The 57,396-nt window shown below is 68.8% G+C and carries 51 protein-coding genes (1 of these 51 only partly in view); 22 read left to right on the top strand and 29 right to left on the bottom strand.

Annotated features, from left to right (window positions below; translation table 11 throughout):
• The 3 genes from ACZ6SF_RS12850 to ACZ6SF_RS12840 form a co-directional block, all read right to left on the bottom strand.
• Positions 1-7,019: part of a non-ribosomal peptide synthase/polyketide synthase coding region (locus ACZ6SF_RS12850; protein ID WP_466062215.1), annotated on the bottom strand (this coding region is incomplete at its 3' end). 21,882 nt of the annotated region lie to the left of the window's left edge; the window shows 7,019 of its 28,901 annotated nt.
• Positions 7,020-7,378: 359 nt separating this feature from the next.
• Complete coding sequence (cobM, locus tag ACZ6SF_RS12845; RefSeq protein WP_466062214.1) at positions 7,379-8,137, bottom strand: precorrin-4 C(11)-methyltransferase; 759 nt, start codon at positions 8,135-8,137, stop codon at positions 7,379-7,381.
• Between the two features lie 69 nt (positions 8,138-8,206).
• The gene (locus ACZ6SF_RS12840; protein WP_466062213.1) at positions 8,207-8,632 is read right to left on the bottom strand and encodes a PPOX class F420-dependent oxidoreductase; all 426 of its coding nucleotides are present in this window, start codon (positions 8,630-8,632) and stop codon (positions 8,207-8,209) included.
• 168 nt (positions 8,633-8,800) lie between these two features.
• On the opposite strand from ACZ6SF_RS12840, the gene ACZ6SF_RS12835 reads away from it, so the two are divergent.
• Complete coding sequence (locus tag ACZ6SF_RS12835; RefSeq protein WP_466062212.1) at positions 8,801-10,117, top strand: MFS transporter; 1,317 nt, start codon at positions 8,801-8,803, stop codon at positions 10,115-10,117.
• Between the two features lie 207 nt (positions 10,118-10,324).
• Here the strand turns inward: ACZ6SF_RS12835 and ACZ6SF_RS12830 are convergent, their stop codons facing one another.
• Positions 10,325-11,860, bottom strand: coding sequence for an FAD-dependent monooxygenase (locus ACZ6SF_RS12830; RefSeq protein WP_466062211.1), 1,536 nt, complete (start codon positions 11,858-11,860; stop codon positions 10,325-10,327).
• Positions 11,861-12,221: 361 nt separating this feature from the next.
• On the opposite strand from ACZ6SF_RS12830, the gene ACZ6SF_RS12825 reads away from it, so the two are divergent.
• Positions 12,222-12,818, top strand: a complete 597-nt coding sequence (locus tag ACZ6SF_RS12825; protein ID WP_466062210.1) for a TetR/AcrR family transcriptional regulator — start codon at positions 12,222-12,224, stop codon at positions 12,816-12,818.
• Here ACZ6SF_RS12825 and ACZ6SF_RS12820 read toward each other — a convergent pair.
• Together ACZ6SF_RS12820 and ACZ6SF_RS12815 are read right to left on the bottom strand one after the other, a co-directional pair.
• Positions 12,815-13,861, bottom strand: a complete 1,047-nt coding sequence (locus ACZ6SF_RS12820) for a threonine aldolase family protein (RefSeq protein ID WP_466062209.1) — start codon at positions 13,859-13,861, stop codon at positions 12,815-12,817. The genes ACZ6SF_RS12825 and ACZ6SF_RS12820 overlap by 4 nt on opposite strands.
• Before the next feature lie 49 nt (positions 13,862-13,910).
• Positions 13,911-15,023, bottom strand: coding sequence for a serine hydrolase domain-containing protein (locus ACZ6SF_RS12815; protein ID WP_466062208.1), 1,113 nt, complete (start codon positions 15,021-15,023; stop codon positions 13,911-13,913).
• Between the two features lie 313 nt (positions 15,024-15,336).
• On the opposite strand from ACZ6SF_RS12815, the gene ACZ6SF_RS12810 reads away from it, so the two are divergent.
• Complete coding sequence (locus ACZ6SF_RS12810; protein WP_466062207.1) at positions 15,337-16,713, top strand: MFS transporter; 1,377 nt, start codon at positions 15,337-15,339, stop codon at positions 16,711-16,713.
• Between the two features lie 64 nt (positions 16,714-16,777).
• On the opposite strand, the gene ACZ6SF_RS12805 is transcribed toward ACZ6SF_RS12810, so the two are convergent.
• Together ACZ6SF_RS12805 and ACZ6SF_RS12800 are read right to left on the bottom strand one after the other, a co-directional pair.
• Positions 16,778-17,788 (bottom strand): Rpn family recombination-promoting nuclease/putative transposase, encoded by a 1,011-nt coding sequence (locus tag ACZ6SF_RS12805; protein WP_466062206.1) that lies wholly within the window; start codon positions 17,786-17,788, stop codon positions 16,778-16,780.
• Between the two features lie 60 nt (positions 17,789-17,848).
• Positions 17,849-18,454 carry an SACE_7040 family transcriptional regulator gene (locus ACZ6SF_RS12800; RefSeq protein ID WP_466062205.1) on the bottom strand — a complete coding sequence of 202 codons (606 nt, stop codon included), beginning with the start codon at positions 18,452-18,454 and terminating at the stop codon, positions 17,849-17,851.
• 92 nt (positions 18,455-18,546) lie between these two features.
• Here ACZ6SF_RS12800 and ACZ6SF_RS12795 point away from each other — a divergent pair, with 92 nt between their 5' ends.
• The 6 genes from ACZ6SF_RS12795 to ACZ6SF_RS12770 all read left to right on the top strand — a co-directional run bounded on the left by ACZ6SF_RS12795 (position 18,547) and on the right by ACZ6SF_RS12770 (position 27,040).
• Positions 18,547-20,166, top strand: a complete 1,620-nt coding sequence (locus tag ACZ6SF_RS12795) for a carboxyl transferase domain-containing protein (RefSeq protein ID WP_466062204.1) — start codon at positions 18,547-18,549, stop codon at positions 20,164-20,166.
• Between the two features lie 5 nt (positions 20,167-20,171).
• Positions 20,172-22,244: an acetyl/propionyl/methylcrotonyl-CoA carboxylase subunit alpha gene (locus ACZ6SF_RS12790; protein ID WP_466062203.1), complete on the top strand. Its 2,073-nt coding sequence runs from the start codon at positions 20,172-20,174 to the stop codon at positions 22,242-22,244.
• Positions 22,245-22,282: 38 nt separating this feature from the next.
• A complete protein-coding gene (locus ACZ6SF_RS12785) occupies positions 22,283-23,443 on the top strand; it encodes an acyl-CoA dehydrogenase family protein (protein WP_466062202.1) in 1,161 nt (386 codons plus the stop codon).
• Positions 23,444-23,487: 44 nt separating this feature from the next.
• Positions 23,488-23,970 (top strand): MaoC family dehydratase, encoded by a 483-nt coding sequence (locus ACZ6SF_RS12780; RefSeq protein WP_466062277.1) that lies wholly within the window; start codon positions 23,488-23,490, stop codon positions 23,968-23,970.
• Between the two features lie 27 nt (positions 23,971-23,997).
• Positions 23,998-24,825 carry an HpcH/HpaI aldolase/citrate lyase family protein gene (locus ACZ6SF_RS12775; protein ID WP_466062201.1) on the top strand — a complete coding sequence of 276 codons (828 nt, stop codon included), beginning with the start codon at positions 23,998-24,000 and terminating at the stop codon, positions 24,823-24,825.
• 271 nt (positions 24,826-25,096) lie between these two features.
• The gene (locus ACZ6SF_RS12770) at positions 25,097-27,040 is read left to right on the top strand and encodes an acetoacetate--CoA ligase (protein WP_466062200.1); all 1,944 of its coding nucleotides are present in this window, start codon (positions 25,097-25,099) and stop codon (positions 27,038-27,040) included.
• Between the two features lie 29 nt (positions 27,041-27,069).
• Here ACZ6SF_RS12770 and ACZ6SF_RS12765 read toward each other — a convergent pair whose 3' ends face one another.
• The 4 genes from ACZ6SF_RS12765 to ACZ6SF_RS12750 all read right to left on the bottom strand — a co-directional run bounded on the left by ACZ6SF_RS12765 (position 27,070) and on the right by ACZ6SF_RS12750 (position 29,632).
• The gene (locus ACZ6SF_RS12765; RefSeq protein WP_450000448.1) at positions 27,070-27,222 is read right to left on the bottom strand and encodes a hypothetical protein; all 153 of its coding nucleotides are present in this window, start codon (positions 27,220-27,222) and stop codon (positions 27,070-27,072) included.
• Positions 27,223-27,629: 407 nt separating this feature from the next.
• A complete protein-coding gene (locus ACZ6SF_RS12760) occupies positions 27,630-28,088 on the bottom strand; it encodes a hypothetical protein (RefSeq protein WP_466062199.1) in 459 nt (152 codons plus the stop codon).
• 487 nt (positions 28,089-28,575) lie between these two features.
• Positions 28,576-29,067 (bottom strand): phosphotransferase-like protein, encoded by a 492-nt coding sequence (locus ACZ6SF_RS12755; RefSeq protein ID WP_466062198.1) that lies wholly within the window; start codon positions 29,065-29,067, stop codon positions 28,576-28,578.
• Between the two features lie 142 nt (positions 29,068-29,209).
• The gene (locus tag ACZ6SF_RS12750) at positions 29,210-29,632 is read right to left on the bottom strand and encodes a MerR family transcriptional regulator (protein ID WP_466062197.1); all 423 of its coding nucleotides are present in this window, start codon (positions 29,630-29,632) and stop codon (positions 29,210-29,212) included.
• 54 nt (positions 29,633-29,686) lie between these two features.
• On the opposite strand from ACZ6SF_RS12750, the gene ACZ6SF_RS12745 reads away from it, so the two are divergent.
• Both ACZ6SF_RS12745 and ACZ6SF_RS12740 read left to right on the top strand, forming a co-directional pair.
• Positions 29,687-30,658 carry an SDR family NAD(P)-dependent oxidoreductase gene (locus ACZ6SF_RS12745; RefSeq protein WP_466062196.1) on the top strand — a complete coding sequence of 324 codons (972 nt, stop codon included), beginning with the start codon at positions 29,687-29,689 and terminating at the stop codon, positions 30,656-30,658.
• A gap of 203 nt (positions 30,659-30,861) precedes the next feature.
• Positions 30,862-31,200, top strand: coding sequence for a hypothetical protein (locus tag ACZ6SF_RS12740; RefSeq protein WP_466062194.1), 339 nt, complete (start codon positions 30,862-30,864; stop codon positions 31,198-31,200).
• Between the two features lie 56 nt (positions 31,201-31,256).
• Here ACZ6SF_RS12740 and ACZ6SF_RS12735 read toward each other — a convergent pair whose 3' ends face one another.
• Together ACZ6SF_RS12735 and ACZ6SF_RS12730 are read right to left on the bottom strand one after the other, a co-directional pair.
• On the bottom strand, positions 31,257-31,592 hold the full coding sequence (locus ACZ6SF_RS12735; protein ID WP_466062193.1) for a transcriptional regulator: 336 nt from the start codon (positions 31,590-31,592) through the stop codon (positions 31,257-31,259).
• Entirely contained in the window at positions 31,589-32,314 is a 726-nt protein-coding gene (locus tag ACZ6SF_RS12730) for a hypothetical protein (protein WP_466062192.1), read from the bottom strand. The genes ACZ6SF_RS12735 and ACZ6SF_RS12730 overlap by 4 nt, the downstream gene beginning before the upstream one ends.
• A gap of 174 nt (positions 32,315-32,488) precedes the next feature.
• Between ACZ6SF_RS12730 and ACZ6SF_RS12725 the strand changes: the two genes are divergently transcribed.
• Entirely contained in the window at positions 32,489-33,673 is a 1,185-nt protein-coding gene (locus tag ACZ6SF_RS12725; protein WP_466062191.1) for an alpha/beta hydrolase family protein, read from the top strand.
• Here ACZ6SF_RS12725 and ACZ6SF_RS12720 read toward each other — a convergent pair.
• A complete protein-coding gene (locus tag ACZ6SF_RS12720) occupies positions 33,654-34,604 on the bottom strand; it encodes an esterase/lipase family protein (protein WP_466062190.1) in 951 nt (316 codons plus the stop codon). The genes ACZ6SF_RS12725 and ACZ6SF_RS12720 overlap by 20 nt on opposite strands.
• A 225-nt stretch (positions 34,605-34,829) precedes the next feature.
• On the opposite strand from ACZ6SF_RS12720, the gene ACZ6SF_RS12715 reads away from it, so the two are divergent.
• The 3 genes from ACZ6SF_RS12715 (at position 34,830) to ACZ6SF_RS12705 (ending at position 37,643) form a co-directional block, all read left to right on the top strand.
• Complete coding sequence (locus ACZ6SF_RS12715) at positions 34,830-35,870, top strand: NAD(P)-dependent alcohol dehydrogenase (protein ID WP_466062189.1); 1,041 nt, start codon at positions 34,830-34,832, stop codon at positions 35,868-35,870.
• A gap of 146 nt (positions 35,871-36,016) precedes the next feature.
• The gene (locus tag ACZ6SF_RS12710) at positions 36,017-36,814 is read left to right on the top strand and encodes a mycofactocin-coupled SDR family oxidoreductase (RefSeq protein ID WP_466062188.1); all 798 of its coding nucleotides are present in this window, start codon (positions 36,017-36,019) and stop codon (positions 36,812-36,814) included.
• A 1-nt stretch (position 36,815) separates the two neighbouring features.
• A complete protein-coding gene (locus ACZ6SF_RS12705; RefSeq protein ID WP_466062187.1) occupies positions 36,816-37,643 on the top strand; it encodes a mycofactocin-coupled SDR family oxidoreductase in 828 nt (275 codons plus the stop codon).
• Between the two features lie 70 nt (positions 37,644-37,713).
• Here the strand turns inward: ACZ6SF_RS12705 and ACZ6SF_RS12700 are convergent, their stop codons facing one another.
• Complete coding sequence (locus ACZ6SF_RS12700; protein WP_466062186.1) at positions 37,714-39,171, bottom strand: DHA2 family efflux MFS transporter permease subunit; 1,458 nt, start codon at positions 39,169-39,171, stop codon at positions 37,714-37,716.
• Between the two features lie 73 nt (positions 39,172-39,244).
• A complete protein-coding gene (locus ACZ6SF_RS12695; RefSeq protein ID WP_466062185.1) occupies positions 39,245-40,243 on the bottom strand; it encodes a GlxA family transcriptional regulator in 999 nt (332 codons plus the stop codon).
• A 74-nt stretch (positions 40,244-40,317) separates the two neighbouring features.
• Here ACZ6SF_RS12695 and ACZ6SF_RS12690 point away from each other — a divergent pair, with 74 nt between their 5' ends.
• Positions 40,318-41,157 (top strand): dienelactone hydrolase family protein, encoded by an 840-nt coding sequence (locus tag ACZ6SF_RS12690; RefSeq protein ID WP_466062184.1) that lies wholly within the window; start codon positions 40,318-40,320, stop codon positions 41,155-41,157.
• A 15-nt stretch (positions 41,158-41,172) separates the two neighbouring features.
• On the opposite strand, the gene ACZ6SF_RS12685 is transcribed toward ACZ6SF_RS12690, so the two are convergent.
• The 6 genes from ACZ6SF_RS12685 to ACZ6SF_RS12660 all read right to left on the bottom strand — a co-directional run bounded on the left by ACZ6SF_RS12685 (position 41,173) and on the right by ACZ6SF_RS12660 (position 46,871).
• Positions 41,173-41,802 (bottom strand): VOC family protein, encoded by a 630-nt coding sequence (locus ACZ6SF_RS12685; protein ID WP_466062183.1) that lies wholly within the window; start codon positions 41,800-41,802, stop codon positions 41,173-41,175.
• A gap of 135 nt (positions 41,803-41,937) precedes the next feature.
• Positions 41,938-42,801, bottom strand: coding sequence for an alpha/beta fold hydrolase (locus tag ACZ6SF_RS12680; RefSeq protein WP_466062182.1), 864 nt, complete (start codon positions 42,799-42,801; stop codon positions 41,938-41,940).
• Between the two features lie 174 nt (positions 42,802-42,975).
• Positions 42,976-43,233 carry a hypothetical protein gene (locus ACZ6SF_RS12675; protein WP_466062181.1) on the bottom strand — a complete coding sequence of 86 codons (258 nt, stop codon included), beginning with the start codon at positions 43,231-43,233 and terminating at the stop codon, positions 42,976-42,978.
• A gap of 2 nt (positions 43,234-43,235) precedes the next feature.
• On the bottom strand, positions 43,236-44,912 hold the full coding sequence (locus tag ACZ6SF_RS12670) for an FAD-dependent oxidoreductase (protein ID WP_466062180.1): 1,677 nt from the start codon (positions 44,910-44,912) through the stop codon (positions 43,236-43,238).
• A 24-nt stretch (positions 44,913-44,936) separates the two neighbouring features.
• Positions 44,937-45,308: a nuclear transport factor 2 family protein gene (locus ACZ6SF_RS12665; RefSeq protein WP_449996374.1), complete on the bottom strand. Its 372-nt coding sequence runs from the start codon at positions 45,306-45,308 to the stop codon at positions 44,937-44,939.
• Between the two features lie 27 nt (positions 45,309-45,335).
• Positions 45,336-46,871: an FAD-binding protein gene (locus ACZ6SF_RS12660; protein ID WP_466062276.1), complete on the bottom strand. Its 1,536-nt coding sequence runs from the start codon at positions 46,869-46,871 to the stop codon at positions 45,336-45,338.
• 276 nt (positions 46,872-47,147) lie between these two features.
• On the opposite strand from ACZ6SF_RS12660, the gene ACZ6SF_RS12655 reads away from it, so the two are divergent.
• On the top strand, positions 47,148-48,800 hold the full coding sequence (locus ACZ6SF_RS12655) for a flavin-containing monooxygenase (RefSeq protein ID WP_466062179.1): 1,653 nt from the start codon (positions 47,148-47,150) through the stop codon (positions 48,798-48,800).
• 148 nt (positions 48,801-48,948) lie between these two features.
• Complete coding sequence (locus ACZ6SF_RS12650; protein WP_466062275.1) at positions 48,949-49,566, top strand: PadR family transcriptional regulator; 618 nt, start codon at positions 48,949-48,951, stop codon at positions 49,564-49,566.
• Between the two features lie 4 nt (positions 49,567-49,570).
• On the opposite strand, the gene ACZ6SF_RS12645 is transcribed toward ACZ6SF_RS12650, so the two are convergent.
• From ACZ6SF_RS12645 to ACZ6SF_RS12630, 4 genes are all read right to left on the bottom strand, one after another.
• Positions 49,571-50,233, bottom strand: coding sequence for a Dabb family protein (locus tag ACZ6SF_RS12645; RefSeq protein ID WP_466062178.1), 663 nt, complete (start codon positions 50,231-50,233; stop codon positions 49,571-49,573).
• Entirely contained in the window at positions 50,226-50,573 is a 348-nt protein-coding gene (locus ACZ6SF_RS12640) for a hypothetical protein (protein ID WP_466062177.1), read from the bottom strand. The genes ACZ6SF_RS12645 and ACZ6SF_RS12640 overlap by 8 nt, the downstream gene beginning before the upstream one ends.
• Positions 50,574-50,773: 200 nt before the next feature.
• Positions 50,774-51,118: a DUF397 domain-containing protein gene (locus ACZ6SF_RS12635; protein ID WP_466062176.1), complete on the bottom strand. Its 345-nt coding sequence runs from the start codon at positions 51,116-51,118 to the stop codon at positions 50,774-50,776.
• Positions 51,119-51,181: 63 nt separating this feature from the next.
• Positions 51,182-52,042 carry a DUF5753 domain-containing protein gene (locus ACZ6SF_RS12630; protein WP_466062175.1) on the bottom strand — a complete coding sequence of 287 codons (861 nt, stop codon included), beginning with the start codon at positions 52,040-52,042 and terminating at the stop codon, positions 51,182-51,184.
• A gap of 707 nt (positions 52,043-52,749) precedes the next feature.
• On the opposite strand from ACZ6SF_RS12630, the gene ACZ6SF_RS12625 reads away from it, so the two are divergent.
• Together ACZ6SF_RS12625 and ACZ6SF_RS12620 are read left to right on the top strand one after the other, a co-directional pair.
• Positions 52,750-53,325 (top strand): hypothetical protein, encoded by a 576-nt coding sequence (locus tag ACZ6SF_RS12625; protein ID WP_466062174.1) that lies wholly within the window; start codon positions 52,750-52,752, stop codon positions 53,323-53,325.
• Positions 53,326-53,410: 85 nt separating this feature from the next.
• Positions 53,411-54,331: an NADP-dependent oxidoreductase gene (locus ACZ6SF_RS12620; RefSeq protein ID WP_466062173.1), complete on the top strand. Its 921-nt coding sequence runs from the start codon at positions 53,411-53,413 to the stop codon at positions 54,329-54,331.
• Here the strand turns inward: ACZ6SF_RS12620 and ACZ6SF_RS12615 are convergent, their stop codons facing one another.
• Together ACZ6SF_RS12615 and ACZ6SF_RS12610 are read right to left on the bottom strand one after the other, a co-directional pair.
• On the bottom strand, positions 54,332-54,586 hold the full coding sequence (locus ACZ6SF_RS12615; protein ID WP_466062172.1) for a hypothetical protein: 255 nt from the start codon (positions 54,584-54,586) through the stop codon (positions 54,332-54,334).
• 122 nt (positions 54,587-54,708) lie between these two features.
• Positions 54,709-55,740 (bottom strand): methyltransferase, encoded by a 1,032-nt coding sequence (locus ACZ6SF_RS12610; RefSeq protein ID WP_466062171.1) that lies wholly within the window; start codon positions 55,738-55,740, stop codon positions 54,709-54,711.
• Between the two features lie 356 nt (positions 55,741-56,096).
• Here ACZ6SF_RS12610 and ACZ6SF_RS12605 point away from each other — a divergent pair, with 356 nt between their 5' ends.
• Both ACZ6SF_RS12605 and ACZ6SF_RS12600 read left to right on the top strand, forming a co-directional pair.
• The gene (locus ACZ6SF_RS12605; RefSeq protein ID WP_466062170.1) at positions 56,097-57,077 is read left to right on the top strand and encodes a helix-turn-helix domain-containing protein; all 981 of its coding nucleotides are present in this window, start codon (positions 56,097-56,099) and stop codon (positions 57,075-57,077) included.
• An 84-nt stretch (positions 57,078-57,161) separates the two neighbouring features.
• A complete protein-coding gene (locus tag ACZ6SF_RS12600) occupies positions 57,162-57,341 on the top strand; it encodes a hypothetical protein (RefSeq protein ID WP_466062169.1) in 180 nt (59 codons plus the stop codon).
• Positions 57,342-57,396 lie beyond the last annotated feature (55 nt).

The following is a 57,396-nucleotide window of genomic DNA, read 5'->3' as shown; positions in this document are numbered from 1 at the left end:
TTCGGATCGTCCTCGGACCCGAGCACCTCACGCTGCCACAGCGCGTAATCGGCGTACTGCACCGGCAGTTCGGCCCAGGCGGGCTGTTCCCAGCTGGTCCGCGCGGCGTAGGCGACCATCACATCGCGGGCCAGCGGTCCCATCGACCAGCCGTCGGCCGAGATATGGTGCACCACCATGCCGAGCACGTACTCGGTATCGCTGATCTCGAACAGCCGGGCGTGCAGCGGGACCTCGGTGGTCACGTCGAAGGCCATGGTGGCCAGCTCGATCAGATGATCGAGCAGATTGTGCTCGGTGACCGGCACCGGGGTCAGGTCGGGCACGATCTGCGCGGCGTCCAGGATCACCTGCACCGGGGCGCTGCCGGTTTCCGGGAACACGGTACGCAGCGATTCGTGCCGGTCGATCACGTCGATCACCGCGACCTGCAGTGCCGCCACATCGAGTTCCCCGGACAGCCGGATCGCGACCGGGATGTTGTTGACCGCGGATTCGGTGTCGTAGCGGTTGAGGAACCACATCCGCTGCTGGGCCAGCGACAGCGGCACCTGCTCGGGACGGGTGCGCGCGACCAGCGCCTGGAACGCGCCGTCGCCGGTATGGGATTCCACCCGCCCGGCCAGCGCGGCGACCGTGGGCGCCTCGAAGAGCATCCGGACGGGCACCCGGGTGTCCAGCGCGATACCGAGCCGCGACACCACCTGGGTGGCGATCAGCGAGTTACCGCCGAGATCGAAGAAATCGTCGTCGGCGCCGACCCGGGGCAGGCCCAGGACATCACCGAAGATCTGGGCGACGATCTCCTCGATCGGCGTGGTGGGGGCACGGAATTCGCGCACCTCGAACAGCGGGGTGGGCAGCGCGGCCCGGTCCAGCTTGCCGGAGGCGTTGAGCGGGAACTCATCCAGCGTTACGACCACCGACGGCACCATGTACTCGGGCAACCGGCGGCGCAGCGCGTCCTTGAGATCCTCACCGGTGGCGCCGGAATCGGCGACCACATAGCCGGCGAGCTGATCACCGGCCACGGTGTCGATCACCAGGACGGCGGCCTGCCGGACCGCCGGGGTGTCCAGCAGCGCGGCCTCGATCTCACCGAGTTCGATGCGCTGGCCGCGGAATTTCACCTGGAAATCGGTGCGGCCGATGTATTCGAGCACTCCGGGCCCGCCGTCACCGGCGGAGGCCCAGCGCACCAGGTCGCCGGTGCGGTAGAGGCGGTCCCCGGGGGCGCCGAAGGGATCGGCGACGAAACGTTCCGCGGTGAGTTCGGCGCGGCCCTGATAGCCGCGCGCCATCTGGACGCCGCCCAGATACAGCTCACCCGCGACACCCGCCGGAACCGGCAGCAGCGCCGAATCCAGTACGTAGGCACGGGTGTTCCAGACCGGGCGGCCGATCGGCACCGAATCCGGTTCGCCGCCGGGCACCGTCCACGCGGTGGAGTTGACGGTGAACTCGGTCGGACCGTAGAGGTTGACCACCTCGGCCTGCCCGAAGCGGCGGAACTGGGTCACGGTGCCGGGCGCGAACGCCTCGCCGCCGACGAAGATCTTGCGCAGTGACGTGCATTCGGCCGCGGGAGCGGTCGCGGTGAACACCGACAGCAGCGACGGCACGAACGAGGTCATGGTGACCCGGTGCCGCCAGATGACCTCGGACTGGTACAGCGGGTCGCGATGACCGTCCGGTACGGCGACTATCACCCGGGCCCCGACGATCGGGCCCGCGTAGACCTCCCACAGCGAGGCGTCGAAGGTCACCGGGGTCTTGTGCAGCACGATGTCTTCGGCGCCGATACCGCTGTACTCGATCTTCCACGAGATCTGGTTCACCATCGCGGCATGGCTCACCGCCACACCCTTGGGGCGGCCGGTGGAACCGGAGGTGTACAGCACATAGGCGGTGTTGTCCGGGTGGACGGTTCCGCGCCGGTCGGCGACGGTGAGTTCGGTGTCCGCGTAGGACCCGAGATCGAGTTCGTCGACCAGCAGAGCGGGCCGGTCCCCCGCGACGTCGGCGTCGGCCGCGGTCGTGAGTACGACCACCGGATCGGAACTCGCCAGCACGTATTCGGTGCGTTCCACCGGATGGTCGGGGTCGATCGGCACATATCCGCCGCCCGCGGCCAGTACCGCGTAGAGCGAGACGAACATATCGAGCGAGCGGCGGATACCGACCGCCACCAGGGTCTCCGGTCCGACACCGGCCTCGGCGAGCCGGCGGGCCAGCCGGTTCACCCGGGCCGCGAATTCGCCGTAGGTCAGCTCGCCGGCCTCGCCGAACTCCCCGGCCGATTCCTCGCCCGGGTCGTAGATCAGCGCGGTCGCGTCCGGATTCCGGCGCACCTGCGCGTAGAACAGGTCCAGCACCGTGGCGGCCTCGGATACCGGATGCGCGGTGGCGTTCCAGTGGTCGAGCACCGTGGCCCGCTCACCGGCGTCCAGGATCTCGATATCGCGCAGCGGGATACCGGGGCGGCCCACGATCTCGCGCAGCACCCGCTCGTAACGCCGGTTGAAATCGACGACCGTGGCCTCGTCGAACAGATCGGTGGCGTACGACAGCGCCGCCGCGATACCGGCCGGTTCGCCCTGGGCGTCCCGCTGTTCGGTGAGGGTCCAGAGCAGATCGAATTTGGCGATCGGCACCTCGAGTTCGGCGGCGTTCACCGACAGACCCGGCAGTTCCAGCGTCCCGTAGGCCATATCCTGCATCGACAGCATGACCTGGAACAGCGGATGCCGCGCCTGGGAGCGCGCCGGGTTGAGGACCTCGACGAGCCGTTCGAACGGCACATCGGCATGCGCGAACGCCGACAGATCGGTTTCGCGGGTATCGCCGAGGAATTCGTCGAAACCGCGGGCGCCGTCGACGTCCGACCGCAGCACCAGGGTGTTGACGAACATTCCGATCAGATCGTCGAGCGCCTGCTCACCGCGGCCGGCCACCGGGGTGCCGATCGCGATATCGGAGGTGCCCGACAGCCGGGACAGCAGCACCGCCAGCGCGGCGTGCAGCACCATGAACAGCGTGGACCCGTTCTGCCGGGCCAGCGCCGAAAGCTGCGCGTGCAGTTCGGCGTCGATCGTGAACCGCTGCTGCGCGCCGCGATAGCTCTGCACCGCGGGGCGCGGCCGGTCGGCCGGGAGGTCGAGCTGATCGGGCAGGCCGACCAGGGCGTCCCGCCAGTACTCGATCTGGCGGGCGGCCATGGAGTCCGGATCGTCTTCCGAACCCAGCAGTTCCCGCTGCCAGATGCTGTAGTCCTGGTACTGCACCGGCAGCGGCGCCCAGCCGGGCGCTTCGCCCGCGGCCCGCGCCACATAGGCCGCCGCGACATCGCGGGCCAGCGGGCCGAAGGAGAAACCGTCGGCCGAGATGTGGTGCACGACGAAGGCGACCGCGTGTTCGGGCGTTCCGTTGGAGCGTCCGCCGGTCACCTCGTAGACGCGCACCCGGATCGGCAGTTCCCGGGTGACGTCGAAGCCGGTGGCCGCGAATTCACCCAGGACAGCGGCGAGTTCGGATTCGTCGATCGGCTCGACATCGATATCGAGCGCGACCTCCGCGATCGGCAGCACCGACTGGAACCCGCCGTCCCCGGATTCCGGGAACACGGTCCGCAGCGACTGCTGCCGCTCCATCACATCCATCAGCGCGGCCTGCAGCGCGGCGATATCGGCATGCCCGCGCAGCTGGATCACGAACGGCAGGTTGTAGGTGGGCGCGGCGGGATCGAACTGGTTGATGAACCACATCCGCTGCTGCGCCAGCGACAGCGGCACCCGTTCGGGCAGCCGCTGGGCCACCAGCGGCGGCCGGGCCTGCGCCGACGCACCGGATTCGCTGTGCTCCGCCCGGGACGCGAGCCCGGCCACCGTCGGGGTCTCGAACAGCGTCCGCACCCCGAGCCGGATCCCGAACGCCGCGCTGACCCGCGACACCACCTGGGTGGCGACCAGCGAGTTACCACCGAGATCGAAGAAGTTGTCGTCCACACCGACCTGGCGCTGCCCCAGCACATCGGCGAAGATCGCCGCCACGACCTGTTCGGCCTGGGTACGCGGCGCCCGGAAGGCGGCCGCGTCGGCCGCGAACACCGGTTCGGGCAGGGCTTTGCGGTCCAGTTTGCCGCTGGTGTTCAGCGGCAGCGCCGCCAGCACCATCAGCGAGGCCGGCACCATATAGGCGGGCAGTTTCTCGCCCAGGAAGCGGGTCAGCTCGGCGGGTTCGACGCCGTGTCCCGGCGCCGGCACCACATATCCGGCGAGTTGCTGGCCGGTGGCGGTATCCACCACCAGCACGACGGCCTGGCTCACCGCGGGATGCGACAGCAGATCGGTTTCGATCTCGCCGAGCTCGATACGCTGGCCGCGGAACTTCACCTGGAAGTCGGTACGGCCGATGTATTCCAGCAGCCCGTCGGCGCTCCAGCGCACCAGGTCGCCGGTGCGGTACATCCGTTCGCCCGAGACACCGGACGGGTCGGCGACGAAACGATCGGCGCTGAGATCGGGGCGCCCGACGTAGCCGCGGGCCAGTTGCCGGCCCGAGAGATACAGCTCACCCGCGGCGCCGACCGCGGCGGGCCGCAGCCGCGAGTCCAGAACCTGGACACCGACGTTCCACTCCGGGATACCGATGGGCACCGAACCCGTTTCCGAGCCGGTGGCCTCCCAGTAGGTCACCGAGACGGCGGCCTCGGTCGGGCCGTAGAGGTTGTGGATACCGGCGTCGGTGACCGCCTGCATCGCGACCACGGTCTCCGGAGGCAGCGCCTCGCCGATCACGAACACCGCGCGCAGCGACGCGCACTGTTCGGGGGTGGCGTGCCCGGCGAACACGGTGAGCATCGACGGCACGAAGTCGGTGATCGTCACTCCGTGCCGGGCGATGGTCTCGGCCACGTACACCGGATCCCGGTGACCGTCGGGGGTGGCCAGGACCAGTTCACCGCCCGACATCAGCGGCAGGAAGTAACCCCACAGCGAGACGTCGAAGGTGGTGGCGGTTTTCTGCAGGTAGACGTCGTCGGCGGTGAAACCGTATTCGTCGAGCATCCACAGCTGCTGGTTGACGATGGCGTGATGGGTGACCGCCACGCCCTTGGGCCGGCCGGTGGAGCCGGAGGTGTAGATGACATAGGCGGTGTTGTCCGGACGCAGCGGCGCGAGCCGCTCGGCATCGGTGACGGGGGTCTCGGCGAACTCTTCGAGGTCGAGGGTGTCCACCGCCAGCACCCGCACCGAATCGGGCAGGTCGAATTCGTCGGCGGTGACGGTGAGCACGCAGACCGGATCGGCGCTGTCGAGAATGTAGGCGGTGCGCTCGGCCGGGTGATCGGGATCGATCGGCACATAGGCGCCGCCCGCGCGCAGCACCGCGTGCATGGCCACGACCAGTTCCGGCGACCGGCGCATACCCAGCGCCACCAGCGATTCCGGGCCCACGCCCTCGGCGATCAGCTTGCGGGCCAGCCGGTTCACCCGGGCTCCGAACCCGGCGTAGGACAGACTCGTCCCCTCGTAGGTGAGGGCGGTTCGCTGCGGCGTCCGCTCCTGCTGGGCGTCCAGCAGGGCGGGCAGGGTGGTCACCGGGACCTCGTGCGCCCCGTCGTTCCACTCACCTGTGGTCTGCTCGAGCTCGGCGGCGGTGGTGATATCCAGCCGCCACAGCCGCTCCTCGGCCTCGGCGGCCAGGTAGCGGTCGAAGAATTCCAGGAACCGCAGATGATGCCGGCGGGCCTCGTCCTCGGAATACAGGTTCGGGTTGGTCTCGAAGTCGATATGGGACCGCGTGCCGCCGACCGACTGATAGAAGTTGACGCCCAGATCCTCGATACTGCCGGTGGACAGCACCTGGATGCTGCCGACCGTCGCACCGAGCCGGATCTCGTCCTGGAACAGCATGATGTTCACCCACGGACCGAAGAACTCCGTGGTCACCACACCCTCGCCGGCGGAATCGCGGCGGATGTCCTCGTGCCGGTAGCGCTGATGACGCAGCGCCCCCGACACCTCCAGCTGCACCTGTTTGCGCAGGTCGGCAATGGTGGTTTCGGGCCCGATGTGCAGCCGCAGCGGCACGATGTTCGACGAGACGCCACCGGAGCGGCGCATCAGCGCGGTGGTGCGCGCCGTCACCGGCAGGCTGAGGATCACATCCGAGACGTTGTTCCACTGCGCCAGATAGGCCGCGAACGCCGCCAGCAGTTCCTGCGCGGGCGAGGAGTCGTAGCGCTGGACGGCCGCGGTGAGCAGGGCGTTCTGCTCGTCACCGAGCGCGGCCTGCGAGATACCGTTGCGGGCTGCGGGCGCGGCCGAGCGGCCGGTGAGGCCGGTGCCCTCCTCCAGCCCCGCGACCCGTTCGGACCAGTACCGCTTATCCGATTCGAACCGGGTGCTGTCGCGGTAGGCGATCTCCTGGTCGTACAGGGTGCGCAGATCCGCGGCCTTGGACGGCGCCACGTCCGTCCGGAGCATGTACGCCGTGTACAGCTCGGCGATCCGGTTCATATTGTTCATCGCGCCGTAGCCGTCGAGCGCGATGTGATGGGCCCGCGAGTACCAGTACCAGTGGTCCTCGCCCAGGTGCAGGGCCGCGGAGACGACGAGGCGGGCCTCGGTCAGCTCCAGCGGGGTGCTGTATTCGGCGCGCATCCATTCCTGCGCGGCCGCCACCGGATCGGCGGCGTCGCGCAGGTCCACATAGGAGACCCGGTCGTATTCGGCGATGCCGTGATCGATGAACTGCAGTGGTTCGCCGTCGCGTTCGGTGATCCGCAGGAAGCCGGAACCGAGCTCATGGGAGGCATCCAGGCTCGCCCTGGTCAGGGTGTCGACATCCAGTTCGCCGTGCAGTTCCACGTACTGGGCGATGGTCACCGGTACCTGCGGGTCTACGTGCTGGGCGTACCAGATACCCAGCTGCGCGGGCGACAGGGGGAACAGGCTCCCGTCGGCGGCGGCAGTGCCGCGTTCCGTACCGTTCCCGCCGTTGTCCAGCCGGTCCAACCGTAACCTCGCTTCCGGAACGCGCAGGCGCGCTCCCCCGACGACACCCGGATGCGACGCGCACGCTCATACCATGGCGTCTGCGGCTCCGGGCCCAGTGCTCGTATCGATCAGGCAAAAATGTCCATCGGACTTATCCGTTTGTCGGGCCGGAGGTGTTACATCGGGTACCGGCCACACGACGCCGTGCCGCACGGGTTACCGAACTCCTGACCACCGATCCAATCTACCGTCGCCGCGCGTGCTCACCAACCGGCCTCTACCCGGGCCCGGAGGGAACGAACCGGCCCCGGCAACCCGTCCGCACACCCATACCAGAGGGCACCGACAACCACCGCGACCAGGTCCCGCGGCCCGCGCTACGAGCCCAGATGTGCTCGATCACGCGCCGGGTCGTACAGGTGCGATTGCGCACAGTCGGCGCCCGGCGCCAGCGCCCGCCCGACCACGATCACCGCGGCCTGCCGCAGCCCGGCCGATTCGACCCGCTCGGCGATATCGCACAGCGTCCCGCGCAGCACCAGCTCTTCGGGCTGGCTCGCCCGGTACACGACCGCCACCGGGCAGTCGGTTCCGTAGTGCTCCGACAGTTCGGCGGCCAGCTCCCGGGTCCGGGTGATCGCCAGATGCAGCACCAGGGTTGCCCGGGTACGGGCGAACCCGGCCAGCGCTTCGGTATCGGGCATGGCAGTGGACCGCAGCCGGGTGCGGGTGAGCACCACCGACTGCGCCACCTCCGGCACCGTGAGCTCGGCGCCCAGCGCTGCCGCCGCGGCGGCATAGGCCGGGACACCGGGGGTGACGTCCCACGGCACCCCCGCCGCGTCGAGGCGGCGGGTCTGCTCGGTGAGCGCGGAATACAGGGAGGGATCGCCCGAGCACAGTCGCGCCACGTCCCGCCCCGCCTGGTGCGCCGCCACCAGATGTTCGGTGATCCGGTCCAGGTCCAGCCGCTGGGTGTCGATCAGCTCGGTCTCCGGCGCGCAGTGCCGCAGCACCTCGGGATCCAGGTAGGTCCCCGGATACAGGCAGACCGAGCACCGGCCCAGCAGCTCCACCGCGCGCACGGTCAGCAGGTCGGCGGCGCCGGGTCCGGCCCCGATGAAGTGCACGGTCATGCCGCGAGTCTAGGCACCGGCCCGTATACCCGGCCCGGCGGTCGGCGCCGGTCCCGCGGTCTCCCCGGTTCAGCCCACGGCGTCGAAGAACGCGATCACCTTGTGCGGTTTCACCCGCACCAGCAACTCCCCGGGCACCCCGTTGCGGCGCCCGAATTCCTCCGCGCGGGCAGTACCCATATACCGCCCGCCGATCGCGGTGGCGGTGCGCAGCAGTTCGGCGGGGTCCTCGGACAGGGTGACCGTCCCCTGCACCTGCACCGCCCCGTACGGCGGCTCCTCCAGGTCGACGACCATCGCGATCCGCGGGTCCCGCTGGAGCGCCTTCCCCTTCGCGGTGTCCTTCCCGGTATTGAAAACCAGCTCGTCACCGTCGAGCAGGAACCACACCGGAGTCACCACCGGCCGCCCGTCGGCGGCCGTGAAAGCCACTTTGGCGGTGCGGGTTCCGTAGCTGAGGAAATCACGTACCGCGGGATCGGAGAGTGAGGCCATACCGCACACCCTAGGGCGGGCCCGGGGGCGTACGACGCAGTTACCCGGCGCGTCGGCCGGCGTGGGCGCGTCGTGACACCGGCGGACAACGAACGGTTGTGCACGACACCGGATCGGTTGTTTGATCCGGCCCCGCGCTGTTGCTTCGATCTCGGCGATCGACTGCGAGTGTGGCGAGCCGGAGGTGGAACCTTGGGGCCGAGACGATCCTTGGGGCGGCGGTTCGGATGGCTGTGGATGTCGTATGCGGTCAGCGCCTACGGTTCCGGGCTGGGGTTCGGGGCGTTACCGCTGATCGCGGTGCTGGTGCTGGATACCGGGACGGTTCAGGTGTCGGTGTTGTCGGCGGTCGGGCCCGCGGTGGGGGCGCTGATCGCGGTACCGCTCGGGCCGTGGGTGGAGTTCCGGCGGAAGCGACCGGTGCTGATCGCGATGGATCTGGCGCGGTTCGCGGTGCTGCTGTCGGTCCCGGCCGCCTACGCCGTGGGCGGGCTGAGTTTCGCCCAGTTGATGGTGGTGTCGGCGGTGGTGGCCGGGGCGAAGATCGGTTTCGGCGCGGCGAGCGGCGCGTACCTCAAAGCCGTGGTGCGGCCGGAGGATCTGCTGGTGGCCAATGCCCGGTTCGAGTCGACGAATTGGAGTTCCATCGCGATCGCGCCGCCGCTGGGCGGGGCGGCGATCGGGTTGTTCGGGCCGGTCGTCACCGTACTGGCCGATGCGCTGAGTTATCTGCTCTCCGCGCTGGGAATCCTCGCGATCCGCGACCGGGAGCCGCGCCCGCCCCGGACCGGCGGGCGCCGGATCCGGGCGGGTGAGTTGTTCGACGGCTGGCGGCATATTCTCACCCATCCCGGACTCCGGGGCCTATACCTCAATCACCTGGTGGTCGCCGGACTGATCATGGCCACCGAGCCGCTGCTGGCGGTCCTGCTGCTGCGTGACCTCGGTTTCCCGCCCTGGCAGTACGGGCTTGCCTTCGCGGCCCCCTGTCTCGGCGGGCTGATCGGGTCCCGCCTGGCCGGGCGGGCGGTGACGCGGTACGGCCGGCACCGGATCCTCCGGGTGGTCGGTTCCCTGCGCGCGGTCTGGTTGATCGGCCTCGCCGCGGTGCAACCCGGTATCGGCGGCCTCGCGACGGTGATGGCTCTCGAACTCGCGATCATCGTCTGCATGAGCCTGTACAACCCGGTGCTCGCCACCTACCGGCTCGAACACACTCCGGACAACCGGATCGCCCGGGTGCTGTCGGCCTGGTCGATCGGCAGCGCCGCCGCCATCGCCGTTCTCAGCGCGCTCGGCGGATTGCTCGCCGGGGCCACCGGACCGCGAACCGCACTGGTCATCGCGGGACTGCTGATCCTCGCGAGCCCGCTCCTACTACCCCGCCGCCGGGACCATCCGCCCGAGCCGGGGCAGCGTCATTCCGCCGTATGCGCGAGGACGGCCGTGGCCAATTCCTCGTGGACCTCGGGCGGCAACGTATGACCCATTCCCGCCACGATCATCAGCCGCGCTCCCGGAATCCCGTCGGCGATGAGCGCGCTGTGGCCCGGCTTGGCCGGTTCGTGGCTGCCCTCGACGACCAGCTCGGGGTGTCGGTCCCGGCGCCGGATTCTTCACTCCAGAGATTCACGTCCGGCATATCCGGTCCTTTCGGTGGTGGGTGGTTCGCCGCGGTCCGCGGTGACGGGCTCATCTCGCGGATCGCGGGCCGAACCAGTACGACAGCGCCTCCTCCAGACCCGCGGCGGCCGATTCGGCCGATTCGCCGATCGCCGCGGCCCAGGCGATCCAGCCGTCGGGGCGGATCAGGAGGGCATCGGCCGGGCGGTCATCCGTTTTGCCCGTGTGGATTTCGATCGGCGGCCGGTCGCGGGCGATATCGCGGAGTTCCGCACGGTCGGCGAGGTCGATCAGGAGTGGGCGCGCGGTGTGCATGAGTTCGGCGACGGTGGTGGTGCCGGATTCGGTGTGCAGGGTGAGGTCGGGGGCGAAGGTGCCGGTCGCGGGGTGATCGTTGGAGTTGGGCAGCGGGTAGCGGATATCGGAGCCGGCGATCAGGGCGCCCATTCGCCGCAGCGGTTGATCGTCGGTGAGCAGTTCCTGGAAAACTGCCCGCAATGCCTCGGCGGCCGGGTCGGTCCCGCGCCGCAGGGCGACCTGCGCCTGGGTGTGCAGCATGGTGCGGGTACCGGCGTGGTGACGTTCCCGGTGGTAGGTGTCCAGCAGACCGTCCGGCGCCCGGCCCTCGATTCCGGCGGCCAGTTTCCAGGCCAGGTTGACCGCGTCGAGCATGCCCGCGTTGAGCGCCACGCCCGTGGCGGGGAACAGATGCGCGGCATCACCGGCCACCAGGACCCGCCCCGCCCGGTACCGGTCGGCCTGCCGGGCCTTGAAGGTGAACCGCGACATCCGCGAGGTCTGCGCCACCGGCAGATCCACGCCGAGCACACGACGGATGCTGTCCTGCAGTTCGGGGACGGTCATCGGGATATCGTCGTCGTATTCGGCGCTCTCGTCCTCGATGGTGTAGACGGACAGCGAGTCCGAGGTGGGCGAGGCCGCCATACCGAAGAGCCCGCGCTCGGTCCGGGTGAAACCCGCCCGGACGGTCGCACCGCCGGGAAGTTCGAGGTCGCCGCTGCCGAGCACGGTCACCGAATCGGGGACGGTGATCTGCGCCAGCCGGTTGACCTCGGGATATACGGTGCCGGGGAACTCGATCCCGGCCATTTCGCGGACCCGGCTGCGGGCACCGTCACAGCCCACGAGGTAGCCGGCGCGCACCCGGTACTCCCCCTCGGGCCCGCGCACCCGGACGGTGACCGCGCCGGCATCCTGGCTCACGTGCAGGACCTCGTGTCCCCGGCGGATTTCGACGCCGAGCTCGTCCACCCGCTCACCCAGTACTCGCTCGAGCCGCTGTTGCGGGAGCGGCAGCGCGTGCATGGGCGATTCCGCCAACTGGGTGAGGTCCACATGCACGCCGCCGAACGGGAACCGCGGCGCCGGAATGGGATCGGTGCAGGCGGCCTCGAATCGCTCCAGCAGCCCGCGATAGCGCAGCAGTTCCAGGATCTGGCCGCCGAGGCCGCCCGCCTTCGGGGTGTCGCGGGGCCGCGGCTGCCGCTCCAGCACCAGCGGCCGCACGCCGGCGAGCCGGAGTTCCGCGGCCAGCAGCAGACCGGTCGGCCCGGCGCCCACGATGATCACGTCGGTATCCGTCACACCGATCTCCTCAGGGTTGTTCGTACTACTCGTCCCGCTCGCCGGTTTCCCGCGCATTCCACACTCCCTCTCGGATCCCTCGAAATTCTCCGGCACCGCCGGAGGCCGGCCGGGATCGCTCCCGGCCGGCCGTCCGGGACTACCGGGCGCCCCGCCTCATATGCCGGGGCCATCCGCCCTTGGCGGGACCCTGGGTGCGGGGCGGAACCGGGCGGGTTACGAACCGCGACTGATCGTTGCGGGTGGGGTAGGTGCTGTGTTGCTTTCGCATGGGGCGCCACCTTTCCTGTAAAACCACTTCGCTTGTAGTACTGTGGTCGAAGTGATTTGAACCGTAGTACTACAGATGGAGTGGTGTCAAGTGGTGCGCACGAATCCAGAACGCCGGCGAGCCCTGCTGGACGCGTCGATCGAGGTCCTGGCCGACGAAGGGGCCCGCGGGCTGACCTTCCGCGCGGTGGACAAGGAGGCAGAGGTGCCCGCCGGGACCGCCTCCAATTACTTCTCCAACCGCGACGACCTGCTGATCCAGGTCGCACACCGGTATTACGAGCGGCTGGTCCCCGATGACGAGACGATGGCCAAACTGCACGGGCTGCGTTCCCGCGAGACCGTGCACGAACTCATGACCGAGGTCGTCGGGCGGGTCAGCCGGTTCCGCAGCGGCTACCTCGCCATTCTCGAACTGCGGCTGGAGGCCACCCGGCGACCCGATCTGCAGGCCCTGCTCACCGAACGCGTGCGCGCCGACCTGGATTTCAATATCCGCAACCACCTGGACAACGGGATGCCGGGCGACGAGAACACCGTGAACCTGCTGTTCCTCGCCTTGAACTGGCTGGTCCTCGAACGTCTCACACTCCCCGGCGTCTTCACCGACGAGCAGGTGGAGGAACTGGTGCGGGTGGCGGTGGAACGCGCGATCCCGGCCACCGCAGTGGACGAGACCGCGCGTTAGACGGCCATCTCCCGGGCGAGCGCGGCCACGAAGTCGTCCACATCGGACTCGGTGGTGTCGAACGAGCACATCCACCGGACCTCACCGGTGCGGGTGTCCCAGGGATGGAATCGGAACTGCCGCCGCAGCCGCTCGGTGACCTCCGCGGGCAGTACCGCGAACACGGCGTTGACCTCGACCGGCCGGGCGATCTCGACACCCGGCACCCGGCCGGCGGCAGTCGCCAGCCGCTCCGCCATCGCATTGGCGTGCCGGGCATTGCGCAGCCACAGGTCGCCCTCCAGCAGCGCGACGAACTGCGCCGAGAGGTACCGCATCTTGGACGACAGCTGCAGCGCCGCCTTGCGCAGATACTCCACACCGCGCACCGCGCCGGGATCGAGCACCACGATCGCCTCACCGAACATCAGGCCGTTCTTGGTGCCCCCGAAGGACAGCACGTCCACCCCGGCGTCGGTGGTGAAGGCACGCGGCGGCAGGCCGAGCGCGGCGGCCGCGTTGGCCAGCCGCGCACCGTCCACATGCAGCAGCATGCCGCGCTCGTGCGCCGCCTCGCCGAGGGCCGTGATCTCGCCGGGCGTGTACAGAGTGCCGAGTTCGGTGCTCTGGGTGATCGAGACGACCCGGGGCTGCGCGTGATGCGGATCGCCGAAACCCGTCGCGTACCGGTCGACCAGCTCCGGGGTCAGTTTGCCGTCCGGAGTGGGCACCGCGATCAGCTTCAGCCCGGCCACTTTCTCGGGTGCGCCGCATTCGTCCCGGTTGATATGGGACGTCTCCGGGCAGAGCACCGAGCTCCAACGGTCGCACATCGCCTGCAGCCCGACCACGTTGGCGCCGCTGCCGTTGAAAACCGGATAGATCTCGGCGCGCTCACCGAAATGACGTCCGATCAGCTCGCGGAGCCGGGCGGTGTGGACATCCGCCCCGTAGGCGGGCTGGTGGCCCACATTGGCGGCCGCCAGCGCCGCCATGATCTCCGGGTGTACGGAGGCATTGTTATCGCTGGCGAAACCCCGCGCCGGAACGCTCTCCCCGCTCACTGGTCTCCTCGTGTCGTCCTCGGATCGGTGCACCCGACGGTAGTCGGGTTCAGCGATCCGTTCCGGCCTGCCCGAAGACCTCCCGGACGAGCCGCTGTGTCGCCATCTGGAACTCCGCCGACAGCGAGAGCGCCGCGTCGTCCACATAGTTCAGCGCGGCGGTCATGGTCTTGCCGCCGTCGGGTGTGCTGAACATGAGCGCCCCGTGCCCGGCCGCGCCACCGTTGTGCGTGATGACGACGCCGTCGCCGGTCTGCTGCACGAAAATGCCCAGGCCGTAGTCCATCCCGGGGATTCCGGTCGGATAGGTGGTACGCATCTCGGCGAGCAGTTCGGCCGGCAAGAGCTTGCCGCTGTTCAGCGCGGAGAAGAAGAGATGCAGATCGCGGGTGGTCGAGATCATGTCACCGCCGCTGCTGATCCAGGACGGGTTGTGGCGGGTGACGTCGACCGTCCGCTCCACACCGTCGTCGTCGTAGCGGTAGTAGCCGTGGGCGTGCGGCTCGGGAACCTCCGTCTCGGTGGTCGGCGCCACGGTGCCCGTGAGCCCCAGCGGTTCCAGGATCAGCCGTCGCATCTCCGCGGCGACCGGACGGCCGGTGACCTTCTCGATCAGCAGCCGGGCCACCACATAGTTGGTATTGGAATAGCTCCAGCCGGTGCCCGGCTCGAACCGCGCCGGCTTCGACAATGCCAGCCGCACCAGCTCTTCCGGCCGGTAGGTCGCGAACCGGTTGTCCACCCACTCCTTACCCGAGATGGTGCAGGCGATGCCCGGCACGACCGTACCGTCCGGGAAGTATTCGCCGGTGAAGTTGAAGATTCCGCTGGTGTGCTGCAGGACCATGCGCACGGTGATCCGTTCGTCGAACCCGAACTCGGGGAGATGGTCCGCGACCGGGGCGTCCAGGGTGAGCTTGCCTTCGGCCACCAGCTGCAGCACCAGGGTCGCGGTGAAGGTCTTGGTGTTGCTGCCGATCCGGATATGGCCGTCGATCGGCGGCGTCGCGTCACCGCCCGGCTCGCTCACCCCGGCGGTACCCGTCCACTCCCCCTTCTCGTCGTCGACGCGCAGCGTCATCCCCAGGAAACCGGAGGAGACGATCTCCTCGAGGGTCTGCTGCAGGGTCGCCTTGCCGTGCTGGGCCTGGGTGATGGACATGGTGTGCTCCTTCTGCTGCCGGGCGGTTCGCGCTCGGTCGGTTTCGTTGTGCTCGATGATGACTGTCGCCGCCCCGGCTGATACCGGCCTGATACGGACCTGACGCACGCGCTGATACGGGTCGGCCGGGCCGAACCCGCTACTCGGCAGGGGCCTCGACGGCAACCGTCGGCCGCCGCGGACAACCCGGTCCCGCTCATCGGGCACCCGCCGGATCAACCCGGCCGAATCGCCTCTGACGGACGGCGCCCGGGGTGATACTCGCCTGTGACCCCGGTGCCGTTGCGGGGTCGGAGCGTGTGAGGAGCTGGCGATGAGCGTGGACGATTCGACCGTGGCAGACGGGAACCCGCCTTCGGAACGGCGTGGGTTACGCCGGGTGGTCGCCGCGTCCATGGCGGGGACCGTGGTGGAGTGGTACGAGTTCTTCCTGTACGGCACCGCGGCGACGCTGGTGTTCAGCAAGATCTTCTTCCCGGCATCCGACAGTGAACTCGACGCGATCCTCAAGGCGTTCCTCACCTACGCCGTCGGATTCGCGGCGCGTCCGCTGGGCGGCCTGGTATTCGGGCATTTCGGGGACAAATACGGTCGCAAGCGGCTGCTGCAGTTCAGCCTGATCCTGGTGGGGGCGTCGACCTTCCTGATGGGTTGCCTGCCGACCTACGGTCAGATCGGCTATCTGGCGCCGGCGCTGCTGGTGGCGCTGCGGTTCCTGCAGGGATTCGCGGTCGGCGGGGAATGGGGCGGCGCGGTACTGCTGGTGGCCGAGCACAGCCCGAACCGCAGCCGCGGCTTCTGGGCCAGCTGGCCGCAATCCGGGGTGCCGGGCGGTAACCTGCTCGCCACCCTGGTGCTGCTGGCGCTCACCTCCACCCTGTCCGACGACGCGTTCCTGTCGTGGGGCTGGCGGGTCGCGTTCTGGCTGTCGGCGGTGGTGGTGCTCGTCGGGTACTACGTGCGCACCAAGGTGAGCGACGCACCGATCTTCACCGCCGCGCGGCAGGAGGCCGAACAGGTGCGGTCCTCGTCGTTCAGCGCGGTGGAGGTGCTGAAACGCTACCCGCGGGGCGTATTCACCGCGATGGGACTGCGGTTCGGCGAGAACATCATGTACTACCTGGTCGTCACCTTCACCATCACCTATCTCAAGGTGCAGCACGATATGAGCACCTCCGACATCCTGTGGTGGCTGCTCGCCGCGCACGCCGTGCATTTCGTAGCGGTCCCGCTGGTGGGCGCGCTCACCGACCGGGTGGGCCGGCGGCCGGTCTACTTCGCCGGCGCGGTGGCGGCGGGCGCCTGGGGTTTCGTCGCCTTCCCGATGATGGACACCGGCAACGGCTGGATCATCACCGCCGCCATCATGCTCGGACTGGTCGCGCACGCCTTCATGTACGCGCCGCAGCCGGCGATCATGGCCGAGATGTTCCCGACCCGGATGCGGTACTCGGGGGTCTCACTCGGCTATCAGGTGACCTCCATCGTGGCGGGTTCGCTGGCCCCGGTGATCGCGGTGAAACTGCTCGACGAATTCGATTCCGCGGTACCGATCGCGCTGTACCTGGCGGCAGCCGCCGCGGTGACCGCCGTCGCGGTCCTGGTGGTGCGGGAAACCAAGGGCTTCGACCTGGCCGATATCGACCGCGCCGACGCCGCTCGCGAGAAGGCGGCGGCCGCCCGGGCCTGACCCCTGCGAACCCCAGGCACGGGGAAGCGGCGGCCGGGCCCCGCGACCAGCGGAAGCTCCGCGTTCAGTCGAACAGTTCGTCGAGGGTGGCAGCGGTCAGCACCCGCGCCGTCCAGATCCGGACTCGAGCGGGATCGGCCGAACGGATGCGGTCCGTAGCCGCAGCGGGCAGTACGCCGAACTTCACTGCCGCCAATTCGAGCAGCGCTTCGACGCGGCCGCGGGCTTCTCCGCGGACTTCCCCGCGGGCTTCGATCATGTCTGCTGTGGTCACTATCGCCTCCTTGGCCCGTGGGCCGAGTTGTTCGAAAACCGTCGCGAGGTCGGTCTCGGTGGTTTCACCGACGGTCATGAGGTAGGTCAGGACGGTCAGGTAGTCGCCGAGGGGGTCCGGCCCGGATTCCAGGGCGCGTAGGTCTTCGAGCCAATCCAGCATATCGTGTCCGAGGGTGGTGTTCCTGGGAGCGATCCGCTGCAGGACCAGCAAGATCCTGGTCGCGGGAGTGAGGTCGCGCTCACGGAGCGCCCGGGGGTCGAGGGCGGCGATATCGTCGAGCAGGAACCGCAGCCGGGGCAGGTAGGGGTCCAGCGCCCGGCGGGCGGCGGGGTCGAGATCGAGCAGGTCGGCGAGTTCGGTGGGGTGCTGGGGTGACCAGGGATTGCCGTCGGCGGTGTTGTGGACGACCAAGGGGATGATCACGGGCAGGGTGGCGGTCTTGCCCGCGCGGTGTGTGCGGTGTGCGCGATCGTTGTCCGTGAGGTGCTGGCGCCAGATCGCGATCATGTATTCGAGCATGCGGAAGGCCATGAAGCGATCGCTGCTGGATTGGTGCTCCATCAGGATGTAGATGTAGGCGGGGTGGCCGTCGAGGCGGGTGCGGAACAGCAGGTCGCTGAAGCGGTTGCGCAGGTCGGGGTGGACGTAGCTGCCGGGCTGGAGTTGCAGGGCGGGCCAGTCGATGCGGGTGGTGATCGCTTCGGGTAGCACCGCGCGCAATTCCGAAGCCGCGTTCGTCGCGCGGGCCATGACCTTTCGGAAGTAGGCGTCGTGCGGGTTGGACCGCTGCTCGGACATGGCCGCGACCCTACGGCGGGACTATGACACGCGGCGGTGGCGTGGGATCGGCTCCGCGCCTCAGTGCGGCATCGGGCCGGTCAGGGCGGTCAGGGCCATCGCGCGCAGTACCGGGCGGGTGTCGGCGCGGACCGGGCCCACACTGTGCGGGGTGGAGTTGAGCAGTCCGAAGGCGGCGTGGGCCTGGACGCGGGCGGTGTCCTCAGCGAGTTCCGGGGTGAGCGCGCACAGCACTCCCACCCAGATCTCCACGTAGCGGCGCTGGGTGCGCCGGACCTCGCGGCGGGCCGGGAGCGGGACATTGTCGAGGTCGCGGTCCTGGATGCTGATCAGCTCGGGTTCGCCGAGCGCGAAGTCGAGATGGAATTCCACGAGGCCGGCCAATGCCCGCCGCGGGTCGTCCGCACCGGCGACGACCGCGCTGCCACCCTCCAGCAACCGGCGGCTCACCCCCACCAGCAGCTCGACCAGGAGCGCCTCTTTGTTGGGGAAATGCCGGTAGACGGCGGGGCCGCTGATCCCTACCGCGGCGCCCAGGTCGTCGAGGCGCATCCCGAGGTATCCGCGCTCGGCGATGAGCCGCGCTCCGGCGGCCAGGAGTTGATCGCGACGCTGCTGCTTCAGCTGTTCGCGACGTGTCGGGGTGGCAGAATCGGGGCTGGTCACCCGCACTCCTTTCCTAGACTCTGGACAACTCGGTTAGTCAAGATTAACCTCAGTTTCAGTTATCAGCGATTAACTCAGATGGCAGGATGACGATGACCCGTACTGCGAGCCCCGTGCCCGCCGCCAGGCCCGCCGGCGACAACCGCACGGCGAATCTGGCCTTGGTCGAGGAGTTGCGCAGCCGGCTGGCCGAGACCGCGCGTGGTGGTCCGGAGAAGGCGCGGCAACGCCATATCGACCGCGGCAAACTGCTGCCGCGTGAGCGGGTGGATCAGCTGCTCGACCCCGGCAGTCCGTTCCTGGAGCTGTCGCCGCTGGCCGCGGACGGGATGTACGGCGGTGATTCGCCGGGTGCGGGGATCATCACCGGGATCGGGCGGGTCGCGGGGCGTGAGTGTGTGATCGTCGCCAACGATGCCACGGTCAAGGGCGGCACCTACTACCCGGTGACGGTGAAGAAGCATCTGCGCGCCCAGGAGGTGGCGCTGCACAACAATCTGCCGTGTGTGTACCTGGTCGATTCCGGCGGCGCGTATCTGCCCGAACAGGACGAGGTGTTCCCCGACCGCGAGCATTTCGGCCGCATCTTCTACAACCAGGCCACCATGAGCGGCCGCGGGATCGCGCAGATCGCGGCGGTACTCGGGTCGTGCACCGCGGGCGGGGCCTATGTTCCGGCGATGAGCGACGAGGCGGTGATCGTGCGGGATCAGGGCACGATCTTCCTCGGCGGCCCGCCGCTGGTGAAGGCCGCCACCGGTGAGGTGGTCACGGCCGAGGAACTGGGTGGCGGCGCGCTGCATTCGCGGACCTCGGGGGTCACCGACCATCTGGCCGACGACGACCGCGACGCGCTGGCGATCGTGCGCCGTATCGTCGGCACACTCGGCCCGCGCCCGGAACCGGCCTGGCAGGTACAGCCGGCCCGCGAACCCGCGGCACCGGTCGAGGAGCTCTACGACGTGGTCCCGGCGGATCTGCGCACGCCCTACGATGTGCGCGAGGTGATCGCCCGCATCGTCGACGCCGATACCACCGGCGCGGCCGGATTCCATGAATTCAAGGCCGAATACGGCACCACCCTGGTCACCGGGTTCGCCCATATCCACGGGCACCCCGTCGGGATAGTCGCCAACAACGGCGTGCTGTTCAGCGAATCCGCCATGAAGGGCGCCCATTTCATCGAACTCTGCGATAAGCGCGAGATCCCGCTGCTGTTCCTGCAGAACATCACCGGGTTCATGGTGGGCCGCGATTACGAGGCCGGCGGGATCGCGAAACACGGGGCGAAGATGGTGACCGCGGTGGCCTGCGCGCGGGTGCCGAAACTGACCGTGGTGATCGGCGGCTCCTACGGCGCGGGTAACTACTCCATGTGCGGGCGCGCCTACTCACCCCGGTTCCTGTGGATGTGGCCGAATGCCCGGATCTCGGTGATGGGCGGCGAACAAGCGGCGTCGGTGCTGGCCACCGTGCGCGGCGACCAGCTCGACGGTAACGGGCAGCCGTGGAGCGAGGCGGACCAGGAGAAGTTCAAGGAACCGATCCGGCAGCAGTACGAGGCCCAGGGCAACCCCTACTATTCGACCGCGCGACTGTGGGACGACGGGGTCATCGACCCCGCCGATACCCGCACCGTGCTGGGACTGGCTCTCTCGGTATGCGCGCAGGCGCCGCTGGAACCGGTCTCCTACGGCGTCTTCCGGATGTGAACACGATGCTGAACTCGAATCATCCCCTCCCGTTCGACACCGTCTTGGTGGCCAATCGAGGTGAGATCGCCGTCCGGGTGCTGCGCACCCTGCGGTCGATGGGCCTGCGGTCGGTCGCGGTGTACAGCGACGCCGACGCCGGGGCCGCGCATGTGCGCGCCGCCGATATCGCGGTGCGGCTGGGTCCGGCACCGGCCCGGGACAGCTATCTGAACATCGGGAAGGTGGTGGACGCCGCGCGCCGCACCGGCGCGCAGGCGGTCCATCCGGGCTACGGATTCCTGTCCGAGAACGCGGGTTTCGCGGCGGCACTCGAGGCCGCGGGGATCGTGTTCCTGGGGCCGCCGGCCGCGGCCATCGAGGTCATGGGCGACAAGATCGCCGCCAAGACCACGGTCTCCGCTTCCGGTGTGCCGGTGGTACCGGGGATCGCGGAGCCGGGTCTCACCGACGCGGCGCTGATCGCGGCGGCGGCCGAGGTCGGCTACCCGGTGCTGGTGAAACCGTCCGCCGGTGGCGGCGGTAAGGGGATGCGCCGGGTCGACGACCCCGCCGATCTGCCCGCCGCCCTGGTGAGCGCCCGGCGGGAGGCGGCTTCGGCTTTCGGCGACGACACCCTGTTCCTGGAACGTTTCGTCACCCGGCCTCGCCATATCGAGGTGCAGATCCTGGCCGATACCCACGGCGCCGTCCTGCATCTGGGCGAACGGGAATGCAGTCTGCAGCGCCGGCATCAGAAGGTGATCGAGGAAGCGCCTTCGCCACTGCTGGACGCGGCGACGCGGGAGCGGATCGGCGCGGCGGCCTGCGCCACCGCGCGCAGCGTCGACTACGTGGGCGCGGGCACGGTGGAGTTCATCGTCTCCGCCGACCGGCCGGATGAATTCTTCTTCATGGAGATGAACACCCGGCTGCAGGTGGAACATCCGGTCACCGAACTGGTCACCGGATACGACCTGGTGGAATGCCAGGTCCGGATCGCGGCCGGGCAGCGGATCCGCGCCGCGCAGGAGGAGATCCGGCTGCACGGCCACGCGATCGAGGCGCGGGTCTACGCCGAGGATCCGGCCCGCGATTTCCTGCCCACCGGCGGCACGGTCCTGGATCTGGTGGAACCGGCGGGACCGGGCGTGCGGGTCGATTCCGGACTCGCCGTGGGCACCGTGGTGGGCAGTGACTACGACCCGATGCTGTCCAAGGTCATCGCGCACGGGCCGGACCGCGAGACCGCCCTGGCCGCCCTGGATCGCGCGCTCGCCGATACCGCGGTCCTGGGCGTGACGACCAATATCGACTTCCTGCGGTTCCTGCTGGCCGATCCCGATGTGGAGGCGGGCCGGCTCGATACCGCCCTGCTGGACCGGCGGGCCGGTGATTTCCGGGCCGCGCCGGTAACCGACGAGATGTTCGCGGCCGCCGCCGTGTACCGGTGGCTGCGGCGCTGGCCGGCCGGACCGTCCGATCCCTGGGATTTCCCGACCGGCTGGCGGATCGGTTCCGCCGCGCCGACCCGGATCCGGCTGGCCGGCGGAGACCGGATCGCCCACGTCTCCCTCACCGGGACGCCGGACTCGGCGGAACTACGGGTCGAGGACGCCGGCCCGATCGCGCTCACGGCCGAATTCGACGCCACGGAAATCGATGCCGCGGTGCGCACCCGCACGGTATCGCTCACCCTCGACGGGATCCGGCGGCGCTACCGGATTGCGGAATCCGGCGCCCAGCTGTGGCTCTCCGGTGAGTCCGGGGTGGCGCTGCTGCGGGAACTGGCCGAGGAATCCGTCCGTGCCGGTGACGCCGCCGCCCACGACGCCGAGATCCGCAGTCCCATGCCGGGAACCGTGCTCGCCGTCGCCGCCGAACCCGGCGCCGCGGTGGTCGCGGGCGCACCGGTCCTGGTCGTGGAGGCGATGAAGATGGAACATTCGCTGACCGCGCCGCTGGCGGGCACCGTCGAGATCCTGGTGGCCCCCGGCGACTCGGTCCGGTTGGACGAGGTGCTCGCGCGGGTGCATCCCGAGCCCGCGGCCGAGAGCGACACCGAGACCGCCGCACCCGCCGAGACCGCATCGGCCTGAGCGTGCGCACCCCGACCCCGAGAACGAGATGAGGCACAGTGACCGATTTCCTGTCCACCGGCACACTGCCGGACCACTACCGCGATCTGGCGCTGACCGTCCGTGATTTCGCGAACCAGGTGGTCGCACCCGTCGCGGCGAAACACGATGCCGAGCACAGCTTCCCGTACGAAGTGGTCGCGGGCATGGCCCGGATGGGCCTGTTCGGGCTGCCGTTCCCGGAGGAATACGGCGGGATGGGCGGCGACTATTTCGCGCTCTGCCTGGCCCTCGAGGAACTCGGCAAAATCGACCAGAGCGTCGCCATCACCCTCGAGGCGGGAGTATCGCTCGGCGCCATGCCGATCTACCGGTTCGGCGACGAGAAGCAGAAACAGGAATGGCTGCCGCGGCTGGCGAGCGGGCAGAACCTCGGCGCCTTCGGCCTCACCGAACCCGGAGCGGGCAGCGACGCCGGCGGCACCCGCACCACCGCCGTCGAGGACGGCGACAGCTGGGTGATCAACGGCAACAAACAGTTCATCACCAACTCCGGAACCGATATCACCGCCCTGGTCACCGTCACCGCGGTAACCGGGCAGACCGGCGGGAAGAAGGAGATCTCCACCATCCTGGTGCCCACCGACACCCCCGGTTTCACCGCCGAACCCGCCTACAACAAGGTCGGCTGGAACGCCTCGGACACCCATCCGCTGACCTTCGCCGACGTCCGGGTCCCGCAGGAGAACCTGCTCGGCGAACGCGGCCGCGGCTACGCGAACTTCCTGCGCATCCTCGACGAGGGCCGCATCGCCATCGCGGCGCTGTCGGTGGGCGCCGCCCAGGGTTGTGTGGACGAATGCGTGCGCTACGCCGGAGAACGCGAGGCGTTCGGCAAGACGATCGGCAGCAATCAGGCCATCGCGTTCAAGATCGCCCGGATGGAAGCCCGCGCCCATACCGCCCGCACCGCCTACTACGACGCCGCCGCGCTCATGCTGTCCGGCAAACCCTTCAAGAAACAGGCCGCCATCGCCAAACTGATCGCCAGCGAAGCGGCCATGGACAACGCCCGCGACGCCACCCAGATCTTCGGCGGCTACGGATTCATGAACGAATACCCGGTGGCCCGCCACTACCGGGACAGCAAGATCCTCGAAATCGGCGAGGGCACCACGGAGGTACAACTCATGCTGATCGGACGGGAGCTCGGCCTGTGAGCGGCGAGAAGATCACCAAGGACGTCGAACACGACATCAGCGATCTGAAACGGGTGGTGCAGACCGGCCTGTGGTTCGAGGAGCTGGAAACCGGGGTCCTCTACGAGCACCGCCCCGGCCGCACCATGACCGAGACCGACAATGTGCTGTTCAGCACCCTCACCATGAACACCCAGGGCCTGCATATCGACAAGGCTTTCAGCGACGCCCAGGAACCGTTCCACGAGCGGCTGGTCAATTCGCTGTTCACCCTCGGCACCATGATCGGGCAGGCGGTGGCGCATCTGACCCAGGGCACCACCGTGGCCAACCTCGGCTTCGAGGAGGTGAAGTTCCCGGCGCCGCTGTTCCACGGCGACACCGTGTACACCGAGACCGTGGTGCTGGACAAACGGGAATCCAAGAGCCGTCCCGGCCAGGGCGTGGTGACCTTCCGGCATGTGGGCCGCAACCAGCACGGCGCCGTGGTCGGGGTGGCCGTACGCCACGCCCTGATCCGCCTGCGCCCGGCGGCGGACCCGGCCTGAATCCCGACCGGCAAGGAGGAAATACCGATGACCAACAGCCCGGACCCCACCTGGCAATCCCCCGGTCCGGCGTGGCTGTTCTGCCCCGCCGACCGCCCCGAGCGCTACCGGAAGGCCGCGGATGCCGCCGATGTGGTGATCCTCGATCTCGAGGACGGCGTAGCGCCCGCCGATAAACCCGCCGCGCGCAAGGCCCTCGTCGACACCCCGCTCGACCCGGAAACCACCGTGGTGCGTGTCAATCCGGCGGGCACCCCCGAGCACGACCTCGATCTGCAGGCCCTGCGCGAAACCTCCTACCGGCTGGTCATGCTGCCGAAGACCGAGTCCATCCACCAGGTCACCGGCCTGTCGGAGTACCAGGTCTTCGCATTGATCGAATCTCCGCTCGGTGCACTGGCCATCCAGCAGATCGCCGCCGCGCCCAATACCCGCGGCGTGATGTGCGGAGTGGAGGATCTGGTGGCCGCCATGGGCGGCACCGGCACCCGCCGCGCCGACGGCACCTACCGCGATGTGGCGCGGCATCTGCGCAGCACCGGCCTACTCGCCGCCAAGGCCCACCAGCGCCTCGCCCTGGACATGGTGTACCTGAACATCAAGGATCTCGACGGCCTGCGCGCCGAGGCCGAGGACGCCGTAGCGGTGGGTTTCGAGATCAAGGTCGCGATCCACCCGTCCCAGCTCCCGGTCATCCGCGCCGCCTATGCCCCATCGGAGGACGAAATCGCCTGGGCCCGAGGCGTTCTGGAGGCCGCACCCAACCATCGCGGCGTATTCGCCTACGACGGCAAGATGGTGGACGCGCCCCTGCTCCGTCACGCCGAACAACTGCTACAACGAGCCCGCCCATGACCACCCCGCCGTTTCACGCCCCACACAACCATGTGTCCGAACACCCCCAGAACCGGTCAACCGACCATTACAGTGACGTAGGCCCGCCCCTCACCCCACACGCATTTCCCATCTCCCTGATGGTCACACCCATGGGCGGGGCCCGCCCCGGTTCTGGAGCGACCAGAGGGAGGGAGCGCAGCGACCGACCGGCGGGAGTGAAGAACCGGGGTTAATAGGGCCCCGCCCTCGAGCGGCGGAGCCGCTCCATCCATACAGAAGGGTTACACCGGTGGAACCTCAGTGGGTACCGACCGAACGGGATATCGACGATGCCCGGGTCACCGATTTCGCCCGCTTCGTCACCGCGCGGTCCGGTGCCGCACTACCGGATTATCGGGCGCTGTGGCAGTGGTCTGTGGACAACCTGCCCGATTTCTGGGGTGCCGTCTGGGACTATTTCGAGCTGGGTCCGGTCGCCGGTGACGTACTCCCGTGCCCGGAGATGCCCGAGGCCCGCTGGTTCCCCGGGACCACCCTGAACTACGTGGATCGCGTGGCCGCGCAGGCACGCACCGACCGGCCGGCGGTTCTGCAGGTGACCGAGGGTTCCGATGAGGTCGGCGAGACCTCCTGGGCCGAGTTGCTCACCCGGGCGGCCGCGTTCGCGCGGACGCTGCGTGATCTGGATGTACGTCCCGGCGACCGGGTGATCGGCTATCTGCCGAATATCACCGAGACCGTGATCGCGTTCCTCGGTACCGCCGCCATCGGCGTGGTCTGGAGCGCCTGCGGTCAGGACTACACCGCGAAGGCGGCGCTGGACCGGCTGGGCCAGCTCGAACCGGTGGTGCTGGTGACCGCCGACGGGTACCGCTACGGCGGGAAAACGCATGACAAGAGCGCGGATATCGCCGCGTTGCGGGACGGGTTGCCGAGCCTGCGGGCCACGGTCGTGGTGCCCCGGCTGGGAGTGGAGATCCCGGACAGCACCCCGTGGGCGGCGGCCGCGGACCCCGCCGGTGATCCGGTGCTCGACACCGAGACGGTGGAATTCGCGCATCCGCTGTGGATCGTGTTCTCCTCCGGCACCACCGGTCTGCCCAAGGGGATCGTGCACGGGCACGGCGGGGTGGTCCTGGAACATCTCAAGGCCGTTGCCCTGCAGTCGGATATCGGCCCCGGCGATACCTTCCTCTGGTACACCAGCCCGAGCTGGATGATGTGGAATTTCCAGGTCGCGGGCCTGCTCGCGGGGGCGACCATCGTCTGTTACGACGGCAGTCCCGCGCATCCGGCGCCGGATTCGCTGTGGGAGATCGCGGCCCGGACGGGTACCACGGTGCTCGGTACCAGTCCCGGTTATGTGCTGGGTTGTATGAAGGCCGGATCGGTTCCCGCCTCCGATCACGACCTGTCGGCGCTGCGGATGATCGGTATCACCGGATCGTCGCTGCCTCCGGCGTCGTCACTGTGGTTGCACGAGAACGCGGGTGGGGTGCCGGTCGCGTCCATCAGCGGCGGCACCGATGTGGTCTCGGCCTTCGCCGGCGGGGTCCGCACGGTGCCGGTGTGGCCGGGTGAGTTGTCGGCGCCGTATCTGGGGGTCGCGCTGGATGCCTTCGACGAGGTGGGGCAGTCGGTGCGCGGCGAGGTCGGGGAATTGGTGGTGACCGCTCCGCTGCCGTCGATGCCGGTGCGTTTCTGGAACGATCCGGAGGGCCATCGGTATCACGACGCCTATTTCGACACCTATCCCGGGATCTGGCGGCACGGGGATTGGATCACCCTCACCGGCCGCGGCAGCGTCGTGGTGCACGGGCGGTCCGATTCCACGCTCAACCGGCACGGTATCCGGATGGGCAGCGCCGATATCTACCAGGCCGTCGAACGTTTGCCGGAGATCGCCGAGGCGCTGGTGATCGGTGCCGAACAGCCCGACGGCGGTTACTGGATGCCGCTGTTCGTGGTGCCGGCGCCCGGCGTCGAGCTGACCGACGAGCTGCGCGACCGCATCAAGGAGGTCATCCGCACCGAGGTCTCACCACGGCATGTGCCCGACGAGATCCTGGCCGCGCCGGCCGTCCCGCACACCCGGACGGGTAAGAAACTCGAGGTCCCGATCAAGCGGTTGTTCCAGGGCGCCGACCCGGCGCGCGTGGTGGAACGCAGCGCGGTCGACGACCCCGACCTGCTCGACTGGTACACGGGCATCCGGCCGCCCGGCGACCGCTGATACCGCCGCACGGCGATACTCGATCTGTGTCAGGGGCGTTGCATGAACGCCACCAGGCAGGCCTCCCTGGCGTTCGCGTTGTCGACACTGCGTTCGACCACGCTGACCAGTGTCCACCCCTGGGATTTGAGCAGTTCGATTCCGTCCAGCAGGTGGACGACCGGATCGAAGATGACAGGCATGTTGCTCCTGGCAACTCTGCGGTACTCCACACGCGGTGGGGTGCTCAGAGCCAGGGTGCTGCGCGGATAGAAGCGCAAATCGACCGAGCCGTCGAGTACTGCGAGCACACTGAAGACCGGTCCGGGCGCGGGAGCATTCACGCCTCCATCATCCTCAACGTTTATCCCCCGGATATCGGGCTGTTGTCCCGGGCACCTCGGTGCTCAACACAGCCTCCTGATCAGGGGCTGCATCGATATCCGGCCTGAATTTCGGCGGTGGCTACCGGGACCTCTGGTTCTGGGAGCCGAACGCCTGAGGCCACCGAACAAAACGAGAACCGGCCGGCTCACATCTGGCCGGTTCTCGCGGTTTCCGGATCACACGCTGCGCAGCAGCCGCGCTGCCGGCCGGCGCTGCCCCAGGGTTATCCCAGGGCTACGGTCTCGGTCGTGGTGGTGGCGTGCAAGATCTCGAGCCGGCTCAGATCCTCGGCGTCGGGCGGCAGGTTCGCGAAGGCTGCGGTGATCTCGACCATTTCGCCGCTGTTGTAATGCGCAGTGAGTTCCCAGCCATCGCCGTCGCGGATATTGTTATCTTTCGGGCCCTCCCCATAGTCGTAGTTCAACGACACGTCGACCTTCGTCTGCCGAGATTCCCCGTCACAGGTCACCTCGATGGCCACACCCTCGTCCTCGAACCGGACGATTTTGCCTTCCGGGCTTCTGAACCATTCGGATTCGACCCTGACCCACAGCGCGTTCGCCTGGCCCGGTTCGCAGACGTAGGTGATCTCGGCGTTGACCACCGCCCATGTCTCGGCAGTGGCGCGTCCGATCCATATGTCGGTCGTTGCGCCGGCCGGTCCGGCCACGTTGACCAGCACAGCTCCGGTCAACGCAAGTATCGAAGCGAAAAGTGTTCCACGAACCACAGTTTGTGCCTTTCAGTACGGGTCAGGTAGTGGGACAGATCGTTCGAGCGGGCAGCAGCCTACCCCCATCGGTGTTTGCCACCCATTTGCCCTAGCTAGGGGGCTGTGACTCGCCGGCACCACCCCAGCTTTGGGGCCTGTTGCCCGAGCGCGTCGAGCCCGAAGTCGCTGTTCCGCCATGGCCGCGGTTCATGCGTGGGTGTGGCCTACCGTGAGTCACTGGACAACGAGTTGCCCCGGGCTCGTGTCCACGACCGCGAGTTCGAACCGTAAAGACATGTCTGGGATCCTCGGGTACCCGCCGACTCTGGAGCCGTCTCGTCTTGGTTTCGGCAAATTGCGTGTTGTGCTCCGTGACTTCGAGTGCCGCGAGCGGGCGCGGCGGTGACGACGGTGGAGTCGGCGGTCGTCGGCCGGTGCTGCGCTGTTCGTACGCGGGCTACTGGTGTCGCAGGATGGTTCCGGCCAGGGCGGCGGGTGTTGCTGTGGTCGTATCGACCGTCATGTCGTAGGCGTAGCCGTGGTCGTGAACGGTATGGAAGTGACCGCGTGCCAGTCCGATCGGGTGACGTCGGTCCAGTTCTCGCTGTTCGGCTACAGCCAATGGGCAGGTGACGGCGACGATCTGAACATGCAGACCGGACAGGGCGTCCATCCAGATCGGCAACAGGTCCGGGGTCAGGAGCATCTCGTCGATGACCAGATCGTCGGCGTCGTGGCCGGTGCGGTCATACCAGAATCCGTCGCGGCTGAGCGGAGTGTCACGTCCACCGCCCCAGTTCGGTGGCATCAGGCCGAACAGGGTGTCTATTCCCCAGTAGACGAACGGGGTGTCGCTCTCGTCCTGGATGGCGCGGGCAAGGGTGGTTTTGCCTGTACTCGATGTCCCGTTGAGGAGGATTACTCGACGTCGCCGTCCCGTGTTCGGCATCCGACCACACTATCCAGCCGCTCGGTGTGTGCTCCCGGGCTCGCCCTGTCGGTCCAGCGGCCGATCGGCCGCGAACTGTCATATCGGCAGACGAGGGTCGGTGGGATCTGCCTACGACTACGGGCAGGTCCGCACGCTTGCCTCAGGCTGTCGGGTCCCAGAGTCCGTCGGCTTCGCCGCGGGCCAGGTGTTCGGCGTAGACGCCGACCTTCCAGGCGATGACGGATCGGCATTCCTCGAGTGCCTGGATCTGTGCGTCGACGCGCTGTCGATGAGCGTCGAGCAGGTGCAGGCGTTCCGCCTCGTTGCCCGGTCCGTGGCGTACGAGTTCCGCGAAGTGCTCGAGATCGGCGAGCGGCATACCGGATTCACGAAGTTTGACGCATATCTGCAGCCATTCGACATCGAAGGTGGTGTAGCGGCGTCGACCACCCGACGTGCGCTGGACCGGGCCGACGAGCAGGCCCTTGCGCTCGTAGAAGCGCAGCGCGTGCACGCTCAGCCCGGTCCGCTCGGCCACCTCGCCGATGCTCAGCGACCGCCCCGCAGCCTCGGTGGTTGCCATGCCGTTCACCCCTGGACTTGATCTAGACTTCGCTCTAGATCGTAGCGTCCACGCATGACCGTTTCTGATCAGCACCCGCTCGGCTCACCCTTCTCCGCTGCCACGACCGCCGAGGAAATCGTGGCCGGCCTGGACCTTTCCGGCATGACCGCGGTGGTGACCGGCGGCTACTCCGGGCTCGGCCTGGAAACCACCCGGATTCTGGCGGACGCCGGAGCCCGGGTAATCGTCCCCGCCCGCCGCCCCCACGTCGCCCGCGCCGCTCTGGAGGAGGTGAAGAGCTGCGAGGTCGTCCCCATGGACCTGACCGACCTCGACAGCATCCACTCGGCCGCCGCGCATATCAGCGACCGTATCGACCGGCTCGATCTCTTGTTGGCCGTCGCCGGTGTCATGGCCACCCCGGAGCGGCGCGTCGGGCCCGGCTGGGAAGGCCAGCTCGCCGCCAACCACTTCGGACACTTCACCCTCGCCTGCGAGCTCTACCCGCTCCTGGCCGCCGCGGGCAGTGCACGCGTCGTGGTGAACAGCTCCGCCGGGCACACCTTGACCGGCATCCGCTGGCACGATCCGCACTTTCGCACCGGCTACGACCGGTGGCTGGCCTACGGCCAGGCCAAAACCGCCAACGCGCTGTTCGCCGTGCACCTCGATATCCTCGGGCAAAGCGACGGGGTCCGGGCGTTCAGCCTTCACCCCGGCAAGATCATCACCGGCCTCCAGCGGGAGATGACGCTCCGCGAGCAGATCGACCGCGGGTGGGTGGACGAGCACGGCAATGTGATCGGCGCGGACTTCAAGACTCCCTCTCAGGGGGCAGCCACCGGTCTGTGGGCTGCCACGTCCCCGCTCCTCGAAGGCCGTGGCGGGCTCTACCTGGAAGACTGCGACGTCGCCCGCGTTTCCGCCCCCGGCAACCCCATGGATGACGGCGGTGTACGCGCGTATGCCATCGATCGCGAGGAGGCCTCCCGGCTCTGGGACCTGTCTGTCGCCGCGACCGGCGCCACGCCGATCAGTCGATGAGCCCGCGCACTCCGCAGATGCCGCGCGGCGTGCCGCCGCGGGTGGGCCGGTAACCGATCCCGACTCTGCGCGTATGCCGCACTTTTTCATCGGGAAGCCCGCTCATGATGCCCTGCCGAACATTAGGGTCTGAAAGTAACAAGAGGTCCTGGTGTAAGCGATACGGAGCCAACGGGTTCCGTATCCATTCTCGAGGAGACTGCGTGAAATCGACTGTCAAATACCTGCTCACCGGTGTGGCCGCGGCCGCGGCGCTCACCTTCACCGGCGCGCCACAGGCGATGGCGTATCCGGTCGGCCCGTGGGGGGTCGAAGGGCCCTGCGAGGGCCTGGCACCGAACCAGTGTCCCTACAGCCATTCCGAGGACGGCCTCACCTGGTCCTATCGGGGGCATTCCTCCCACTACGACAAGATGGGCAACTACGTCTGCAACACAAACCCCTGGGAAGCGGTCCCCGGCGCCTACTGCAACGCGGTGATGACCCTGGTGCGTGCGCTGCCGCCGATGCCGATCGGCGGCCTGCTCGGCGGCCAGAGCTGACCCACCGGCTCCGGCAGCGGATGCGGGGCCGCGGCCCTCGACGGTGAACCGCGCCGTCAGGCGAGCCCGGTCGCCGGGCGCCCCGCGACGGGAAGCTCCACCCGGCTGATGATTCGTTTCAGCCGGGTGATCTCCTCGCTCAGGGCTTGCTCACCCGCTGTGGTCAGGTGGACCCAGGTGCGGCCGCGCCTGCCTTCGTAGCCTTTCTCGATCTCGACCAGCCCGGCCTCTTCCAAGACGGTCAGGTGCCGGGACAGGTTGCCCGTGGTCAGCTCCAATGTGGTGCGCAGGAAACCGAATTCCACGCGCCGGGCCTCGTGGGCGATGGTGAGGATGCCCAGCCGGACCCGCTGGTGCACGATATCGTCGAGGCCGCTGGTCGGGTGGGTCATATCCGGCCCCGCTCGGCGAGGGCGAAGCCGGCACCACCCAGCAGCAGCACACCGGCCGCGGCGATCAGGCCGGGGAGGAAGCCCCACACCGGGCCGAAACCCGCCGCGGCGTTCAAATCCAGATCGCGCGTGCCGATCCCACAGGCCAGAAGCGCGATCACTGTGTAGCCGAGAGCGAACGCCAGCAACGCCGCGTTGCGTTCCAGCCGAGCCAATACGAACAAGGTCAGGCCGATCGACAGCAGCGGTACCATCCCCACGGCGACCGGGCCGGCCGGGAACCGGCCTGCGAGGTCGAGTTGATGCGCCCAGGCGGCGGTGACGCCGCACGCCAGTCCGGCGCCGATCCCGGAACCCACATACGGCAGGATCCGGGCCCCTACCCCACGACTGCGGGCGCGATGGAGATAGACCGCGGCGATCGCGGTGTAGGCCAGGACGAAGGCGACGATCCAGTAGATCCCGGCCGGTCGCCCCTCGACCTGAACACAGGTGCCCTGGTGGATGATCTGCACCCCGCCCCGCGCGCCCAGCACCGGATCACAGGTCACGACCCGGCGGCCCAGGCGATAGAACGGCACCGCGGCCAGCACCACCATCCCGAGCAGTACCAGCGGGAACCAGGTATTGCGCTGCGCGAGCCGAACCCGGCGCGTGAGGTCGCGGGTGGTCGAGAGCGCCTGCCGTGCCGCTGCCACCGAGGCATCCGATTGATCTGTCATGCAAGTAGATTTGCATTACAAACCTATTTTGGCAATGTCGTGCCGCCCTTCGATTTCCGGTCGCAGATGCGGGGAAACACCCGTCGGCGCCGCGGACGCCGACCAGGATCTCGGGGGCAGTACAGGTGATCGCCCCGATGTGTGCGCAGCCCATGCGGTTCTAGGTTCTCGTGTATGACCGCTACTTGCCTGCTGCGCCGGGTCGGCGCGCTGGTGATCGCCCTGCTGCTGGCCGGTGTGCCCGCCGCCGCGTCCGCGGAGCCGGTTCGTTTCGGCCTGCCCGCGCCCACCGGCCCGTATCCGGTCGGTTTCGTCGATCTGCACCTGGTCGACCCGAGCCGGGAAGACCCGTGGATACCCGGCCGTGTGCGGGAATTGATGATCACCGTGCGCTATCCGGCGCGGCCGAACACCGCACCGAAGGCGCCGTACATGACCGCCGGGGTCGCCGCAGCCGTAGCCGCCGGTGATTCCGGCAAACTCGGCGTCGAGCCGAGCCTGCTCGACTACCGCTTCCCCACCCACTCCGGAATCGCCGCGCCCGTGGCAGCGGGCCGCCGGCCGGTCCTGCTGTACTCGCCGGGGGCGACCCTGTCGCGCGCACACGGCACCACACAGATGGAACAACTGGCCAGTGTCGGCTACATCGTCGTGGCGATCGACCACACCCACGAAGCCGAAGCCGTCGAATTCCCCGGCGGCCGCGTCGCGCGCAAAGCCCTGCCGGCGCCCACCATCGACGTTTCCAAACGCCTGATCGCCACCCGCGTCGCGGACATCCGGTTCGTCCTGGACCAGCTGGAACTGCTGGCGGCCGGTGTCGACCGCGACGCCGACGGCCGGGCACTACCGGCCGGGCTGAACACGAGCCTCGATCTGTCCAGGATCGGCATGTTCGGCCACTCCGGTGGCGGATTCACCACCGCCGAGACCATGTTCGCCGACCAGCGCATCAGCGCGGGCGCCGACCTCGACGGCAGCATGGCCTACTCCCAAACCGCCCGCGACTTCGGCCGAGCCGCCGACGAAGGCCTGGACCGACCCTTCCTGCTGATGAGCGCCGGCGACCACGGTCTCGACACCGACGCCTCCTGGCAACAATTCCTCACCCACCACCGCGGCCCGCTCTGCCGGGTCCACCTACCCGACGGCGAACACTTCGGCTACACCGACTACCAAACACTGCTCCCCCAACTGGGCCGCGCCGCAGCAGAGTTCATCGGCACCGTCGACCCCGCCCACAGCCTCGCCGTTCAACACCACACGCTGCGAACCTTCTTCGGCACCCACCTACCCCAGGTCGCCTTCGAGGCGCCTTCCATCGCCCGACCCTCGACCCCTAGAACGGACTGCCGCTGAACGGCGCCGCCCGGTCACACGGCACGGGCCGGGGGTTGCCGGGGTCGAGCGCGTTCAGGACGAAATGGGCGGCGCGCCGGGAGCCGGCGATTCCCGCGTGCTCGGTGTAGTCGGTCTCGCATCCGTCCTGGACGACGATGTTGCGGACGTTCGCACCGCCGGGCGGCATACTCGCCGCGTAGGGCACGACGAGTTCGTCGTAGCGGGTCGCGATATTGGTGTATCGGATCTCCGGCAGGTAGAAACCGCCCGCCCCGACCATCCGCAGGAACGGTGACCCGGGGTCGAGTTCGGCGCAGGCCCGGCACAGCGGGATCCGGTCGGCCGGGATACCGAGACGGCGCACCAGCGGCAGGATCAGATCGGTACCGGCCAGGGTGGTTCCCCGCCACGCGGGCGCCAGCGAGACATAGTTCTCGATCTTGTCCCGGCCGCCCAGGTATTTCGCGTAGTAGGCGGGCACGATGGTGCCCTGCGAATGCCCGACCACATCGACCTTCGCGGCGCCCGTGGCTCGCAGGACCGAGTCGACGAAGGCGCCGAACTGCCAGGCGCTGTCGGTCATGAGTCCCATCCCGCCGACCGCGGTGGCGGGCCAGGGCAGTCCGGGGATCGCCCCGTAGGTCGGCGCGAAAACGCAATAACCCTCGTTGGCCAGCAGTGGGACATAGGTTCCCCAGTTCGTCTGCTGGGAGCCGCCGGTGCCGTGCACCAGGATCACCGGGTTCGGGTGCCGCGCCGAGGGCTTGCACCCGAAATCATTGGAGCCCGGGAGCGATCCGCCGGGGTCGGTGAGTTCGGCGGGGATACCGGAGAAGAAGTCGTAGGAAACCGGCAGCGCTCGCGCATGAGCCGGGCCGCCTGTCCCCAGCAGTCCCGCGACCAGCGCGGCCACGGCGGTCAGAGTGACGACGATGCCCCGGTGTCTCATACGCCGGAAACCTAGCAAATGCTTGGCCCCCGGATGGCCGGGTTGAACAGATGCCGACAACCGGCCTCCACAACCCGCGCTGTTCCGGCCGCGCCGGGCCGTTTCCGCAAATACTTCCGGCCCGCCGCACCCCGAACTAGCCTGGTCTCTACCAGTCGCATCAGCACGTTCTCCGCCGTTCCACCAGTACGCACCCAGTCGCTCGGCCCAGAGAGGACAGGCGCTATGAAGGCACTGCAATACGTGACGCCCGGGAAGGAACCCGAGGTCCGCGAGATTCCCACCCCCGAACCCGGCCCGGGTGAGGTACTGCTGAAGGTCACCGCGGCCGGGGTCTGCCATTCCGACGATTTCATCATGAACAACCCCCCGGAGATGTTCGGGATCGAACTCCCGCTGACCCTCGGGCACGAAGGCGCGGGCCGCGTCGAGGCCGTCGGCGACGGCGTCAAGGGCATCGATATCGGCACCGATGTGGTGGTCTACGGCCCGTGGGGGTGCGGGAACTGCTGGTTCTGCGCGCAGGGGCTGGAGAACTACTGCTCCCGGGCGGCCGAACTGGGCATCATGCCGCCCGGGCTGGGTTCGCCGGGCGCCATCGCCGAGTACCTGATCGTGGATTCGCCGCGCCATCTGGTGCCGATCGGCGATCTGGACCCGGTCTCGACCGTGCCGCTCACCGATGCGGGCCTGACTCCCTATCACGCGATCAAACGCTCGCTGGGCAAACTGCGGCCGGGATCGTGGACGGTGGTGATCGGGAGCGGCGGGCTCGGCCATGTCGCGATCCAGCTGCTGCGTCATCTGTCCTCCACCCGGATCATCGCCTTGGACGTCAACGACGAGAAACTGGACTTCGCGCGCTCGGTGGGCGCGCACGAGGCGGTGCTCTCCGACGACGAGGCCGCCGACAACGTCCGCAAGATCACCGGCCCGGCGGGGGCGAACCTGATCCTGGATTTCGTGGGCTACCAGCCGACCATCGATACCGCCATGGCGGTGGCCGGGGTGGATTCCGATGTCACCATCGTCGGCGTCGGCGATTTCGAATCAGCGGCGCGGATCGGATTCGGGATCAGCCCCTACGAGACGACCGCGACCTCGCCGTACTGGGGCGCCCGCTCCGAACTGATCGAACTCATCGACCTCGCGCACGAGGGCGTACTCGATATCGCCGTCGAACAGTTCTCCCTGGACGACTCCCCCGAGGCCTACCGCAAACTGGCCGCCGGAACACTGCGCGGCCGGGCGGTCATCGTTCCGTAGCGTCCGTGCGGCCGGAGGGCCGGCGCCGCTCCCGTTCAGCGGGAGCGGCGCCGCTCACTGCCCGGTCACCGGGAGGGGCGCGTTCGCGCGGTATCCGGCGAACCTAGCGTCGCCCGCATGGATGCGGGATTCACCGGGAACGCGCGATGAAGCGCCTACAGGACCGGGTCGCGGTGGTGACGGGAGCGGCGGGCGGTATGGGTCGCGCCCATTGCCGCCGGCTGGCCGAAGAGGGCGCCGATATCATCGCCCTCGACCTCGAGCAGAGTTCGGCCGCCCTGGCCGCCACGGCCGCGGAGGTCGAGGATCTCGGACGCCGGTGCCGCACCGGTTTCGCCGACGTGCGCGACGGCCTGGCGCTCGAGGAGGCCGTGAACTCCGGCGTCGCCCAGCTGGGCCACCTGGACGTGGTCGTCGCGAACGCCGGGGTGTACGCGGATCTGGCGCCCACCTGGGAACTGTCCGACGATGCCTGGCAGCGCGCCCTCGATATCAACCTCACCGGCGCGTGGCACACCGTCCGCGCGGCGGGCGCGCATCTGGGCGCGGGTGCCGCCGTCGTGATCGTCGGATCCACCAACGGCATCAAGGGCGGCGCCTCGGCCGCACACTATTCGGCGAGTAAGCACGCGGTGGCCGGGCTCGCCAAGACCCTGGCGAACGAACTCGGCCCGCAGGGAATCCGGGTCAACACCGTGCACCCGGGGTCGGTCGCCACACCGATGATCCTCAACGACGACGTATTCGCGAAACTGCTTCCGGATCACCCGAACCCGACCCGGGACGACGCGGCGCGGGTCCTCGCGCAGCGCACGATCCTCCCGGTCCCGTGGGTGGAACCGGTGGATATCAGCAACGCGGTGTTGTTCCTCGCGTCCGACGAGTCCCGGTACGTCACCGGGATCCAGCTCGTGGTGGACGCCGGACTTACTCAGAAGGTGTGAGATGGGACGGGTTTCGGGCAAGGTAGCGCTGGTCACCGGCGCGGCACGGGGAATCGGCCGGGCCCAGGCGATCCGCCTGGCCGAAGAGGGCGCCGATATCGTCGCCCTCGATATCTGCGGGCCGGTGGACACGGTGATCACCCCGCCGGCGGCACCGGAGGATCTCGAGCAGACCGTGCGCGCGGTCGAGCGGACCGGGGCCAGGATCATGGCCGCCACCGTCGACGTCCGCGACGGCGCGGCCATGCGCGAGGTGGCCGATACCGCCGTGGACGCGTTCGGCGGCCTGGACATCGTGTGTGCCACCGCCGGGATCACCTCCAGCGCACCGGGTCTGCAACTGACCGAGGCCCAGTGGCGGACCATGCTCGACGTCAACCTCACCGGCGTGTGGCAGACGTGCAAGGCGGCCACTCCGCATCTCATCGCGCGCGGCAGCGGGTCGATGATCCTCACCAGTTCCATCGCGGGACTGGTCGGGCTGGTCGGCGTGGCGCACTACGTCGCCGCCAAGCACGGAGTGGTCGGGCTGATGCGGTCGCTGGCCAAAGAACTGGCTCCGCACGGGATCCGGGTGAACACGGTGCATCCCACCAATGTCGATACCCCGATGATCCAGAACGATATGGTGCGCCGCTCGTTCCGCCCTGATCTGGAGAACCCGACCCGCGAGGAGTTCGCGGCGGCCGCGACCACCATGAACATGCTCCCCATCCCGTGGGTGGAACCGGTCGATATCGCCAACGCGTCGCTGTTCCTGGCCTCCGACGAGGCCCGCTACATCACCGCCGTCACCCTGCCGGTGGACGCGGGCAGCACCCAGCGTTAGGCGCTCCGCGAGCACGCGCCGCGGTGGTCCGCGCCCCGGGGATCACCTCGGGGCCGCGGACCACCGAACCTCACCGGCGCGGGAGCAACAGCGCCGGTATCACGGCGAGCGCCATGAGAATCGGCGCGATCAGATAGGCACCCTGGAACGCCTCCGCCAGCGCGGGGGCCAGCGCCGCGTGGGCGGCGGGATCCAGCTCGTGCAACGCCTGCAGTCCACCCGCGATCGGCAGCAGCGCGGACAGCACCACCGCGACCACCGCGGTGCCGATCGCCATGACCGTGGTGTTGATCAGGTTCACCGTGGTGCTGCCGCTCGCCTGCTGCTCGGGTGTCAGCGCGCGGGTCGCGGTGGTGATGGCGGGCATCATGGTGCCGCCGCCTCCGGCGCCCATGAGCAGCATCGCCGCGCACAGTCCCCAGTACGAGGAGTCGGTGTCCAGCTGGGCACGGAAGAGCAGGAAACCCACGACCCCGACCGCTATCGAGAGCGGCAGGTAACGTCCCGGCGGGAACCGGTCGATGAGCCGGCCCGCGATCTGCATGGTCGTTCCGGACGCCAGCGCGAACGGGATACCCAGCGCGCCCGCCACCAGCGCCGACTCGCCCCGGACCACCTGGAAGTACAGCGGCTGCAGCAGCATCGCGCCGAAGTAGCCCGCCGCGAACAGACCGAGCAGGGCGGCGGCCGCACCGACCTCGCGGCGCCGCAGGATCCGCAGATCGAGCAGCGGCTCCGGGGCGGTGAAACCGCGATGCACGAAGATCGCCACCAGAGCCGCGCCGAGCAGCAGCGGCAGCAGGACCGGGCCGGCCGGGAACCCGCCGTGCTCGCCCGCCGCGGTGACGCCGTAGATCAGCAGCGCCAGACCGGGTGACATGAGCGCGATTCCGACGGTGTCGAGCCGCCGCCGCGGTTGCGGATCATCGACGGGGAAGACTCGCACGGCGAGGATGAGTACCACCGCGGCGACCGGCACGTTCACGAAGAACATCCAGCGCCACGACATCTCGTCGATCAGATATCCGCCCAGCACCGGACCCGCGAGCGGGCCGACCAGGATCGCCAGCCCCATCGTGCTCATCGCGCGTCCGAGCCGCTCCGGACTGGCCGCGCGCAAGAGCACGGTCATCCCCACCGGCATGAGCAGCCCGCCGCCGAGTCCCTGCAGCACCCGGAAGGCGATCAGCGACTCGATGTTCCAGGCCGCGCCGGCCAGTAGCGAACCGATCGCGAAAATCGTCACGGCCAGCAGGTACAGGCGTTTCGCCCCGAATCGGCCCATCGCCCACGCCGCCACCGGGACCACCCCGGCGACCGCCAGCGCGTAGCCGGTCGATACCCACTGGATGGTCGCCAGCGGCGCCGCGAATTCGGCGGAGAGCCGGTTGATCGCCACGTTGACGATGGTCTGGTCGAGGGTGGCCATGATCGAGCCGACCACCAGCACCAGCGCGATCGTCATCGGATTCCGGGTGGCCGGCTCGGGCGGCGGTGCGGTGGCGGCGGTGCCGGTCGATATCGTCATCGGTTTCTCCCAGTGCTTTCGGCGTCCCCATCGGCCGCCGCACACCACCCTGCTTCCTAAACCAATGTTCAGGTCAAGGGGTGGTCGACCCGCCCGCCATGGCGCCGGTGCGGGTCGCGGTCGGTGTCTCGCCGGTGTACCTGCGATAGATGCGCCGGAATGCGGCCGGATCGGCGTAACCCACCGCGCCCGCGACCAGGTCGACGGGCAGGCGCGTGGTCGTGAGCAGGGTGGCCGCGTGCCCGACCCGGAGGCGATGCACGTACTGCGTGGGTGAGACGCCCAGACGTTCGCGCAGGCGGCGGGTCAGGGTGCGCGGCGACACCGCCGCGACCCCGGCCAATTCGGGTAGCGACAGTTGCCGGTGCAGATTGGCGTGCACATATTCTTCGACCGCGTTCAGCACCGGGTCGGTGACCCGGAGATGCTCGAGCACCATATAGCGCGACTGCGACATGCGGGCATCGAGCACCAGGTAGTGGGCGACCCGCTCGGCCAGCGCACCGCCGCCGAGGCGGGCGACAAGCGTCAGCAGCAGATCCGTATGGGCCAGGGCCGCACCGGCGGTGAGTACTTCGCCGCTGTCGACCACCATTCGGTCGGTGTGCACGAGGATATCGGGGAAGCGGCGGGCGAACAGCGGCGCCAGCCACCAGGTAGTGGTGGCAGCCCGTCCCGCCAGCAGCCCCGAGGCAGCGAGTACGAAGGTGGCCGAGCAGGAAGCGGCCACCGTCGCGCCGGAATCTGCCGCGCGCCGGATGGTTTCGACCGCCTGCGCGGTCGACGGCCGGGCCAGCAGTTCGGCGACACGCGTTTCGGTGGACGCCGACGGCCCCGGCAGCACCAGGACGTCCCCGGGATGGAATTCCACCGAGCCGAGCGGGGTTTCGGTATCGACGCCGATCGACCGCCCGCCGCTGGATCGGACCGGCAGCCCATCGAGCGATACGACGCGCTGCCGCAATCGCGCGCCCGCCGCGTCGCCGGCGATCCCGGCGGCCGTATCGACGATGTCCAGGCCGAGGCCGAGGGCACCCTCGAGTACGCCGTCCAACGCGAGGTGAGTGATCACCTGGCTAGATTAGACCGAATATTGTCGATCTCGCCAGTATCGGGCGCCGAGCGATTGCGGCAGGGTTTCGAGGTGTGCAGCAATATCCCCCGCAGGATCCCCGGGATGACGACCTCTCCGATTTCACACCCCGGTCGATCACCCTCGACGGAGCAACCCGCACGGTGTACGTCGCCGGCGCCGGGCCGGCCGTCGTCGTCATGGCCGAAATGCCGGGCATCGGCCCCGATGTGGCCCGCTTCGCGCGCTGGGTACGTGACGCCGGGCTCACCGTCTACCTACCCTCCCTGTTCGGCCGCGACGGCGCCTATCCGGAGGCCGAGGCAGGCGCCGACGTTATGAGACGAGCCTGCGTCAGCGCGGAGTTCCGGGCCTTCGGCGCGGGCCGGTCCAGCCCGGTCACGGTGTGGCTGCGCGCGCTGGCGGCGCTGGCTCATCGCGAATGCGGCGGTCCCGGCGTGGGCGCGCTGGGGATGTGCTTCACCGGCAATTTCGCGCTCACCATGATGCTCGAACCCGCGGTGCTCGCGCCGGTGCTGTGCCAGCCGTCGCTGCCGCTGGACGAGCCCGGCGGACTGGAGATTTCGCCCGATGAACTCGCGACCGTGCGGGAGCGGCTCGATCGCGAGGATCTGGTTGTCCGCGCCTACCGCTTCGCGGGTGACCGCTTCTGCACTGGGCAGCGCTTCGCCGCCTACGCCGCGGCGCTGGGCCCGCGTTTCGAGGCGCGGGTGTTGCCCGGCGAGGCCGCGAATCCCGCTCCACCGCCGTTCTTCTCACAGATCGTGGGCGGCCCGCACAGTGTGGTCACCGCGCATCTGGTCGACGCGGAGGGCGAACCGACCGCAGCGGCCCGCGACGAGATCATCGCCTTTCTCGTAGCCGGGCTCACTGCGGACGTTCCGCCGCGCTGAACGGCAGGACGGAGGTCACGCCGTGGCTTCCCATACGAACCCGTCCGGGTCGGTGAACGCGCCGAAGCCGCTGTCCATCACGATCCGGTGCGATCCGCTGCCCTCCGGCGACATCCCGGCGTCCTTCGCCGCGGCCTTGCGCGGATACATCGCCAGGGTCACCGGCGAGCCCGGGTTGGCGAACTCGGCGTACTTGCCGCCGAAGCTCTTGGCGACCGTGAATCCGCGATCGGCGTAGAACTTCCTGCTCGCCTTGACGTCCGCCACGCCGAGCAGCAGCACCAGGTGGTCGATCTCGCGGGTGAACGGCCCGACCTCTTTCTTCTTCGAGGTGTCGACCTTCCAGATCGTGCCGTCCGGCCCTCGCAGGACCGCGCCGTATCCCCACAGGCTCTTCTTCGCCGGTTCGACGACGGTGAACCCGGCTTCGACGGCGGTGGTGACGAGGCTGTCGACGGTGGACGGCTGGCAGACGACCAGCGACAGCAGGAATCCGCGGAACCCGGTACTGGGGGACTGCGCGGCGCGGAACCCGATCCGGTCGCCGAGCCCGAAGGCCGCCTCATAGGTTTCGGCGGCGGCCCGGGGGTCGGCCACTTCGAGTTCGATGGTGATATCGGTGCTGGTCTTCGTGGTGTTTTCCATGCTCATAACGATAGGAACGGGCCACCCCGGTGCCATCCGTGCCGACCACGGAACCCACCACGGAGAATCCGGTAGGTGGTTCGCCGGTAGCGCACGGCGGCCCGTCCGATCGCCTGGCGCGGCGGAGGCCGGCGTTCAGCCCTTCCGGGTGAGGAAGGCCAGCACGGCGGATTCGAACGCCGCCTTCTGTTCGATCATGGCCCAGTGGCCGCAATCGGGGAACACGTGCAGTTCCGCCTTGGGGATGGTGCGCATGGGCAGCAGCGCCATATCGAGGGGGCTCACCCGGTCGTCACGACCCCAGGTGACCAGCGTCGGCGCCTTCACCTTGTGCAGCATCGCCCACGGCGGCGGGGTGTCCGCGGCGTCCATGGCACGCACCATCGCGGTGAAGGCGGCCTTGCTGTACATCCGGCGGGCGCTGTCGAGGGTGGCGGGATCGGTGGCCTGTTCCCAGCGTTCCTCGATCATCTGCTCGGTGACCAGCGCCGGGTCGTAGACCATCGAATGCAGCCAGGCGATGAGCCGGTCCCGGGTGGGGTTCTCGGTGAACTCCTGCAGCAGCCGGATCCCCTCGCCCGGTCCCGGGCTGAAGATGTTCTTACCGATCCCGCCGATGGTGACGATCTTGCCCACGCGGTCGGGATGGGCGATGGCGTAGTTCAGCGCCACCCCGCCGCCCATCGAATTGCCGACGATATCCACCCGGTCCAGTTCGAGCGCGTCGACGAAACGAACCACCGCCTCCAGCGCGGTGATCATCGGATGCCCGCCGAAATCGTCGCTGACGCCGAATCCGGGGAACTCCAGGATCAGGCACCGGAACCGCTCGGCGAAGACGTCGAGGTTGCCGCTGAAGTTACGCCAGCCGGTGACCCCGGGACCGGACCCGTGTAGCAGTAGCAGCGGCGTGCCCGAACCGGCCTCGTGGTACCGCAACAGTCCCGCGTCGGTGCGCACTTCCCGCAGCGTCTCCGCGGCGCCGAGTACCGATGTCATCGTCCAACCTCCATCTCGCCTGCTTCGCCGACCACGGTGCCACTTCCGGGGCGGCGCGCGTGGGGATTTCCCGGTGAACGGACCGCCGGGTCCCCGGGTGTCTGTCCACGCCGAGCCGTTCGCGCAGAGGGGTACCCGAGAGAACGGTCCCCGGCGGCCGCCGTGGGCCGGTGATCAGCCGAGGCGGCCCGGTACCGGTTCCCGGCGCAGCCCATCGGTCGGCAATTCCCCCTCGGCGACCGCGCGTTCGATCGAATCGCGGAGGGCGGCGCAGGTGGGGATCCACCGGCTCGGTTCCCCGAGTGCCGCCCGGCGGGCGAACTCGGGGCAGGCCGATTCGGCGTCGTCGAGCCACTGGACGCTGGTGTGGCTGGGGCTGAATTTCTCGACCAGCACTCGATTTCCGCAGTTGGCGCACTGTATGGGTTGCACGGTTACTCCTCGGTCGGCCGGTTGCGGGCCGCGTGGCGGGCGCCGATGTAGCCGAACACCATGGCGGGTCCGATGGTGGCGCCCGCGCCCGCGTAGTCGTTGCCCATGACGGCGGCGGAGGTGTTGCCGGTGGCGTACAGCCCGTCGATCACGGTGCCGTCCGCCCGCAGCACCTGCCCGTTCTCGTTGTACACCAGCCCGCCCTTGGTGCCCAGATCACCGATACGAATCCGTAACGCGTAGAACGGCGCCCGGTCGATGAGGTCGAGGGTGGGGTGCGGGAGCGACGGGTCGCCGTAGTAGTTGTCGTAGGCGCTCTCGCCGCGCCCGAATTCGGTATCGCGGCCCGCGCGCGCGGATTCGTTGTAGCGCAACAGTGTCGCCTCGAGCGCCGCGGTGGGGGCGCCGATCGCTTCCCCCAGTCCGGCGATCGTCTTCGCGGTCACCACCAGGCCCGACGAGAGCCAGTCGGCGGGGAACTTCTGGCCGGGCATGATGCCGCCGATCGGATAGCGGTTCTTGGCCCGGGCGTCGAAGATCATCCAGGCCGGATCGTGACCACCGGCGAGCTGGGCGTGCACGAAGGTGACATACGGCGCGGCCTCGTTGGTGAACCGGACACCCGCGGCGTTCACGATGATCGACCGGGGAATGGACCGTTCCGAGACCAGGACCTGGTTGATCCCTTCGGGCCGCTGGAACGAGGGCATCCACCACGCGTCGTCCATGAGGTCGACGGCCGCGCCGGCCTGTTCACCGGCCAGGATGCCGTCACCGGTGTTGTCGGTGGAGGCGGCGCTGAAGTTGTCCCGTCCGCCGGGCGGGAGATGCTGTTTGCGCAAGGCCTGGTTGTATTCGAAACCGCCGGTCGCCAGGAGCACGCCGTGGCGGGCCCGGATCCGCACCTCGCGTCCGTCGCGTTCGGCGACCACCCCGAGTACCGCGCCCGTGTCATCGGTGATCAGCGAGCGCATCGGCGTATTCAGCCAGAGCGGGACGCGGGCGTCGCGCAGCGCGAGCCGCAACCGGGCGATGAGGGCGCGGCCGAGGGTGTCCATATGGCGTCGCAGCACCACGGCTTTCACCGCGCGCAGACCCGTCAGCAGCGCGGTCCACCGAGCCCGCCAGGTCCGGGTGACCATATTCAGCTGGACGAAATCCTTCGAGGTGATGAACAGACCCGGCGGGGTGGCCAGCGCGGCCGGTCGCAACCGGTCCTCGTCGGCGCCGAGTTCCCGCAGGTTCACCGGCAGCGGCTCGATCGAACGCCCCGCGGGCCGGCCACCCGGGGCCTCCGGGTGATAGTCGGAATAGCCGGTGCACCATTGGAAACGCAGATGCGGACCACTGCTCTCCAGGAAGTCCAGCATCGCCGGGCCCTGGTCGATGAAGGCGTCGAGATTGGCCGAGGGCACCCGGTCGCCGACCACCGCGTCCAGATAGGCGCGCACATCCGCGCGGGAGTCGCGCAGCCCCTCCCGCAGCAGCACCGGGTTGTTCGGGACCCAGATCCCGCCACCGGACAGCGCGGTGCTGCCGCCGTAGTAGGCGCCCTTCTCGATGACGAGGGTGTCCAGGCCCCGGTCGGCCGCGGCCAGCGCCCCGGTGAGACCACCGGCGCCGCTGCCGGCGACCAAGAAGTCCACCTCGTGATCCCAGTGCTGTTCGGTAGCGGGCACGGTTCTCTCTCTTCGTACTGGGACTCAGCCGAAGCTGATGTCGTCGGCCGACCAGAACGCGCGCATGCTGGTGATCCGCGCGTCGGAGTCGAAGGTCATGACGTCGATGGGTTCGACAGTGATGGTCTGGTCACCGGTATCGGTGACCACCCGGAAGGCGAAGGCGGCACTGTCGCCGCTCACCCGCAGGCTCAGCAGTTCGGTGCTGCGGCGCGCCGATTCGAGACTGCTGTAGAACGTCTCGATGGCGGCGCGGCCGGTATGGGCGGGCGCGCCGACGGGATCTTCCAGCGTGGCGTTCTCGGCGTAGAGTTCGGCGATTTCGGCCGCGGTCCCGGTCGCGACATTGTCGAGGTAGCAGCGCACCGCCGCGCGGATCTGATCTGGTTCCGGCATGGGATTTCCTGTTCTGAGGGGTCGGCGTCAGCGGCCGAGCAGGTCGAGGACGGCGAGGTGGCCGAACAGCATCGAGGCGCCGATCGGGTTGCCGCCGCCGGGGTAGACGGTGCCGCTGACGGCGGCCATGGTGTTGCCCGCGGCGTAGAGGCCGGGGATCGGCGCGCCGTCGCGGCCGAGAACGCGGGCCGCGGTGTCGGTGCGCAACCCGCCCTTGGTGCCCAGATCGGAGATTCCGAACGCGGCGGCGTGGAAGGGTCCCTGCCCGATCGGCACCATCGGCGACTCGCCCTGGGAGAAGGCGCGGTCGTAGGCCTCGTCGCCACGCCCGAAATCGGTATCGGCGCCCGCCGCGACCATCGCGTTGTACCGGTCGACCGTCGCCACCAGGTTCGCGGCCGGCACCCCGATGGCGGCCGCGAGTTCCTCGAGGGTGTCCGCGGTGTGCCAGAGACCGGCGGCCTCGTATTTCTCGGATTCGACCATCGAGACGTTGGTGGCCTGCACCGGCGGCCGCGCGCCCTCGCGATCGTCGTAGATCATCCAGAACGGCAGCGTGAGGGTGCCGGTGTTCAGGCGGTCGATGGCGGCCCGGCCCAGCCGGTCGTAGGGGGCGGATTCGTTGACGAACCGGTTGCCGTCCTGGTCGACGAAGATTCCGCCGGTGAACCAGAGCGCGAACGCCGACCGGCCGTCGGGATGGGTGAGCCCCGGTGACCACCAGGCCTGATCCATGAGGTCGGTATCGGCACCGGCGGCGATACCCGCCTGATGGGCGCGGCCCTGGTTTCCGGGCGGGCCCATGGTGTCGCGGGCTTCGCCGGGGACGCCGTAGTGCCGACGCATCTCGTCGTTGCCCTCGAAGCCACCCGCCGCGAGGATCACCCCGTGCCGCACCTTGATCGCCATCGTCCCGGAGGGTCGTTCGACCAGCGCACCGGTCACCCGGCCGTCCTCGACGAGCAGTTCCACCAGCGCGGCATTGCGGTGCAACCGGACCTTCGGATAGGTCGACAGCGCGCGCAGGAACCGGCCGATCAGCGCCTGCCCGCCGATCAGCAGATCCGGCGGCGGCGCGCCCAGGCGGTCGGTATCGAGCGGGCCACGCAGGTGTTCGCGCAGCTCACCGAGCTCGGCGGCCGGGAGCGGAGCCGGGACGATATGCCGCTGCCCGTCGAGCCGGGCTTTCGGCGCGGCACCGAAATAGTCGGGCCACGGATACATCTGGAATTCGAAATGCTCGTCGGTTTCCAGGTATTCGATCAGGTCGCGACCGCGGCGGACGAAGGTCTCCTGGAGTTCGGGCGGGGTGCGGTCGCCGACCACCGACCGGAAATAGATGAGGGCGTCCTCGAGGGTGTCGTCGGTTCCGGCCCGCTCCAGCACCGGATTACAGGGGAACCAGACCCCGCCGCCACCGGAATACGCGGTGGTGCCGCCGAATTTGTCGGTCGCCTCCACCACCGCGACCGACAGTCCCTCGCGGGCCGCGGTGTAGGCGCCGGCCAGACCACCGCCGGAACCGGCCACCAGCACATCCACTTCGTCGTCGAAGTCCACCATCGTCTCCTTCTGCTGCGGGGCCGGGCCGTGATCTGCGACCGGCACACGCGGTGTTCCGCTGCCGGCTCGCGCCGGTAGAGGCCGACGGTAGGTCGGGTGCCGCGCCACGGATAACGGCTCTCCCGGTCACCGGGAGGGCGGCCGGACGCGGTGCCGGTGGGCGCGGGTTCGAGTGCGGGGCGAGTGGCGGATTCAGGGGATTGTGCCGGTCAGCGGGAGACCCGGGCGCCGGGCTCGCCGGGGATACCTACCGTCGCAGCAGATCAGCGGATACCTATGCCCAAGGGAGGCACTGTGAATCACCCGACGACGCCGTCACCAGGGAGTACGCGGACCCGAGTCGACGTGGCGGTCGTCGGCGCGGGCATCGCGGGCCTGTACGCGCTGCACCGTTTCCGCAGCCGGGGGCTCACCGTCCGGGTCTTCGAGGCCGGCGACGGCGTGGGCGGGGTCTGGTATTGGAACCGCTACCCCGGCGCCCGCTGCGATGTGGAGAGCGTCGACTATTCGTACTCCTTCGACGACGACCTCCAGCAGGACTGGAACTGGAGCGAGAAGTACGCGACGCAGCCGGAGATCCTGGCCTACCTCGAACATGTGGCCAGCCGGTTCGACCTGCGCCGCGATATCGAGTTCGGCACCCGGGTCACCGGTATCGCCCTCGACGAGCAGACTCTCACCTGGCAGGTGGACACCGATACCGGAAGCGCGGTCACCGCGCGGTTCGTGGTGCTGGCCACCGGCCCGCTGTCCAACGCCAACACCCCGGCGATCGACGGACTCGGCACCTTCGCCGGACAGCTGCTGCACACCTCGGCCTGGCCACGCGAGGGTGTCGATCTGACCGGGCGGCGGGTCGGGGTGATCGGCACCGGGTCGTCGGGAATCCAGGCCATTCCGGTGATCGCCGAGCAGGCCGAGCGGCTGCACGTCTTCCAGCGCACCGCCAACTACAGCGTTCCGGCCGGGAACATCCCGCTCGACGACGCGCGTCGCGCCGAGCAGAAGGCGAACTACGCCGAACGCCGCCGGCTGTCGATGGCCAGCGGCGGCGGATCCCCGCACCGCGCCCACCCGAAATCCGCGCTCGAGGTGAGCGAGCGAGAACGCCGCCACGCCTACGAACAGCGCTGGCAACTCGGTGGGGTGCTGTTCAGCAAGACCTTCCCCGACCAGCTCACCGATCCGGCGGCCAACGACACCGCCCGGCTGTTCTGGGAGGAGAAGATCCGCGCCGAGATCGACGACCCCGCGGTCGCCGACCTGCTCGTCCCGCGCGACCATCCGATCGGCACCAAGCGCATCTGCACCGATACCCACTACTACCGGACCTTCAACCGGGAGAACGTGCGGCTGGTGGACCTGCGGGCGACACCGATCGACCGGATCGACGCGGGCGGCCTGCACACCACCGACTCGTATTTCCCCCTGGACACCCTGGTGCTGGCCACCGGGTTCGACGCGATGACCGGCTCGGTCGCCAAGATCGCGATCACCGGGCGCGACGGGCGGACCCTGAACGAGGCGTGGGCCGAGGGCCCGCGGACCTATCTGGGTCTGGGTATCCCCGGCTTCCCGAACTTGTTCAACCTGACCGGTCCGGGCAGCCCGTCGGTGCTGGCCAATATGGTGCTGCATTCGGAGCTGCATGTGGACTGGGTGGCCGACGCCATCGGTTTCGTCGAGGATCGCGGCGCGACGGCCATCGAGGCCCGCGCCGACGCCGCGGCCGACTGGGTCGCCGAATGCGCCGAGCGGGCGGCCGGCACCCTGATGACCCTCGCGAACTCCTGGTATCTGGGCGCGAACGTCCCGGGCAAACCTCGGGTGTTCATGCCGTTCGTGAGCGGTTTCGGGGTGTACGGCGAGATCATCGCCGAGGTGGCGGCGGCCGAGTACAAGGGGTTCGATCTGCACCCGGCGCCGTAGCCGGTGCGACCGGAGCACGGATGACCCGCTCGGCGGTAGTCATATGCCGGACCGGCATATGTTCACTGATAGCATTCGACGGGTGAAGACGAGCGAATCCGATCCAGCGCAGATCAACCTGCCGCCGACCAGCTGGGCGGTGCTCGCCATGCTCTCCTACGAGGAGGAGATCTCCGGGTACGACCTGAAGAAATGGGCCGACTGGAGTATCCGGTACTTCTACTGGAGCCCCTCCTACAGCCAGATCTACTCGGAACTGAAGAAGCTGGAAAAGCACGGTTTCGCCCACTCCCGGGTGGATGCCGACAATGCCATGCGCGGCCGCCGCCTCTACCGGATCACCCCGGAGGGGCGGGAGGCGGTGACCGCGTGGGCCGTGAAAGCTCCCGTCGACCGGCCGGTGCTGAAACATCATGTGATGTTGCGGATCATGCTCGGACATCTGAGCTCACCGGACCGGCTGAAAGAGATCCTGCGCGAACACATCTCCGAGGCCGAGCGGCTGGAACGCAGCGCCACGATCGACTCGGAGGCCGCGCGGTCGGAGCCCGGCTGGGCGTATTCGCAGATCGCGCTGAAATGGGCGCAGCGGTATTACGCCTCGGAGCGGGCGCTGGCCCAGGAGTTGATCGAGGAGATCGACGACGCCGAAACCCGGCTGGTGACCGCCGAACGCGACGACCAGGCCGCCTATCCCCATCCCACCCCGGGCAGCTGGCGCGCGGTGGAGCAGAAGGTCCGGGAGGACGAACCCGAACGGCGGTAGGCCCTCACCGGGACGTGGGGCCCAGTACCGATCCGGTGCCCGGGCAGAAACTGTGGCAGACCCGGTCGCGCACGATCACCTGCGGGCATTCCGGGTCGAACCACCGGTCCACCAGCCCCCAGTGCACCGGATGCAGGAGATAGGCGCCGGTGAGACCGTCGAGGTCGGCGAACTCCTGCTCCCAGACGTGCGTCCACCGCGTGGACCCGACGGCCCGCTCGACCGGGCTCAATCGCCAGGTCCGGATGGCGGGGAGATAGCGCGGCATCAGCAGCAGGTCGGACTCGAACTCGGCCACCCGGTCCGGGGTGGTGGCGGGGTCGACGCGGAGCAGCAGGGTGCGGTACACGGGTTCTTCCGCGGCCGGAGTATCGGCCACACCGCCGGCCCCCGGTCCGAAATCCGCCCCGTCGACGCGGGCCACATCAGGGCAGGCGCAGACCTCGTCCAGCCGCCGGGCCGCCGCCCGTCCCACGGCCGGGTCGGCGAACCGCAGACGCAGCAGGATATCGCCGCCGTTGCGTACCCCCGGAAGAGTCGGCCGCACCAGCGCCCGCTCGGGTGCCGTCTCGGCGACCACCCGGTTCAGAGCCGTCAGCAGACCCGCGAGCGCGATATCCCGGCGTTCACCCGGCACGAGGTGGATCAGGCGGATCAGTTCACACATCGCTGAGCGCCTCGACATCCCCGGCGGCCGCCGCCGACTCGCGGGTCCGCTCGGCGACGAGATGCCCCACCGCCGACCACCATTCACCGAGCGCGGGATCCGGCCGGCCCTTCCAGGTCATCTCCCACCAGGCCCGCGGCCCGTCGAGACGCCAGGTCACGGTCACCGTGTTCGACCGGTCGTCGAACCAGATCGGCGGGGCGACGAGCAGCCGTTCCAGCGTCATCCCGCGTTCCACCGCGCCCGGGGCGTACTCGGCGAGATAACGGTCCACGAACTCCCGCCCGCACCCGGGCGCCGTCACCACCCGGTCGACCACATACACCTGCGCCGTCGTCATCGGCCCACGGTATGAGCGTGTGCGACCGGCACGAATAGCCCGGTCCACTGTCCGGGATGTTCTCACTTCCCACTGGACCGGGTGATTCCGAGGTAGTGGTGGCCGAGCTCAACAATTCTCGCTGTCCGGACCGGATCACTGAAGTCACCCGGCAAGCGCGGGCCGACAAATGTTGAATGCTCGACCCTGGAATTGCTCGCCTAGGCCGCCGCGAATTCACCCACTTCTACACCAGCGATGAACGCCACCCATTCGGGGATGGTGAACCACAATTCGCCATCGTCGGCAACCACTGAGACCCCGAAGACACTGCGCAGCACAGCAGGCACCGTCGAATCCTTTTCCTGCGCCGGGTCGAGCACACTCGCGAGGAAGTTCTCCCATCGGGATGCCGGGACTTCGATCACCGGCTGCCGAGCCGGGTCGTTTCCGGACTCCAGCAGGTACTTGCTGTCCCGGATCTGCACCGTCTCGCCATGGAACCGGACCTCGACACAGGTGTGTTCCGAACCCGAGAAAGACGACTTGAACCACCGCGAACGCATGGCGTCAGCCTAGTCCAGAGCACGTGCCGCCGATCCGCGCAGAACGCTCGGAGGCCCGGACTGCTACGCCAGGTCCTGTCCTATTTCCCGGATCAGTTCGACGGAGGCGGTGCGATCCAGCGCGGACATGCGCGCCTGCGCGTATTGGTACTTCAGCTGCTCGATCAACCGGTGGTCGTCGATGAGTTCGGCGTACGCCGAGGACTCGATCCAAGCCATTGTCGGCAACCGTGGGCTTTCGAAGTCCAGAAAATGCACGGTTGCCGCGTTGACGGCCGCGCTCCCGTGGGCCGTGAACGGGATGACCCGCAGGTCGATGGTGTCCGGATGGCCCTCGATCATTTCGACGACGTGTCGCAGCTGCGCACGTTGGATCTCGCGCCCACCGACCTGCTGCATCAAGGCGGCCTGACCCACGACAACAGTAAGCCGCATCGGGTTTACCCCGGTGAGGCGCTTTTGCCGTTCGAGTCGTGCTCGCACTCGTTGTTCCGACTCCGCAGGCTTCGTCGCGACCGGGGAGCTGGTCAGCGCCCGTATGTAATCCGCGGTTTGCAGTAATCCGGGTAGCACGCAGCCCTCGTAGCTGTCGACGGATCCGGCACCGTGTTCGAGTCCGTAGTACCGGAGAGTGTCCTCGCCGTACAGCGCGGAGTACTGATTCCACCAACCCCTGTCCTTCGCGGTAGCGCGGAGCGCGAGCAGTTCGGTGCGTTCCTCCGCTCCGATCTCGAGCAGGTCCAGCAGCGCAACGAGTTTGACCTCGGTCATCACGCCCTTGAAGTTGACGATCTGTGACCAGTAGGTAGCGCCGATGCCGAGGGTCTTCTGTATCGCCCCCGAAGTCACACCGAGTTCCTTTGCACGTTGCCTGATTCGGAGCATGAGTTCCCAAACAGCAACGGTCGGGGATGTCGGCGGCATGAATCTCCCAGGGCTGTGGATTTCGTTGGAACGGCAGCGAGCATACCGGACTTCACTGATATGTTGAGTACTGAATTTCAGTACTGTAACTTCACCTTCGAGCTCGGGTTGAGCTCGAATCAGTCACCACCGCGCTCGAAGGGGATCGAGGGAATCGATGTCGGTGCAGGTAGTCGATGGGGTTTGGATGGTCAGCGACCGGTGTGCGCATCGGGCGCGCTCGGTCGGAGAGGGCAGCTGGGTGGTCTCGTTCCTACCCGGGCGGACACTCGACTTCGCACAGGCGTCGGCTGCGCTACATCTCGCGGAATTCGCTCGCAGTGCCGAAGAATTCGCGCAGATGCTCGGATTGACCACGCGCGAGGCCGTGCACCTCACGCTGATCGAGCCGCCCGCGACGCCCACCTTCCGGAACGGCAGGGAGCTCCGATGAGCCCGAGATCCCAGAGCACCGGCATTTCGCCGGAATCGCCTGCTGGGGTGCGGTATACCGTGATCGACGGGTGCGAGGCCGCCTGGTGCCTATCGGGTCACGCCATCCGGATTCTGCGAGCGCATACGGCGACCGGCACACTGCTGGCGACGACCGAGGTAGACCGCGCACCGGATCTCGCCGAGATGCGAGAGCGCTTTCCGAACCTGGCACCACTGTGGGACGCGGTCCGGCACCAATTCTGGACATACCCAACTGGAGCGGACGCCGGAGCATGACCGCTATCCGCTACCCCGACCCGGAGTCCATCGGCGAGATAACCGCCCGCTACCTGCTCTCGATGCCGACGACGCTCCCCATGCTCTACGGATTCCGCTACGACGGCACCGGTATCGACACGGAATGCACCGAGGTGGATCTGACCGGCGATCGCGGCGAGACCGAACCCAACCCACTGCATATGCGTGCCGCCGAGATCCGTATCGCGCTCGGCCCCGGGATGTTCGGTTTCGGACTGGTTTTCGTCGTCTCCGCCGATCAGCTCACCGACCGGCCCGAGAACCGCCACATCCCCCGGCGGATCCGCGCTGCCGCCCGGCGACTACCCGGCCCCGACGACCTGCTCACCGCGATCGTGATCGATGCCCGCGGCCGTCAGTGGTGGGCCGTCACCAGCCGTCACCTCCCCGAACTCGAACCGGTTCGAATACGGGTCCCGGCCGCACCGCCCGAGCGGTGGCGAATTCCGGAAACCCTCGACGCCTCACTGTGGACGGCCGCTCTCGCCCTCGACGACGCGAACCACCCCCACCTGCTCCGGCTACCCCGCACACCACCGGCGACCAGCTGATTTGCCCCTCACATCAATGTCAGGTCCTAGGGTGCAGACGCCGAATGAACACGCATTCCGGCCCAGCGAACCGAGGCAGGACATCATGCGCGCAGCCCGCTTCCACGAATACGGCGACGCCGCGAACCTGGTGGTCGAACAGGCCCCCGACCCCCACCCCGGCCCGGGTGAGATCCGGATCCGCGCCGCCGCGGCCGGGGTCAATCCCATCGATTGGAAGTTGCGCGCCGGCGCGCTGCGGCAGATGTTTCCCGTGGAGCTGCCCGCTGTACCCGGGCGCGATGCCGCCGGTGTGGTCGACGCGATCGGCGCGGGTGTGCGGGGAGTGAAAGTCGGCGACCGCGTTTTCGGACTGGGCGGTGTCACCGGCGCGACCGCGGAGCTGGTGATTCTCTCGGCCTGGGCCCACGCCCCCGGCACGTGGACCGATGAGCAGGCCGCGGGCGCCGGTCTCGCGTCCGTGACCGCGATGCGTGGGCTGAACGCGCTGGGCCCGCTCGCGGGGCGCACGCTTCTCGTGGAGGGCGCGGCCGGCGGCGTGGGCAGCGCGGCGGTCGAGATCGCCGTGGCCCGCGGCGCCACCGTGATCGGAACGGCCGGTGCACGCAATCACGAGTTCCTCGGTTCGCTCGGCGCGGTTCCCACCACCTACGGCCCCGGCCTCGCACAGCGCGTCGCCGCGCTCGCTCCGCACGGCGTCGATATCGCGCTCGACACCGCGGCCTCCGGCTCTCTGGACGACCTCGTCGCCCTCACGGGCGACCCGGCCCGCGTCGCGACGGTCGCCGACCACGCCAACGGGCAGCGCCTGGGCACGCATGTGGTGAATGCCGAGAACGACCCCGCGCTCCTGTCCGCCGCCGCCGAACTGGGACGGCGGGGCGGCTACACACCTCGTATCGAACAGGCCTATCCGCTGACGCGGATCGCCGAGGCGCACGCGCACGCCGAGCGCGGACACACCCGCGGAAAGATCGTCATCCGCATCCGAAGCGCGATGCGGTGATCAGAACGGATTGATCGCGGCCGACAGGGTGGCGAGGTTGCACGGGATGTTGCCGGGATAGTTGATGCAATCCGGCGGTTCGGCGACCTGGGCCGGCGGGCCGGGTACCGCCGGGGTGAGTGGCAGACCCTCCGCGGCGGCGGGTGCCGCCACCAGCAGGGGCGCCGCGATGATTCCGAGAGCGCAGGCCGAGAGCTTCACGCCGAGTCCGGTCCCGGAAGACCGATCGGCATTCGATTCGGATGAGTACCTCATGGATCAGGGATACCCGGTTCGCCAGGATTCGACGCCGAATACCGGCCGGCGGGCATTTCGCGCGACTCCCCGACAGCGGCCGTGCCGACGCTGCGGTGTAGCCGCAGCGTCGGCGGCCGACGTCACGCGGGAGCGAGCTCCAGAATGCAGAACACCCCGCCCACCGGAGATGTCTTCACCCTGCGCCACCCCGACGCCGAGAAGAGAGCGTCGTACTCGTCGAGATCGCGTTCCATACCTCCGGTCACGGCCAGCATGTTCATATCCATCAGAGTGGCGAAGTCGCTGGTGCCGACCGCACCGATCACCAGTTCCACCACCATCAGGCGCCCGGACGGGTTCACGGCGGACCGGCAGTTGCGCAGAATCGTGACGGCGCGCTCATCGTCCCAGTCGTGGAGGATGTGCTTGAGGACGTAGAGGTCCGCCGACGGCACCTCGGCGAAGAAATCCCCCGCCACGGCGGAGAAACGTTCGGACAGGCCGCGTTTGCCGGCCTCGGCCCGGGCCCCCTCCACGACGTGGGGCAGGTCGAACACCTGGCCGTGCAGTCGCGGGTCGGCCTGCATCAGGGCGAGCACGAAGTCGCCGTCCGCGCCCCCGATATCGATCGCGGTCGACACCCCTGTGGTATCGACCGCGGCCACCGCGTCGGCGGTGACCAGGCCGGAGAAGTCACCCATCGCACGGGCGAAAAGGGCCGCTTCCTCCGCATTCTCCGGCTGCGCGAAATAGTCGAACACATCGGTGCCCAGCGCTTCCCGCGCCTGTGTCCGGCCCTGACGCACCGCCTCGGGGAGGCGCTCCCATGCCTGCCAATGCGCGTGCTCGTTCTGGATCAGCACCAGCGAACGCAGTGAGCCCGGGATATCCGTGCGTAGCAACCGACCCCGCCCGGTGAGCCCGAACCGGCGGTCTCCTTCGTCACTGAGCACGCCCAGCGAGGCAGCGGCTCGCATCAGCCGGTAGGTCGTTCGTGGATCGCTGTCCGTATTCGCGGCGACCTGCTCGGCGGTCGCCGGGCCGTGGGCCAAATGGTCGGCGATTCGCAACTGGGCCACGGCCCGGAGCGTCTGCGCGACCCAGCCGCCGGTGAGCAGATTCAGGACCGCGGCGGTATCGGTCGTGGTGTCGTTCGGAACGGTGCCGGTCATGGCATCGAAACCTTCCTGTTCGGTGTGATCGGGGTTGTCGGTAGTGGCCGGTCCGGTCGAAACCGTTACGCGGGTTGTATCCACCGCCGGCGCCGGAACCGTTATCGCTTCGAGTTGTCCGGGTGGAGCCCAATAGCCGACCCCTGCACGGATGTCCGGCGCCGTGCCCTGACACGACCCCTCCGACGGGTCAGGGTGCCGAGGACCACACCGCGACGACCAAACGACGGGCGTGTTCCGAAATCCGATCGGGTACACGGAGGGCAGTGCGCCCGGGTGGTGCCGGGCCACAGCGCCGTCCGAGCCGAAAGATCCGCCACCGGAGCGTCGAAGCATCGACCGCGAGGGAACTGGAAATGGGCTCCGAAGGAATGGATTCGGATACGCAGCGCGGCGCGTTCGCCGTGGACTCCACACCGCCGGACTCCGCGGCGCGCGGATTCGACGCCTTCCGGCGCGGGTGGGAGTCGGAACTGGGCGACCGGTTCCCGCTGTCGACCTACAGCCCAGGCACGGTCGGCGACTTCCGGGTCCGGGCCCGGCTCCGCCGGGTGGGCGACCTGGCGACAACCGATATCCACAGCGCGGCCGCCATCCAGCACCTCGACGGCGTCGCGGATTGGACCCATCTGTGTGTCCTGACACGGGGCGCCTGGACGGTGGGAGACCGGTCGGGTCGCCACGAACACACCGTGCCCGCCGGGCAGTTCATGCTCCGGCACCAGGACCGGCGGGTCCCGTGGGAAATGGCCCCGGAGACGACGATCAAGATCGTTATCCTCCCGCCGGACACCGCCCTCGAACCGCTACTCGGGAGCCGGATCGTCCGCGGACCGGCGGAGGCGGCCGAGATCCGCCTACTGGCGGCCCACACGAATATGCTGCACACGACCATTGCCGACCTCGGTCCCACGGGTGTGCAGGCTGCCCGCAACGCCCTGCTCGAACTGGTCAAAGCGGTGGCGTTGGGACAGTTCGACGACGCGGAACCCCAGCTGGCGCCGACACTGGTGCAGGCGGCGAAGGATCTCGCGGATCGCCGGCTCACCGATCCGGAGCTGTCCCCGGCCGTGCTGGCGCGGGCGCTCAACGTCTCCGTCCGCACCCTGCACCGCGCCTTCGAGACGGCCGGCGAGTCGATGACCGCCTACATCCGTTCCCGGCGACTCGACGAAGCCCGGCTCGCACTTGCGGCACCGCGTAACCCGCTGAGCATCTCCGAGCTCGCCGCCTATTGGCAATTCGCGGACAGCAGCCACTTCGCCAAGTCCTTCAAGAAGGCCTACGGCAGCTCACCCAGCGACTATGCCCGCGCCATCAGATCGAGCGGACGCTGAATCAGGGCGACCCGCACCTCCGCGACACGAACCGTCGGCTCCACACGACTACCGGAACCCGCGCCGGAATCGCGCTCGCACAGCGTGCTTCCGAAGCCCGTCTCCCGCTACTTCGCGCACAACAGCTGTATCAGGGCGCGCAGCGGGGCCGCCGATGAGCCGTTCCCGTACACGTTGCTGCCGGCCGCCTGCGCCAGCGACTGGAGCGGTATGCCCACCGCCAAACACTGCGGGGACGGCGCCGGGGGTGGCGGCGTCGCCTGAGCAACCGCCGCGCCGCCGAGCAGTAGTCCGGTCGCCAACCCCACCGTCGCGAATG

The sequence above is a fragment of the Nocardia sp. NPDC049935 genome (assembly GCF_055586645.1).
The sequence above is the reverse complement of the archived record's forward strand: the minus strand, read 5'-3'. Positions and strand labels throughout refer to the sequence as shown.

Bases quoted from the DNA above. Each gene is read 5' to 3' on its own strand.
- ACZ6SF_RS12650 (WP_466062275.1), top strand. From the start codon at position 48,949: ATGCTCTCCTACGAGGAGGAGATCTCCGGGTACGACCTGAAGAAATGG.
- ACZ6SF_RS12745 (WP_466062196.1), top strand. From the start codon at position 29,687: ATGACCGTTTCTGATCAGCACCCGCTCGGCTCACCCTTCTCCGCTGCC.
- ACZ6SF_RS12680 (WP_466062182.1), bottom strand. From the start codon at position 42,801: ATGACATCGGTACTCGGCGCCGCGGAGACGCTGCGGGAAGTGCGCACC.
- ACZ6SF_RS12715 (WP_466062189.1), top strand. From the start codon at position 34,830: ATGAAGGCACTGCAATACGTGACGCCCGGGAAGGAACCCGAGGTCCGC.
- ACZ6SF_RS12790 (WP_466062203.1), top strand. From the start codon at position 20,172: ATGCTGAACTCGAATCATCCCCTCCCGTTCGACACCGTCTTGGTGGCC.
- ACZ6SF_RS12735 (WP_466062193.1), bottom strand. From the start codon at position 31,592: ATGACCCACCCGACCAGCGGCCTCGACGATATCGTGCACCAGCGGGTC.
- ACZ6SF_RS12765 (WP_450000448.1), bottom strand. From the start codon at position 27,222: ATGCCTGTCATCTTCGATCCGGTCGTCCACCTGCTGGACGGAATCGAA.
- ACZ6SF_RS12720 (WP_466062190.1), bottom strand. From the start codon at position 34,604: ATGAGACACCGGGGCATCGTCGTCACTCTGACCGCCGTGGCCGCGCTG.
- ACZ6SF_RS12665 (WP_449996374.1), bottom strand. From the start codon at position 45,308: ATGCCGGAACCAGATCAGATCCGCGCGGCGGTGCGCTGCTACCTCGAC.
- ACZ6SF_RS12725 (WP_466062191.1), top strand. From the start codon at position 32,489: ATGACCGCTACTTGCCTGCTGCGCCGGGTCGGCGCGCTGGTGATCGCC.
- ACZ6SF_RS12625 (WP_466062174.1), top strand. From the start codon at position 52,750: ATGACCGCTATCCGCTACCCCGACCCGGAGTCCATCGGCGAGATAACC.
- ACZ6SF_RS12610 (WP_466062171.1), bottom strand. From the start codon at position 55,740: ATGACCGGCACCGTTCCGAACGACACCACGACCGATACCGCCGCGGTC.
- ACZ6SF_RS12795 (WP_466062204.1), top strand. From the start codon at position 18,547: ATGACCCGTACTGCGAGCCCCGTGCCCGCCGCCAGGCCCGCCGGCGAC.
- ACZ6SF_RS12840 (WP_466062213.1), bottom strand. From the start codon at position 8,632: ATGGCCTCACTCTCCGATCCCGCGGTACGTGATTTCCTCAGCTACGGA.
- ACZ6SF_RS12810 (WP_466062207.1), top strand. From the start codon at position 15,337: ATGAGCGTGGACGATTCGACCGTGGCAGACGGGAACCCGCCTTCGGAA.
- ACZ6SF_RS12605 (WP_466062170.1), top strand. From the start codon at position 56,097: ATGGGCTCCGAAGGAATGGATTCGGATACGCAGCGCGGCGCGTTCGCC.
- ACZ6SF_RS12750 (WP_466062197.1), bottom strand. From the start codon at position 29,632: ATGGCAACCACCGAGGCTGCGGGGCGGTCGCTGAGCATCGGCGAGGTG.
- ACZ6SF_RS12635 (WP_466062176.1), bottom strand. From the start codon at position 51,118: ATGCGTTCGCGGTGGTTCAAGTCGTCTTTCTCGGGTTCGGAACACACC.
- ACZ6SF_RS12640 (WP_466062177.1), bottom strand. From the start codon at position 50,573: ATGACGACGGCGCAGGTGTATGTGGTCGACCGGGTGGTGACGGCGCCC.
- ACZ6SF_RS12620 (WP_466062173.1), top strand. From the start codon at position 53,411: ATGCGCGCAGCCCGCTTCCACGAATACGGCGACGCCGCGAACCTGGTG.
- ACZ6SF_RS12685 (WP_466062183.1), bottom strand. From the start codon at position 41,802: ATGGAAAACACCACGAAGACCAGCACCGATATCACCATCGAACTCGAA.
- ACZ6SF_RS12710 (WP_466062188.1), top strand. From the start codon at position 36,017: ATGAAGCGCCTACAGGACCGGGTCGCGGTGGTGACGGGAGCGGCGGGC.
- ACZ6SF_RS12775 (WP_466062201.1), top strand. From the start codon at position 23,998: ATGACCAACAGCCCGGACCCCACCTGGCAATCCCCCGGTCCGGCGTGG.
- ACZ6SF_RS12660 (WP_466062276.1), bottom strand. From the start codon at position 46,871: ATGGTGGACTTCGACGACGAAGTGGATGTGCTGGTGGCCGGTTCCGGC.
- ACZ6SF_RS12730 (WP_466062192.1), bottom strand. From the start codon at position 32,314: ATGACAGATCAATCGGATGCCTCGGTGGCAGCGGCACGGCAGGCGCTC.
- ACZ6SF_RS12815 (WP_466062208.1), bottom strand. From the start codon at position 15,023: ATGTCCATCACCCAGGCCCAGCACGGCAAGGCGACCCTGCAGCAGACC.
- ACZ6SF_RS12705 (WP_466062187.1), top strand. From the start codon at position 36,816: ATGGGACGGGTTTCGGGCAAGGTAGCGCTGGTCACCGGCGCGGCACGG.
- ACZ6SF_RS12755 (WP_466062198.1), bottom strand. From the start codon at position 29,067: ATGCCGAACACGGGACGGCGACGTCGAGTAATCCTCCTCAACGGGACA.
- cobM (WP_466062214.1), bottom strand. From the start codon at position 8,137: ATGACCGTGCACTTCATCGGGGCCGGACCCGGCGCCGCCGACCTGCTG.
- ACZ6SF_RS12655 (WP_466062179.1), top strand. From the start codon at position 47,148: ATGCCCAAGGGAGGCACTGTGAATCACCCGACGACGCCGTCACCAGGG.
- ACZ6SF_RS12645 (WP_466062178.1), bottom strand. From the start codon at position 50,233: ATGTGTGAACTGATCCGCCTGATCCACCTCGTGCCGGGTGAACGCCGG.
- ACZ6SF_RS12805 (WP_466062206.1), bottom strand. From the start codon at position 17,788: ATGTCCGAGCAGCGGTCCAACCCGCACGACGCCTACTTCCGAAAGGTC.
- ACZ6SF_RS12630 (WP_466062175.1), bottom strand. From the start codon at position 52,042: ATGCCGCCGACATCCCCGACCGTTGCTGTTTGGGAACTCATGCTCCGA.
- ACZ6SF_RS12700 (WP_466062186.1), bottom strand. From the start codon at position 39,171: ATGACGATATCGACCGGCACCGCCGCCACCGCACCGCCGCCCGAGCCG.
- ACZ6SF_RS12615 (WP_466062172.1), bottom strand. From the start codon at position 54,586: ATGAGGTACTCATCCGAATCGAATGCCGATCGGTCTTCCGGGACCGGA.